This window comes from Thermobacillus xylanilyticus (genome assembly GCF_907165215.1).
Taxonomy (GTDB): Bacteria; Bacillota; Bacilli; order Paenibacillales; family Paenibacillaceae; genus Thermobacillus; species Thermobacillus xylanilyticus.
The window spans coordinates 1-53641 of record NZ_CAJRAY010000018.1; the positions used below are offsets into that span (position 1 = coordinate 1).

Genomic DNA, 53641 nt, shown 5'->3' on the forward strand with positions numbered 1-53641 from the left:
ATGTGCTGGGGATCAAGCTGATGCAGGACACAGGCGGGGACACCTACCAATGGAAGATTACACCCCAAGGCGCCCTCCGCTTTATCGAAAAACATGTGGACCGAAGCCGGTCCGCGGTCGATTTGCGCACCGACACACTGGGACGGACACGCGTTTTTTCTCTGTGGAAAATCGCCATGGACATCGGTTGCGGCATCAATTCCGTACACCGGGGCGTAGGAGCCAAGTACCGGCAAGCTTATTTGAATGAGTATGCCTATCGCTTCAATCAATCCAGCCGGGGACAGAATGCGGAACGGCACCTGCTGCATTTGGCCGCCGCTTCCGGCGCACCGACCCGAAAACAGTTGAGGGCCCGTCCCGTACCCGGCCGCCCGGACTGGGAGACGTACCGGAATACGCGCCGGATGATTGCCGAATTGAAGGCGCTTGCCGCCCGATTGCTGCCGCAGGCATCGGGACAATAATTCCGAAAGGAAGAACAGTCGCGAATTGCGCGCCGGCAACCGTTTGCCGTGCAAATTTTTCACCAGGTGAATAATTTGCCGGATGAAATGTTCGCCTCGGTGAATGGCGGATTGGCTTGTTGAGCGATGCATACGGTATGAGGTTCACTCCAACTTGCTGAGCGACGGGGATATGGACAAAAAGGCCGGAGAACGGCACCATGCCCTGTATGCCCGTATGCCCTTATGCCCTGTATGCCTCAAATGCCCCGGATACCCTCGAATGCCCGCTCGCCCCGTTGCCGGCGCCGATCCGCTCTCGTGGCGTTATCGCGGAGATTCTGAAGCCCAACGCTGCAAGGCGTCTTGCGGAGCCCGGAAGCCGAGACGGTCCATGGCCAGCAGCACCGCACCGAATACCGGTTCGATCTTCGGGATGACGAGTTCGAACGGCGCCCCGGCTCTGTCGCGCAACGTCTCTTCCAACGCGCCCAGCAGATGCGGGCTGCGGCCTTTCTGCAAGACCGAGCCGGTCAGGACGATCGGGATCGGACGGCTTCCGAATGCGGCGAATCCGCCCAATCGGAGGATGACCGACGCGGCGGCCAGACCGAGTTCACGACCGGCGCTGCGGAGCAGGCGGACCGCCAGTTCGTCGCCCGCTTCCCCCGCGCGGTGCAGCACCAGGGTGAGGTCAGACGAGACATGGTAAATGCCGCGGTCCAGCCAGTCGTTGACCAGTTGCTCCATCGTTTCGAACCCGTACCATGCGGGCACGTCTTGCGTGAGCCGGCTTGGAATCTCCCGCAGTTCCCACGAACGGACCGCGGCCCGGAATGTCTCTTCCGCCATATGGGAACCGCCCGCCGCGTCGCCGTACAGATAGCCGAATCCGCCGGTTTGGATCGTCTCGCCGCGCGCGTTTCGTCCGGCGGCGTTCGTGCCGCTGCCGCAGACGAGCACAACGCCGATGCCGTCGGGGCTGCCCGTGCGCAGTCCCGTCATGGTGTCGCACACGACATCCCAGTTCCGGTAGGGCAGCGAGGCGAGCGCCGGGCGCAAGACCGCAAAATCGGCCGGCCGATCCGCTCCGGCCAATCCGTAACAGACTGCCGCAATCTCATCCGGCGCCGCGCCCGCTTCGTGAACCGCTTGTTCGGCCGCGGCGCGGATCTCGGCCAATGCTGCATCGATGCCGCTCGTCTGGTGGTTCCCGCAGCCCGCCTGTCCTTCGCCGCGTATGACTCCGCTATCGTCCGTTACAACGGCGCGCGTTTTAGAACCGCCGCCGTCAACGCCAAGGATCAGGGTCAATGGCTCTTCCTCCTCCACCCAATAAAAGCGCTTGCAATTTTCTGTCCGATTCATTGACTGCTCCTCCTTTCCACTATATCATGACAAGTGACTTTTATGCACGGAGGTGCGGTATGGCGCGAAATCCGCTGAAAATCGCGGTGATCGGCGGCGGTTCATCCTACACGCCGGAACTGGTGGAAGGGGTCATTCAGCGATTTGAAGAGTTGCCCGTTGAAGAACTCGTGTTGGTCGACATTGAAGAAGGACGGCACAAGCTGGAGATTGTCGGCGCGCTTGCCCGACGGATGGTCGAAAAGGCCGGCAAACCGATCCGGGTGAAGCTGACGATGGACCGCAGATCCGCCATCCAGGGCGCGGATTTCGTGCTGACGCAGCTCAGGGTCGGCTTGCTGGACGCCCGCGCGAAGGACGAGGCCATTCCGCTGAAGCACGAATTTATCGGACAGGAGACGACCGGCGCCGGAGGCTTTGCAAAAGCGTTGCGCACGATTCCGGTCATTCTCGACATTTGCCGGGATATTGAGGAACTGGCGCCGGACGCTTTTCTGATCAATTTCACGAATCCCGCCGGCATGGTGACCGAAGCGGCACTCAAATATTCGAATGTCCGCACGATCGGCCTGTGCAATCTTCCGATCGGCACGCGAAAGCAGATCGCCCGCTTGTTCGGGGTCGACGCGGAGGCCGTCGATCTGGAGTGGACCGGCATCAATCATTTGAACTGGGTGACGCGCATTGCCGTCGAGGGGCGCGATGTAACGGATGAGCTGTTGCGGCGGGCGGCGGGATCAGCCGGCCTGACGATGAAGAATATTCCCGACCTCGGCTGGGATGCCGAACTGCTCCGGTCAATCGGCGCGCTGCCCTGCAGTTACCATCGTTATTACTACATGAAAGAAGAGATGCTGAAAAAACAGCTTCAGGAGCTGCAAGAGAGCGGTACGCGCGCGGAGGTCGTGAAGAAAGTCGAAGCCGAATTGTTCGAGCTGTACAAAGATCCTGAACTCGCGGTCAAACCGCCGCAGCTCGAGCAGCGGGGCGGCGCCTATTACTCGGAAGCCGCCGTCAATCTCATCTCGTCGATTCGCAACAACCGGAAAGACATCCAGACCGTCAACGTCCGGAACGGCGGCGCGATCCGCTGCCTGCCGGATGACGCATCGATCGAAGTGAACTGCGTCATCGATGCGGCCGGAGCGCATCCGGTGCCGCCGTCTACGCCCGTCACGCCGCAGATCCGCGGCCTGCTGCAGGTCGTGAAAGCCTACGAAGAATTGACGGTGGAAGCGGCGGTGCACGGCGACAGGGACGCGGCGCTGCAAGCGCTGACGATCCACCCGCTCGTCGGATCGGCGGAAGCGGCGCGGAAGCTGCTCGACGAACTGCTGGAAGCGCATGCGGCCTACCTGCCCCGGTTCCGGGTTCGGGAGGAAGGACGGACATGAGCCGGTCTGTCTTCCATGCCGTCCAACCGGACACAGGCCGGGCAACCCTCGATGCCGGGCGGGCGGATGTGCCGGCGTTTGCGCTGACATTCGACGACGGGCCGGATCTCGTGCCGATCGAACGCTGGCTGAAGGCGCTGGAGGACAAGGGCGCGCGGGGAACGTTCTTTTTCACCGGGGAGTGGCTGGACCGTCATCCCCGCCTCGCACGCCGCATCATCGCCCGAGGACACGAGCTCGCGCATCACAGCTATCATCACCGCCGCATGGGCGAGATCGAAGATCAGGCGCTGTTCCTCGAAGAAATCCGGCTTGCGGAAATCGCATACCAGGAAGCCACGGGGCGTCCGGCCCCGGCGTTTTTCCGTTTTCCCTACCTGCATTATCGCGAGCGCAATCTGCAATGGCTGAGCGGGATCGGCTATGTCGCGGTCGGGGGCTTCGATTCCGGCGATTGGGCGGGCATTGACGCGGAATCCATCGCCGCGAATGTGGCGCCAGCCTTGGAAAGCGGCATTGTCGTCGTCCACCATTGCAACGATATTGCGCGCGGCACGCCGGGCGCATTGCCCGTCATTCTGGATGCCGCAGCCGAGCGGGGGCTTAAGGCCGTTGTCGTATCGGACATGCTGCGGGCGCTCGGCCGGCATCCCGGGTACCGATCATGGCGGCTCAGCATCACCGTTCCGGCGGATGGTCCCGATCTGCCGCCGGAAGATTGGCGGCCGGCGGGGGCGCCGGAGGAAGCGCGGCGGGTCGCCGATGAATCCTACGGCTGGTTCACGGCTGCGGCCGCCAGGGAGGCCTCCGGTTCCCGCGCCGGATGGCGGAAATATTTCGCCGAACCGATCATCGGACCGGACGGAATCGCGGAAGACCGCACGCTGCTGTACGGCCGCTATTTCGCCGACAAGTACTGGGGGTACGTCAGAGCGGCGGTCAAGGACGATGCGCTGCATTTGATCGACTTCGCTTTCCGTGAAGCGCAGGCGGATACCCTGATTTACCTGCTTCGCTGGAGCGCCGAGACCGCCAGGGAGCGCGGCTGCGCACGGATCGAAACGCGGCGCGACATGCGCCGGCTCGAGCGGATGTGCCGCCACCTCGGCTGGCGTACCGAATGGATCCTGGAGACGAGCAATTGAGAAAGCGGCCCTGAACGCCGGGATGACGTTCGGGGCCGCTTGTTTGCTCATCAGGCCTGGCTTGCGCGGATGGCTTGTTCGAGATCGGCGATGATGTCGTCGATATGCTCCGTGCCGACCGACAGCCGGATCATGCCGGGCGTCACGCCGGTGGACAGCAGCTCTTCGCCTTCGAGCTGGCTGTGCGTCGTGCTTGCCGGATGGATAATCAGCGACTTCGAGTCGCCGACATTGGCCAGATGCGAGAACAGCTTGACATTGTCGATTACTTTCCGTCCCGCTTCGACGCCGCCCTTGATGCCGAAGGTCAGGATGGCGCCTTGACCGCCCGGCATATATTTGCGCGCAAGCTGGTAGGACGGATGGCTTTCGAGTCCCGGATAGTTGACCCATTCCACCGCTTCATGCGATTCGAGGAACTTCGCGACAGCCAGCGCGTTCGCGCTGTGGCGCTCCATGCGCAGATGCAGCGTCTCCAGCCCCTGCAGCAGCAGGAACGCGTTGAACGGCGACAGCGAAGCGCCCATGTCGCGGAGCAGCTGGACGCGCGCCTTGATGATGTAGGCGATCGGTCCGACGGCATCCGTGTAGACGACGCCGTGGTAGCTTGGGTCCGGTTCCGTCAGGCCCGGGAACTTGCCGCTCGCCTTCCAGTCGAAGCGGCCGCCGTCGACGATGACGCCGCCGATCGACGTGCCGTGTCCGCCGATGAACTTCGTGGCGGAATGAACGACGATGTCGGCGCCGTGCTCGATCGGACGGCAAAGATACGGGCTCGGCAGCGTGTTGTCCACGATGAGCGGAATGCCGTGCTCATGCGCGATGCGGGCAACCGCTTCGATATCGAGCACGTCGCCGCGCGGATTGCCGATGGTCTCGGCGTAAAGCGCTTTGGTCTTGTCCGTAATGGCGCGCCGGAAGTTTTCCGGATCGTCCGGGTTGACGAATTTCACGGTGATGCCGATCTTCGGCAGCGTGATGGCGAACAGGTTGTACGTGCCGCCATAGAGGCTGGAGGCGGATACAATCTCGTCCCCGGCACCCGCGATATTGAGGATGGCATACGTGATGGCCGCCTGACCGGACGCGGTCGCCAGCGCAGCGGCGCCGCCTTCAAGCGCTGCCACGCGCTTCTCGAACACATCCGTGGTCGGGTTCATGATGCGCGTGTAGATGTTGCCGAATTCCCGAAGCGCGAACAGGTTCGCGGCATGATCGGCGTCCCGGAAACCGTACGATGTCGTCTGGTAGATCGGGACCGCCCGCGAACCGGTCGTCGGATCGATCTCCTGACCGGCATGCACGGCCAACGTCTCAATGCGGGGTTTGCGTTCCTCGGTCATGCTTGAAATCCTCCTTATTCATGCAGGATATGGCAATTCATTGCTTGTCCCGTTGACGGTATCAGCATAAATCCAAAGTATTCCACTCTCTTAATAATGTCAATGGAATTTTTTGTCCCGGATGAGAAGATTCTCATCCCGCCGGCCTTGAAGACATTGGCAAATCTGTGCTGCAAACCGCGCCCCATTTTATTAATGTAGAGATTTGTTGTAAAAATACATAATTTGGAATTTAATCAACTGCAACTGGTATTTTTTTATCGTTTCCCCTCCACTTTTTTTGCGTTAGCATGAATTGCAAAGGAGGAGATGAGCAATAATGAAACGTTTGACCAGTCTTGGCTTATCCCTGACATTGGCGGCAGGAATTTTCGCCGGACAAGCCTCGGCCGCAACGTATGAGACCGAGGTGATCTCGGGAGTCAACCTCAGGTCGGCACCGAATACGAGCGCATCCGTATATCGGCTGCTAAGCAAAGGTGAAGACATCCACGTTATTCAGAAGGTCAACGATTACTGGCTGAAGGTACAGACGAAGGACGGCAAGATCGGCTATATCAGCGCCAGCAGCAAATATACGAATTACATAGCGGGCACAAGCGGCAAAACCGCCACTGCCAAAAGCGGAGTCAATCTCCGGTCAGCACCGAGCACAAGCGGCAGCAAAATCGGATTCATAAGCAAAGGCAACACCGTCACCGTACTCGAACAAGTGAACGCGTACTGGCTGAAGGTCAACTATAATGGAACCATCGGTTACGCATCCGCAAACTATTTCAATTATTCGTCTTCTTCGGGTTCGAATTCCGGCACCGCAAGCAAGTCCGCTTCCGCCATCGTGAATACGGCGAAATCGTATCTCGGCAAATTCACCTATAAATATGGCGCCGAACCCTGGAACACGAATTACAAATATTCGGACTGCTCGGCGTTTGTACAGCTGGTCTACAACCGGCATCACGGCTTCAAGCTGCCGCGGACAAGCAGCGCCCAGTCGAAACAAGGCAAGTTCGTCTCCAAGTCGAATCTTGCGCCCGGCGACCTCGTCTTTTTCGACACGAACGGCGACGGCAAAGTCAATCATGTCGGCATTTATATCGGAGGCGGCAACTTCATCCACAGCTCGCCGGTCAACAAGGTCGGCATTAACACGCTCAATTCCGGCTATTGGAAATCGAAATACAAAACAGCGCGCCGCGTGCTGTAGCTTGCCCCAAGCCCTGTGCGGGTATATCCCGCACAGGGCTTGCGCATAATACGGGAGTCGAGCCTTGGCGCAGCTTGCAAAAAAATCTAACAAGAATCCAACAATTCTGAGATTCGTCATCTGCAAATCATCGGTGCATCACGATATTGTAGAAGTGTAAACGCTTTACGCTCCGGCACTTCCCGGAAGCCACAGGGTTTACACTTCATTCCATTTGAAAGAAAGGGGTTTCGTAAAGATGAAACAGAGACGAGCATGGTCCAAAGGTCTGGCCCTCATGCTGCTTGCTCTGGCCCTCGTCGTAACGGCATGCGGCGGCGGCGGGAAGAAGGGCGAAGGCGGCAGCAACGGGTCAGCCGGCGGCAACAGCGGCGGCGGCGCAAGCGGCGGCAGCACGGAACTGAGCATCATGTGGTGGGGTCCGGACGCGCGCCACGAAGCGACGCTCGCTGCGCTTGACGTTTATACGAAGCAAAATCCGAACGTCACGTTCAAGCCGGAATACATGGCATGGGACGCGTACTGGCAAAAACTGCCGACGCTTGTCGCATCCAAGACCGTAACGGACGTGCTGCAAATGGACGCAGCGTACATTCAGGACTATGCTTCGAAGGGCGTTCTCGCCGACCTGTCCGACATCGATCTGTCGGGTATCGTCGCGGACAACGTCATCGAGAACCTGAAGATCGACGGCAAGCTGTACGGCATTCCGCTCTCCCTGAACGCGCAAGGCTACGCCTACAACAAGACGAAGCTCGAAGAATACGGCATCAAGCTCCCGTGGAAAGACTGGACCTGGGAAGATTACTTCAACTGGGCTCGTGAAGCTCGCGAGAAACTGCCGGAAGGCATCTACCCGATCGGCGACGTCAACACGTGGGACGGCTATCAATACTATCAAACGGCAATGGGCAAAGGCCCGATCATGGAAGACGGCGGCAAGAAGTTCAACCTGGACAAAGAGCTGTTCATTGAATTCTTCACCACGTTTGAAGAATTCCGCAAACAAGGCATCGTGCCCCCGGCGGAAATGTCGGCTTCGTTCCTCGAGAACGACCCGCAGGCCGACCCGATGGCATCCGGCAAAGTAATGACGCGCGGCGCATCGGTCGGTTCGGTCAGCGCGCTGGAAGACCTGCTTCCGGGTCAAGTCGCGGTCGTCAACACCCCGGTAGGCCCCGCGGGCGGCGGCTGGGCGCAATCGACGATCTTCCTGTCCGTTTATGCCAACTCGCCGGATCTGGAAGAAGCGAAGAAGTTCGTGAAATGGTTCATCACGGACGAAGAAGCGGGCAAAACGCTCGGTCTGACGCGCGGCATTCCGATCAACGAGTCGATCTACAAACTGCTCGAACCGGACATGCAGCGCCGCGACATCATCGGCAAGGAACTGTACGACGTATCGGTCGACAAGGCGCTTCCGTTCTACGGTACGGCAGCGGGCTGGACGGAGTGGACGGACTACTTCAAAGCGCAAATCGAAGCCGTCCAATTCGGTCAGCAAACGGTCGAGCAAGCTTACGAAAACATCGCGAAAATGGGCGAAGAGACCGCAGCCAAGGCGGCATCCGCAGGCTGATCTCCTCTCCCGCAGAGGCTTCCCATACGCAAAAAGAACTGCCGGCATCCAGCCGGCAGTTCTTCTATTCTCCGATAAGCCGAAGATGATTTACATTCTGACGATGTGCCCGATGACTTCTTTCGTCTCCGGGTCGAAGAGAACCGTGACAGGTCCGAGCAGCGCGTCCTGATCCGTCTTGTATGTTACGGCGACCAGCTTGCCGCCGTTCGCGCGGATGTCCTCCAGCAGCCGCTCCTTCCCTTCCAGCGGGATGACGGCCGCGTTCGCGGCGTCAATCAGCTCGACCAATGCCTCATCCTTCGCCGTGATCAGGTGCGCTTTGTCCTCATCCGAAAGCTGCTTCCAGGCGAGCTCGCGGTACTCCTGCTCTTCCGCCGGCGCCAACCATTCGCGCTGGTCGTCGACTTCGATGTACTGCGCGTGGCTCTGCGGAGGCAGGCTCTTCATGACGGCCGGGCCGTAATAGGCGCGCACCACCAGCCCCGGCTCAAGCAGCTCCGCATCCGCCGGCTGCTTGTCGGAGCGGACGATCAGCGTCTCAGGACCGGCAAGGAGCACCAGCTTGACTTCGCCGCCTTCCTCGTCGGCAAGCGCGATGCGCCAGCCGTCCTCCGTCTTCTCGACCGAATGGATGACCTGCTTGGCCACCAGATGCTGCTGCATGACCTTGATGGACGCGGCATGCGACTGAGCGGGATAGCTCATCGCCACCATCGGGCCGTATTCCGCTTCGATGGCCATGCCCGGCGCGAGATCTTCCGCGGCGAACGGCTTGCCTTCCGCATCGGTGAGCACCGTCTCCTTGTCCGCGTACAGGATGAGCCAATTGTTCGGACCGATCACATCAATCCGCCACCGGTCGCCGTCCTGCGTCACGCCGTTGATGTAGCCCGTGAACGTCATGTACTGTTCCTCGTCCTCCGCACCCGACAGTTCGATGCGGTTGCCTTTCCAATGGATTTCGTATCCCGTCGCTTCGGCGATGCCGCGGGCGGGGAGATATGCTTTGCCTTCAATGATGACCGGCTTCATTCCGGTTTCGGCGCCGTCGACGGCAACCATGATATCGGGTCTCAGCCACCCGCTGATTTTCTGTCCGATTCCGTCCGCGCCGGCCGAAGCCGCTGCAACGAGCAATCCCGCCGTCGTCATGACGGCCAGCCATTTCCGGGGTTGTCGCATGGTTTTCTCATCGCTCCCTTCCACAAAGTGCTGCAATTGCAATTGCACCTTCACAGACGGAGCATTCCCCGAAAAGGTTACAGCCAGCCCCCGACATTTTTTGTCCGGTCCGGTTCAGCGGCTCTTGATCAGCGCCATCTCCTGCCTGCGCGCGAATTCTTCCGGCGAGACCGCCCCGCCGAACAGCGCCTGAACAAGCGTGTAATGTTCCTCGGCCGCAACCGGTTTCATCTGCACGTCCGCGTACAGCGTCACCTTGTTCGCCGTCCGCAGTTCGTTCAGCAGATCGCTGAACATCCGCGGCAGGTGAATGGAACGCGTGTTCACTTTTGTCGCTGGAATGATGCCCGCCTCCGTCACGGCGCGTTCTCCCCATTTTTTGACGAAATAGGCGACGAACTGCTTGGCCTCTTCCTTCACCTTCGAGTTCTCCGCCACGAACAGGCCGAGACCGGGGCCTCCGATCCAGTTGTTCAACTCCCCCTTGCCGCCTTCGACGAGCGGGAAGGGGAAGAAGCCGATCTTGTCCTTGAACGATTCCGCAACGTTCGGATTCGTCGTGTAATTCGGCACTTCCCATGTGCCGATTGCGAACATGGCCGCCTTTTCCGCCATGAATGCAGCCTTCGCCTCTTCATTGGACATGCCCATGAATCCGTCGTGAAAAGCGTCCAGCTCCACCAGTTCCTGCGTCAGCCGGGCCGCTTCGACAATCCGGGGATCGGTGAACCGGGACATCGCGATCGACTGATCCAGCAGATCCGCTCCGCCGACCCGGTCGACCAGATACATGAACCAGAAGGACAGCGTCCAGGCGTCCTTGCCGCCCAGCGCGATCGGCGTCACGCCGGCCTCGTTCAAGCGCCGGATGACCTCCTTCAGATCGTCGAACGTCTGCGGGGGGACCAGACCGCAGCGCGCGAAAATGTCCTTGTTGTAGAATACCGGCACGATGTTCAGTTCGACCGGCACCGCGTAGGTCATGCCATTCTTCTCGTACGCCTCCGTCGTGCCGGCGACGAACTGTCCGCCCAGCTCATCCTCCAGCAGGTCGTCGAGCGGGGTGAACAGGCCGCCTTCCACGTAGGGATCGAGAAATCCCGCTGCCCAAGTAAATCCGACATCCGGCAGCGCGTTCGATGCGGAGAGCACTTTCAGCCGGTCCTTGTACAGCTCGTTTTCAAGCGCTTCCAGACTGACCGTGACACCCGGATGCTCGTCCATATACTCCTCGATAATGCGTTCGACCAGTTCGTTCTGCAACGATCCGATGTGCGGCCACGGCGACATCAGCCGGATCGTCACGCTCTCGCCCGCGTTCGCCGCGGGTGCTTCGCCGCTGCCGCAGGCCGCAAGCAGCAGCGCGGCGATCAGCATGACCGCTGCCGCCGCCGGGATGCGGATCTTCACGATCTGTCCCCCCTTTCCGATCAGGCGCCTTCAGGACGAATGATTGCGGTAGTCTCCCGGGCTGCTGCCTTCATACTGGCGGAACATCTTCGCGAAATGTTTCGCCGACTGATACCCGACGCGCTCCGCGATCTCCGCGACCGTCAGCTTCGTGCGCAGCAGCATGTCCTTCGCGCGCTGCAGCCGCCTGCGCGTCACGTATTCGCTGAACGTCATGCCCATTTCGTCCTTGAACAATACGCTGAAGTAGCTCGGATTGAGATGGACGCGGGTTGCGGCGTCGCGCATCGTGAACGGCTGATCGAGATTTTCGTCAATGTATTCCAGCGCTTCCCGCACCGAATCGCTGAGCGGTCTGCCGGTATCGCCGGTCTGCAGCAGCTCGCGGTCCACCACCTTCTCCATCCTGCCGATGCGCGCCCGCTCTTCGGCCTGGGCCAGAGCCCGCTCGACAGCCGAGATCAGCTTCTCCCGCCCGATCGGCTTGAGCAGGTAATCGACGACACCGAGCTGAATCGCCCGCTGGGCAAACTCGAATTCCGCGTAGCCCGAGATCAGGATGATCGCCGGCCGCTCCTCTTCCGGCATCGCCTTCAAGGTGTCGGCCAGATGCAGCCCGCTGATCTCCGGCATCTTGATGTCGGTGATCAGGAGCCGCACCCGTTCGCGCTCCAGGATGCCGAGCGCTTCGCGGCCGTCCGCGGCCGCCCGGATCGCATAGCGGCCGCCGTTCCACGCTTCCAGCATCCGGGAGAGCCCGGTGCGCGTGCGAGGCTCATCATCCACGATCAAGATGGTATGCGGGTTCATGTTCTACAACCTCCGTCCGGATCGGTATCGTCAAGGTGACGGTCGTGCCCTCTCCCTCGCGGCTCTCGATGGCAAGCACGCTTATGTTTGCCGTCTCACTGCGTGCATGAAGCCGCAGCCGCTGCTGCACATTGGTGATGCCGTAACCGGATGATTCCATCGCCTTGTCGGCGCCCATGGCGAGCTTGGAGCGGATTTTCCGAAGCTTCTCTTCGTTCATCCCCGCCCCGTCGTCCTCGACGATAACGTGAAAATAGCCGGGTTCCTGCGAGCGCTTCACCGTCACCGAGACGAATCCCGCACCGATCTTGTTCTCGATGCCGTGCTGGATCGCGTTCTCCACGAGCGGCTGAATGATCAGCTTCGGCAGCAGCAGACGGTTGTCGTCCATCTCCGAATCGATGCGCCACGACAGCCGGTCGCCGAACCGCATGCCCATGATGAGCAGATAGCGCCGGATTTGCTCGAGCTCTTCGGCGAGCGTCACCCATTCCTCACGGTTGTGCCCCGTGATGGTGTAGCGGAACAGTTCGGAAAGCGCCACCACGTAATCGGCGAGCTCGTCTTCATTTTTCTCCAGCAGGGACCAGTACAACGCTTCCAGCGTGTTATACAGAAAATGCGGATGAATCTGCGCCTGCAGCGCTTTCAACTCGGCCCGGTTCTGCATGATCTCCTTCTCGTAGACCAGCCGGATCAGTTCCTTCATGTTGCCGACCATCTGGTTGTAGGTGTGGACCAGCTCGCCGATTTCCGCCGTCGAAGAGATGTGTTCGGCCGGTTTCAGTTCGCCGAACCGGACGCTGCGCATCGACTTGATCAGGCGGAGAACCGGCCGCGTGATCGCGGTGGACAGCAGCACCGAGAAAATGATGAACAGGACCGAACCGATGGCCGCGGATACGATGATGGCCGCGCGCAGAATGAATATGCCTTTCGTAATGGCTTCGACGGGCGTCAGAATCAGCAGCGTCCAGCCGGCAATGTCCGAGTGCTGCTTGACGAGCACGTAATGCCGATCGTTGATTTCCACGGTCTTGTCTTCGCTGGCCAGCAGGCTGGCATAATCCGCGCCGGACAACGCGTCGTCCGCGGTCGCCGCGATCAGCTGCCCGTCCCGGTCGAACAGCAGCGAGACGGCGCCGACGCCCATGTCTTCGCCGAGGCTGTCCAGCCGGAACACCTGCCGGTCGATCCGGACAAGCAGATAGCCGGCCGGCGCGAACGAACGCTGGATCAGATGAATCTGCCGGATCGCCAGCACCTCGTCCTCGCCGGCCTGAGACAGGCCGATCCAGTACATGCCGCCCCGTTGCTCGTGGGCCTTCACGATGAACTCGCTCCCGACGACATCGTACAGCTCGTCGCCGCCCAGCGGAAACAGCCGGTCGCCTTGGCTCGTGTAGATTTCCACCGAACGGATGCCGCTCCCGTAGAGCATCACCTGGTCCGCGACCGGCTGCAATCCTTGCCGATCCAGGAAGGTAGGCTTGAAGCCGTCCTCCACTTCCCCCAGCAGGTTCTGGACATAGGTGTTGGTCGCCGCCTGAAGCGACAGGGAGTCGATCTGCTTCATCATCGCCTCCAGCCGGCCGTTGCCCTGCACGGCGGCATGGCGGATCAGCGTCTCCGCGTTCTGCTTGAGCAGGTTCGCAGCGGAATCGAAGATGACGAATCCGACGATGGTCAGGATGACGATCATGATGGACAGAAAACCGGCGAGCATCTGGCCGCGCAGCGTGTGCAGCCTTAGCAGCCGCCCGAGTCCGGCAAGATGCAGCCGGAGCGTCTGCACGGCCCTCGCGAATGGCGTTCGCAAATGGCTCACCGCCTTTCAGCCTTTCATGCCGCATGCATCCGGCATTTGTCAAATCTTGTCTGTTTGCAGTTTAGGAAATGAGACCATTCGACGTCAAGCCGGACAGAACAGTGCCACTTTAGATTTTATCGCAAGTTACCGGATTCAGAAACTCCGGTCAACAAAAAAACAAAAATTCCCGGTGCCGTCATCACGGCTTCCGCCGCCCTCCCGGGAAATGACGACACAGGGAAAACTTCGGTTCTTTCCGCAGCTCTCCGATTCCAATGCCGCGGGCGGATCCGCCGCGCGGAGCCGATCAAGCAATCCCGCTTGTGCCGGCAACCGATTCTCCTCCGTTCCATCCACCGTCCAAACCGGTGAATTCCGGTTCGTCATAAGCGTAATATCGGCCCAGAATCGTCTCGCGTTCATCGAGGAACAGTTCGTCCGCAATCGCCGAGACGATCCGGGGAATGCCGTACTTCATGCCCGACAGCGCGGAAGCGGTGATGCCGTTGCTGATCAGCGCCCCGTAGTTGAAGGCGAAAATGCCGCGCAGCCGCTCCCGGCCCTCCTCGTCGCGGGATTGAAACGAAAACCCCGGCGTCATGTACGGGTGTCCGTCGATGATCGGATCGGCGATCTCCGCCGGCGCCCGATAGACATCCCGCCACCGGAGAATGTGCGGTTCGACCAGCCGGAGCTCCGGCCGAAGCGCCGGATCGCTGACAAGGCCGGTGCAGACGATGAGGTAATCGACGCGGAACCGGCCTTGCGGCGTCATGACGGCGACGCCGCCATCCTCCGGACACACCGCCTCACACGGCGCGCCGAGGTGGAGCCGGAATCCGGCGTAAGCGGCCGCGCGGGCGAACGTGTCGTTCGTCGGCGGCTGATTGTGCCGGAAGAAATGCACCATGACCGCATACTTGTCGGCGTCCCGCAGTGCGGCGTACCGCTCGATCAGGCCGGACCGTTCCATCTGCCGGATCGGATTGATGCGCGGCAGCGTCTTGCGCCGCACGAACACGTGCGCTTCGGCCGCTCCTTCGGCCAGCGCATGCTGCGCGTTGTCAAACGCCGAAGCGCCGCCGCCGAGAATGCCGATCCGCTTGCCGCGCAGCGCCGCGAAATCGATCGGTTCGGACGAATGGGCGTACAGATGCTTCGGCAGCGATTCCGCGATCATCGCCGGCACATGCCACGCGCCGCCGCCCTGAATGCCGGTCGCGAGCACGACCTTGCGCGCCGTCAGCGTCTTCGCCGGCGCGCCCGCTCCCTCGAGATGCAGCCGGTGCAAGCCGCCGCCGAGCGGCTCGATCAGCGTCAGCTTCGTCTCGTTCACGACAGGCAGGTTCAACACGCGGCGGTACCACCGCAGGTAGGCCATCCAATCGCCGCGCGGAATTTTGTCCAGCTTCTCCCAGGCTTCGGAGCCGGCCTGCGCTTCCAGCCAGGCGCGGAACGTCAGCGACGGGATGCCGAGATCGATGGACGTCAGATGTTTCGGCGTACGCAGCGTCACCATGCGGGCGTAAGTCACCCAGGGACCTTCGAAGCCTTCGGGATTTTCATCGATGACCAGAATATTCGTGATGCGCTCCCGCAGCAGGCCGAAGGCGATGCCGAGGCCGCATTGTCCGCCTCCGACGATGACGACGTCGAAGACGCGGTCGCCGCCGTGCTCCCGTGCCGGCACCCAGCCCGGCCCGCCGAAGCCGAGCAGTTCCAGATCCCGCTTCACTTGTTCGGCCAGCGCTTCCAAACTCATGACGACACCGCCCTTTCCCGTAGCCATGCGTGGAACAGGCACATGCTGCCCATGTTCCATCCTAGTCACAACGCAGACGGGGCGGCAATGCCTCGCGAGCGGATTCGATCGTCATGCCAAATGCCGGGCCTCGTTATTGTTCATCGTGCACATTCCCCCTTTTGGTAAGTATGTAACCCGGAGGTTAGTAAGTGAGCCGGTTTTCCGTTCTGGTCATTCGCGCGGAGGATGGTACAATGGAGAAGGAACGGACAATCTCGGAAAGGGAGGTCATGCGGCATGGAAATTCGCAGCATACAAGACACCACGGTGCTGAACAACGGCGTACGGATGCCCTGGCTCGGGCTCGGCGTCTTTCAGGTGGCAGAAGGCGAAGAAGTGAGAAACGCGGTGCGGTGGGCCATTGAGGAAGGGTACCGCTCAATCGACACGGCGGCGGGCTACCGGAACGAGACCGGCGTCGGCCAGGCGATCCGCGAGAGCGGCGTTCCGCGGGAAGAGCTGTTCATCACGACGAAGCTGGCGAACTCGGACCAGGGATACGAGTCGACGCTGCGCGCTTTCGAGGAAAGCCGGCGCAAGCTCGGTGTGGATTACATCGACCTGTATCTGATTCACTGGCCGGGCCGGGACAAGTACAAGGAGACGTGGCGCGCCTTCGAGAAGCTGTATAATGAAGGCTACATCCGCGCGATCGGCGTCAGCAACTTCCAGATCCATCATCTGGAGTCGCTGAAAGAGACAAGCGGCATCATCCCCGCCGTCAACCAGGTGGAGTTCCATCCGCTGCTTACCCAGAAGGAACTGCTCGACTACTGCAAGCGCGAAGGCATCCAGCTCGAGGCGTGGTCGCCGATCATGAAGGGCAACCTCGACCTGCCGGTTCTGCAGGAGCTGGCGGCGAAATACGGCAAGACCCCGGCGCAAATCGTCCTCCGCTGGGATCTCGAGCTCGGCGTCGTCACGATTCCGAAGTCGGTCCGCCGCGAACGGATCGCCGAAAATGCGGACATCTTCGACTTCGAATTGTCCGAAGAAGATATCCGCGCGATCGACGCGCTCAACAAGAACCATCGGTTCGGTCCGCATCCGGACGAATTCCTCTTCTGATTCGGCATGATACGTCAGAAAAAGCCGATGCCGCTTCCCGGCGTCGGCTTTTTTTTTGTTCGTTCCGCGCTCAGTACGCCGCCCACGCGCAGACGAGCACCAGCACCGACCAGGCGATCTCGAGCACCCCGGTCGTCTTGACGGAGGGATGGAGACGCGGCATCACGACGGCGCGGACCAGCAGCACCGCCGCGGCCGGGAGCAGCGCGGGCGGATACAGGAGCGCGACGGCCGCCAGGAACGCCGCGTGATACAGGACCGAGTACCAATAGAACGCCTTGTGGTGCTTCTCGCGGATCATCGTTTTCACATAGAAGATCGTCCCGGTAAAATAGAGCACGCTGAGCGCGAACAGCTCGAACGCCAGCGCGGCGTCCGTCCCGTCCCCGACCCGGAAGGCGGCGAACGTCATCAGGCTGAACAGGATGACGGCAGCCAGATCGTTCAGGAACGCCCGCTCGCGGTTCTGCTTCGCGAAGTACAGGTTGATCAGGATGAACGGCACGGCCAGCGGCAGCAGGAGCAGCAGTTCCGGTTCCAGGACCAGCAGGGCGGCGCCGACGGGCAGCAGCAGCCCGCCGTACAGCTTGAGCGGCCCGAGCCAGGCGGCCTTGCGCTTCGTCCGGATCCACTGAAGCGCGGCGTACGCGAACAGGTACGAGAGCAGCCAGGCGAGGAACAGCAGCGCGTGCTGCCACGCCGGTGCGGAAGCGATGACGCCGAAGAGCAGCGGCAGAATCAGCATCGCCCAGGCGCCGTGCTGTTTCGGTATATAAACATTGCGCATGGGTACACCCGCTTTCTGACGGAACAATCTTGCTTCCAGTATACCCTTGCGGAATTCGAGACATTGTGACACCGGTCACGAAGCCGGGAAACAACAAGCAGGACCAGAAGCTGAAGCCGCCTCTGGTCCTACTCGTTTTTTCGCCCCTGTCTTTCCCGGAACAAATCCAGGATCCGTCTGTAATTTGTCGGTCTGGATACCGTCGCTTCCTTCCCTCGTTCACCGGGCTTGTCCCCCTCGAAATATACCTTGGCGTACTTCTCGTCAATCTCGATCACCTTGTCGATGTTGACCAGATTGCCGCGGTCCGCACGCACGAAAGGCAAATTCAAGGCTTGCAGGACATTCTGGATTTTCTCCAGGCTGTCGAAAGGAAAGTAGTAGACGTCATTCTTCGTATGAATCAGGATGCGGGTCTTGTCGGTGGTGAACTTCAGGATCTCCATGACGTCCAGCTCGACCAGACCGGATTTCCCGTCTTCGTCCCTTGCGACAACCAATTTCACAAGACCACCATCATTACTTGTTCAGAAGTTCGGCAGGGACTTTAGGCTGATTGCCCCAGATCCAGCTTGCCGTGCAAACGACGACAAGGCCTGCGCAGCCGACAACCGTCGCCAGCAAATGAAGGGCTTTTTTCTTCATCCTGTTTCACCGCCTTTCCTTGGTAATCTTATTAGTGATAGCACCTGGATAAACCAGGTGATCGCTAATAGCTGAGATTGGAACAAGAAGTTCGAAGCGACTAGTATTGTAGATCCAATTTTCAGGACAGGGAAATATTTAGACGGAATTCTAGTTTGTTCTTCAATTCTAGATGGCGAAAATATAATAGTCAATACCATATTTACTATATTAAAGGTGTTTATATAAAAATTAGTAAGTTCAATGAACGGCAATAATGCGGCCACTCCGGCCGAAACGACGATGCACACCGCAGCCGACTGGAAGTGATATCCTCCTGAAATGCTTCTCAGCAAACCGAACGCGAACAGCACTTGCATCGTTTCCCGATAGTTGCCGAACAACAGTCCCAGAATTGTCGCGACCAGCAAAGTAAACACAGTGTTTAGAAACAGGTGAAATCCGAATTGAAGCCGTGCTTCCGAATAGGGATGATCCGGCACTTCGCTTTTGAGCCAATGCGCCAGACGAAACGCAAGTCTCTCTACCATTGCGTCCTCTCTCTCCTCAATGCGATATAGATCAAGAACAGCACGATCACGACCGCGATCATTTCGACAAAGTACAGCCTGTTCTTGAGCAGGTGCAGGAACGAGAGCAGAATGAACGTCGCAACTGTTATTACCAAGATCAGCATGTTTTCATGCTTGACTTTAAAGTGTTGCAGAGAAAACGAAAACCCGTAGCCCAGCCGGTACAACAAATAACTTAACAATAAGACGGTGCATGAAGATACAGCCGAAAGAATGTAGTAACCTGTGCCGCCTGCCTGCACTTCGGCGACCGATGCAATGCCCGTGAGCTGCAAACCGTACAGGAACGCAGTCTGGACCAAAATGACCGATGCATACCCCGTTACCGCAACGATGAGCGAACCGATCAGCGAAATCCGCAGCGTATAGAAAATGAATAACGTGAACAACACCAGACCGATCATGGGTGTCCACGAACCCATATCGATCTCATGCCATATGGCATAGTTGAGCAGTGCCATCAGAACGGAGATGGGAACGATCTGCAGATTGTACTTCAGAATATTAAATCGAAACAGCGTGAACGAAACAGCAAAAATCGACCAAGTTTCCAATGTAGAGAACGCGATAAAGAGAATTTCATTCATTTATCCTGTCTCCCGTTCATCGCTTGTAGTTTTTTGCAGGCCGATATGGTCAATCTTGTCGATTATCTAAACTTATTCTTCATCAATTAAAATTTTCCTCTTTTGGGAATGAGAAAAACGAACCCTTTGAAAAAAGGAGTCCGTTTTTGCTTTACTGTCCATATGGTTTTTATTTATCCGGCTTGCAGGTGCCGTCTTCGCAGACTTCGCCGGATGCGTCGGATTCGGTCATGATGAGCGGATGCTCGTCTTGCCAGGCCTGCTGCAGGACGTCGAGAAACACGCTGTCCGGCTGCGCACCCGAAACGCCGTACTTCCGGTTGATAACGAAGAACGGCACGCCCCGCGCGCCGAGACGGCTTGCTTCGATTCCGTCCGCCTCCACTTCGTCGGCGTGAGCGCCGGATTTCAGCATCTCCTCCGCCGCTTTGCGGTCCAATCCGGCCTGCTCCGCGATGTCGGCAAGCGTCCTGTGATCGGCCACGTTGCGGCCGCTGGTGAAGTACGCTTCGAACAGCCGCTCGATCACGTCCTGCTCTTTGCCGTGCCGTCCCGCGAACTTGATCAGCCGGTGCGCATCGAGCGTGTTCGACGGAATGACAACGCCGAAGCGGAAGTCGATCCCGACTTCCCGGCCCTGCTCCGCCACCCGCTGGTTCATCTGGACAGCCTGTTCGCGGCTGATGCCGAACTTGGCGGCCAGCACATCATACAGATCCCGTTCGGGCTCTCTGGCCGCATGCGGATCGAGCTGAAAACTGCGGTACTCCACCGTCACGTCATCCTTGTGTTCGAACCGGCTGAGCCCTTCCTCGAAACGGTGTTTCCCGATGTAGCAGAAAGGACAGGCCACATCCGACCAGATTTCGACTTTCATCGCTCCGCTCCTTTCCCGGGCCGCTCAGGCAAGCGCCCGCTTCACGACCGTTTCAAGCGGCGTCGTCTCCCCGATGAGCCGGGTCAGATCATCCGAGGTTTGCGCGAATTCGCCCTCGTCCAGCTGCGCGTAGAGCGCCGCGAACATGGCCGCGGCAGGTTCGGGCATGCCCCAACCCGCGAGAATCTTCGCGTATTCGGCGGCCGTCGCCGGTTTCAGCACCACCGGCTTGCCGGAGACGTCCGACAGAATCTGCGCCAGCTCTTTCATCGTCCACAGCTTCGGCGCCGTAATTTCGTAGATCCGGTTCTCGTGGCCGTCCGACATCAGTACGGCTGCCGCCGCCTTCGCCATGTCGGCCCGCGATGCCGTGTTCAGGCCGGCCGTCGCGATCGGCGTCACGAGGGCGCCGCTTTCCACGGCCTGGCGGAGCGATTCGTTCACGAACACTTCGGTGTAGAACGTGTTGCGCAGGAACGTGTACGGAATGCCCGACAGGCGGATCATGTTCTCGGTCGTCCGGTGCAGCAGGCTCAGCGCGAGGGGACTCTCCTGGGCCCGGAAAATGCTCGTGTACGCGATATGCGTGATGCCGGACATCTTCGCCGCCCTTGTGACCGTCGCGTGCTGCAGCGCCCGCAGCGTCTCGTCGCTTGCCTCGGAGCTCGAGACGAACAGCAGCTTGCCGCCGCCTTCAAAGGCCTTCAGGAGCGACGCCAGATCGTTGTAGTCGCCGTGCCGGACTTCGACGCCCTTCTCCGCCAGCCATGCCGCCTTCTCCACATTGCGCGCGACCGCTATCAGCCGGTCCGCCGGCACTTTCTCCAGCAGCGTCTCCGCCGCGATCCGGCCCAATTGCCCCGTTACGCCGGTTACGATAATGCGCATCGTTCACTCCGCCTCCTTGTGTACTATGTATTAAGTTCTACTAACTTTATTATAGTGACTTGACATATTGAAATGCAAATGGCCTGCGGCGGGACTGCAGCGTGATGCTTACGTTGCAGCCAACCACAGGCCAGATAAATGTGATGCTGTTGCGTGAAGCGCCGGGCTGTAGCGTGGCATGCACGTTACAGCCGCTCCGGCGAGGTGCCTCGCAGCGCTGTAGCGTGGTATGCACGCTACGGCCGTTCCGGCGAGGCTTCACACGGCGCTGTAGCGTGGCGTGGTATGCACGTTACAGCCGTTCCGGCGAGGTGCCTCGCAGCGCTCTAGCGTGGTATGCACGCTACGGCCGTTCCGGCGAGGCTTCACGCGGCGCTGTAGCGTGGCATGCACGCTACAGCCGCTCCGGCGAGGCTCCGTACCGATTCAGAAACTCAGCGCGATCTCCCGCGCGCGGCGGAGCGCCTCCTCCCGGATGGCCGCCGCCCGTTCGGGAACGGCTCTCATCCCCTCCACATAGAGGCACTCCACGTCGGTGATGCCGACGAACTCCATGATGACCCGCAGATGGCGGTGCCCCATCTCGAGCCGTTCGTCCGGCGAGCCCGGAGACAGGAAGCTGCCGCTCGCCTGGATGTGCAGCGCCTTTCGGCCCGCCAGCAGCCCGACCCGGCCGACGTCCGGGATGTACCGGAACGTCTTGCCCGCGATGACGAAGGCATCGATGTACCGCTTCAATGCCGGCGGGTACGAGTAGTTCCAGATCGGCGTGACGAACACATACTTGTCCGCGGCGGCGAACTGATCCGCCAGTTCGTTGATGCGCGCAATCTTCGACTGTTCCGCCGCGGTCAATTCTCCGAAAGCGATGCCCGAGCCGAGCTTCTCCCAGCCGGCGAAGACGTCGGCGTCGAGCTCCATCGCGTACAGATCGAGCCGGATGATCTCGTCGTTCGGCTTCGCGTCCCGGTACGCCTCAAGGAACGCTTCCCCCGCCGCCATGCTGCAGGAAACGTCGGGACCGAACGGATGAGCCGTAATGTACAGCAAGGTAGCCATATTCCGTCCCCTCACCGCCGTATCGTCAATTGGCGGCAGCGACCTGCCGGGTCGCGACATTGAGCCGGTTGTATAAATTCGCCGTCGCGATGCCGGCGATGAGCGTCGCCAGCGCCTGACCGGCGTAATGGCGCTCGGCCTCCCGGTAAATCTCATCCGGCACCGGGTCCGGCCGGTCGGCGATGCGGGCCATCACCTCGCCGAGCGCGAGGGCCGCCCGCTCCGCTTCGGTGAATCGGGCGGAATCCCGCCAGCCCGCGACGGCCATCACCCGCTCCGGCGTCACGCCCGCCTGCTGCGCGTTGCGCGAGTGCAATTCCACGCAGACGCTGTCGCCGTTGATCTGGCTCACCCGCAGGTAGACAAGGAAAAGCGTCCCCTTCGGGATGCCGGACTGTTCGGCGGAAGCGAACAGCGCGCGGCCGAGCGCCTGCAGCGGATCGGCCAGATCGGGCACGAGCGCCACGGGACTTGCCATGCGAGGTTTGAGCGACATGTTCAATCCACTCCTTGATCTTCCGGAATATGCGGACCCTCATCGAGCCCTGCACGAAGATGACGGAGCGGTCGGGGCGGAATGTGACAAACCGGAGATCTGTCACATTGGCGGGTTCTTTTTCGTCAGTCATAATGGAGGGAGTATCACTTCATGCGGGAAGGAATGTACATGATCGCACAAGAACGGCTTGCGGAACAATTCGAGGCGCACCGTCAGCATCTGCTCCATGCGGCGTATCGCATGCTCGGATCGCTGAGCGAGGCGGAGGATGCGGTGCAGGAAGGGTGGCTCAGGCTCTGCCGCGCGGACACCGAAGCGATCGAAAATCTGGGCGGCTGGCTCACCCGGGTCGTGTCCCGGGTCTGCCTGGATATGCTGCGTTCGCGGAAAAGCCGGCGCGAAGAGCCGCTGGATACGCACCCGGCGGGAACGTATCCCCTGACCGAAGACGGCGGCGGTCCCGATCCCGAGCGGGAGGCGCTGATGGCCGAATCGGTCGGCGTCGCGCTGCTCGTCGTGCTGGATAGGCTCAAGCCCGCGGAGCGCGTCACGTTCGTGCTGCACGATATTTTCGGCATGCCGTTCGCCGAGATCGCGCAGGTCGCAGGCAAGTCGGAAGCCGCCGTCCGGCAGCTCGCCAGCCGGGCCCGCCGCCGGGTGACCGGCACGACTCCGCGGGATTCGGCCGACCTGGCCGGCATGCGCCGGCTCATCGACGCGTTCATCGCCGCGGCGCGCGCAGGCGACTTCGATGCGCTGATCGCCATGCTCGATCCCGACGTCGCGCTGCGCGACGACAGCGGCGGCTCAAGCGCCGCCGGCGGCGCGCGGATCACGCGCGGCGCGGAAGCGCTCGCCCGCCGCGTCTGCGGCCGCGCGCTGGCCGCCCAGACCGCCGTCGTGGACGGCGTCATCGGCGCCGTCGCCGCGCCGCTGGGGCGCCTGGCCTACGCGCTCAAGTTCGACATCCGCGGCGGTAAGATCGCCGCCGTCGAGCGGATCGCGGACCCGGCGCGGCTCGCGGCGCTCGACCTTCACGTGCCGTTCGTCCAGGCGCCATCACGCTACTCCGCGATCTCCCGAAGATAGAAGATCGCGATCTGCGTCCGGTCGCGCAGCCCCAGCTTGCCGAGAATTTCGGTGATGTAATTCTTCACCGTGCCTTCGCTCAAGAAAAGCGCCTGCGCGATCTCGCGGTTCGACAGCCCGTCGGCGATCTTGCGGACGATCCGCTGCTCGGCGTCGGTCAGGCCGAAGTCGGCCAGCCGCTTCCGCCCGGACGGCGCGGCGGCTGCGGCTCCGCCGGCGTGCAGCATGCCGGCCAGCTTCCGCGCGACATCCGGATGCATCAGCGCATGGCCGGCATGCACCGCGCGGATGCCTTCCGCGATTGTGTCCGGCGGGACGTTCTTGAGCAGGTACCCGCCGGCGCCGTATTTGAGCGCCTTCACGATGTATTCGTCATCGTCGAACGTCGTCAGGATGAGCACCTTGACGTCCGGCGCCGCCTCGCGGATGAGGCGCGTTCCCTCCACCCCGTCGCATACCGGCATGCGGACATCCATCAGGACGACGTCGACCTCCCCCGGATGCTCCCGCACGAACCCGACCGCCTCCTGCCCGTCGGCGCAGACGCCCGCCACTTCGATATCCGGCATCGTGCCCAGTATCAGCCGCAGACTCTCCCGAATGAACGGATCGTCATCCGCCACCAGCGTCCGAATCATCTGTGTGTACCTCCGAAGTTTTACGTTCTGATCGCGCCGTGATCCGCTACCGCCGCGGCAAAATCGTGCGCACGGCGAACCGTTCGCCGGCGATCACCTCAAGCCGGCCGCCGGCGAGCCGCGTCCGCTCCTCCATGCCGAGCAGCCCCAGCCCCTTGCGCAGCTCCCCGCCTTCCGGCACGGCGCCGTTGTTGCTGACCGTCATCCGCAGCTCCTCCGGCGCGTATTCGAGCTCGACGGTCACCTCCGTGGCCTCGCCGTGGCGCAGCGCGTTCGTCACCGCCTCCTGCGCGTTGCGGTACAGCACGATCGCGTCGCTCGGATAGAGCGGATAAGACGCGCCGACCGCCCGGAACCGGACGGCGGCGCCGCTCGTTCCGGCCAGCTCCCCGATCAGCGTCTCCAGCGAATATTCGCCGCGGGCCGCTTCCGCCGGCTTCAGCCGCCGGACGGTCGACCGTAGCGCGTCCATCGCGCCCGCGAGCTGATCGCGGACTTCCCTGACCAGGTTCATCGCTTCGCCGCGGCCGCCGTCGATGCGGATCGCCGCTTCGAGCATCATTTTCAGCCGGATGAGGCGGTGGCCCAGTTCATCGTGCAGATCGTGGGCGATGCGGTTCCGCTCTTCGAGCTGCGCGAGCTCCTGCACCTTCGATGCGTAATCCAGCGCCGTGCGGCGGGCTTCCTCCAGCTCGCGATTCCGCGTCTGCAGCTGAATGTACAGCGCCTCGATCTCCCCCCGGTCGACCGCCGTCTTCCGGATATGCATCAGGAGCAGCACAATAGCGGCATAAGTCAGATTGGCCGCCGTAAGCAGCTCGACCGTAAAACGCGTCCAGGCCGCCGCGTTCATCGCGATCCCCGCGAGCGTCGCCCGCTGAAGGAAATCGTCCGAACGTTCCGGCGGGGTGTACAGCGCCGCGGTGACGGCCAGCGGCAGCAGCCCGCCGTATTGCCAGCCATACGCCGCAAGCGCCGCCGTCTCCAGCAGGAACGGCAGCGGAAACGCGCGGAAGCCTTCGCGGTTTTCGAACCGGTCGCGCAGTCTCATCACCAGCAGCAGGACAAGCAGCAGCATGACATACAGCGCCTCGTCCGTCACGCGATCCGACATCAGGATGGAAGCGACGCCCGCAACGACGACCGTCAGATAACGAAGCATGAGATAGGCTGCGTTCAAGGATACCGTACCTTTCCCGTCTCGTTGCTCCCATTATAGCACGAGTCGGCGCGGGTGACGGCGCGCACCATCAAAGGTGACTTTCGTCATCCCCGCTTCATGACTTCATCCACCTGACCGGACGCCTCCGATTGCGCTACGCTGGAGTCAAACAGAACCGCATGCAGGGAGGAAACACGATGAGTCTGGTTCGACTGCGCCAAGTGGTCAAACGATACGGCACGAAGCTGTCGGTCGATCATCTGTCGCTGACGATTGAACGCGGCGAAATCTTCGGACTGCTCGGGCCGAACGGCGCGGGCAAAAGCACGACGATCAAAATGATCTGCGGCCTGCTCCGCAGCGATCAGGGCGAGATCGAGGTCGACGGGGAGTCGGTGCGCCGCCATCCGCTCTCGGTCAAATCCAAGATCGGCATCGTGCCGCAGGAGATCGCACTCTACGAGCATTTGACGGCGGTGGAGCATCTGCGCTTCTTCGGCAGACTGTACGGGCTGCGCGGCAGGCAGCTCCAGGAGCGGATCGACGAAGCGCTCGCCTTCGTCGGTCTGACGGGCCACCGGAACGATCGTCCCGGATCGTTCTCCGGCGGCATGAAGCGCCGGCTCAACATCGCCTGCGCGATCGTCCACCAACCGAAACTGATCATCATGGATGAGCCGACCGTCGGCATCGATCCGCAGTCCCGCAACCACATCCTCGAATCGGTTCGGGAGCTGAACCGGCGCGGCGCCACCATCATTTACACGAGCCACTACATGGAGGAAGTCGAAGCGATCAGCACGCGGGTCGGCATCATCGACCACGGCAGACTGATCGCGCTCGGCACCATCCGGGAGCTGCTGATGCAGGTGGAAGAACAGGAGAAGCTCGTCATCGAGACGGAAGGCCTGACCGATCTGGCGGTCGAGGAGATCAAGCGGCATGCGTCCGTCCAGCGGGTGGAGCGCCGGGACGGCGTGCTGGAAGTCTATCTCCGGCACGCGCAATCGTACCTGCAGGACATGCTGTACATTCTCGCCAAGCATGAGGTGCGCATCGCGTCGCTCCGCAACGAGACGCCGAACCTGGAGACGCTGTTCCTGACGCTCACCGGCCGCAATCTGCGGGACTAGGAGGTACGGACGATGCGAACGATCGGAACGCTCATACACCATGAACTCCGCCGCATGATACGGGCCAAGGAGACGTTCTGGCTGCTCATTTTCATGCCGCTCCTGCTCATCTTCATCCTCGGGAACGCGCTGTCGGGCTTCTTCGATCTGGAAGACCGCGAGGTCGATCCGATCGAAGTCGGTCTGGTCGTGCTGGACGAAGCATCGGACGACATGGCCGGGCTGCTCCGCACGGAGGAGATGGCGAAATGGCTGTCCGTCCGCGGGTTTCCGGACAGGCAGCAGTTGCTGGACGCGCTGGAAGACGGGGAGATCGAATACGGCGTGGCGGTGCCGGAACATTTTGCGGAGAATGCGGCATCGGGCAGCGCGGCGGTCTGGGAACTGTATCCCGGTAAAAATGGAGACCGCAACCTCGTGGCAGAGAGCGTGATCGGGGGGCTGCTCGACCGGATCAACTTCGTCCAATCGGCCGCGGCCGCGCTCGGCAATCCGCAGGCGGCCGAAGCCGCCGCCCGGGGCGCATCCGGCGCGGAAGGCTCTTATGTGAACGTCACGGCGCCGGACATGAGCGGGCGCGACTACTCGGCGCTGGAATATTACGCCGCCCAGATGCTCGTCATGTTCCTGCTGTACTCCGGCATGGCCGCCGGACTGTCCATCGTCGATGAGAAAGAGTCGCGCACGCTGGACCGGATTTATGCCGCGGCCGTGAAGCCGATTCAGGTGCTTGTCGGCAAGATTGCGGGCAACGGGCTCGCCGCGTTCGGCCAGGCGCTGGTCATTATCCTTTTCACCTCGACGGTGTACGGCGTGGACTGGGGAGACCGTTACGCGCATCTGCTCGCGGCCTGCCTGCTCACCGTCATCGGGTCCGTCAGCCTGGCCGTCATCGTCGCCGCCTTCACGAACCGGGCGCGCACCGTTCAGGCGATCTTCATCGCGCTGACGATGGTGATGACGTTCCTGAGCGGCGGCTTCTCGAGCGAAATCGGCGACTTCCTGGAACGGCTGGGCACATTCACGTTCAGTTACTGGGCGTCGCAGAGCTTTATCCATCTCATCCTGAACAGCGCGGATTCCATCGTGCAGGAACGGCTGACCGTGCTCGGCTTGATCGCGGCGGGGCTGTTCCTCATCTCGGCCTTGCTCGGCAGAAAGGCGGTGTCCCATGAATAGCTGGTTCATTGCCGCAAATCTGATCCGCAGAACGATCGGCAATGTGAAAGGATTTCTGCTCTTCATCCTGATGCCGGCCGTGATCGTCTCGACGATGACCGGCCTGGTCTCCTCGTCGGGCGACGGCAAGTCGGCCGTCGGGTATGCCGATCTGGACGGCAGCGAGCTCTCCCGCTATGTGCTCCGGGCGCTGGAGCAGACGGGACGCTACGAGCTCGTCCAGGCGGAGACCGACCGGGAAGCCGCTGACATGGCGGCGGATCGCGACGTCTCGGCGAGCTTCGTGATTCCCGCCGGTTTCGAGGCCGGCTGGCTGGCCGGACAGAAGCCCGAACTGGTGCTGATCCGGCTCGCCGTCGACGAGGCGTCCGTGATGCTGGAGCTGGATCTGGACGGCATCGCCCGCAATGTGGTCGACGCGGCCGCCGCGGCGGAACAAGCGGGAAGCGGAGATGTCCGGCGCGATGCGCTGGCGGTGCTGGACCGGCATCTGCAAGGCCTGGTCGGCAGCGTGAAGATGAGTGAAACGCGCGACAACTCGTGGAACTACCTCGGCATCGGATTTACGCTCATGTTCCTCATGATCCTGATCAATCAGAGCGTCTCCGTCATCGCCGAAGACCGCCGCAACCAGACGATGGCGCGCGTCTATGCGGCGCCGGTGCAGAGCTGGCATATTGCGGTCGGCAATTTCTTCGGCAGCGTGTTCATCGGTACGCTGCAGGTGCTCGGCACCTCCGCCCTGTCGCACCTGGTGTTCGGGTACGACTACGGCGTGCCGGTCTGGATGGAGCTTGTCGTGATGGAATGCTTCATTCTCGCGTCGCTCGGCATCGCCAGCGCGGTCGCCGGATTTATTCGCACGACGAACCAGCTCAACATCATCAACAACCTGATCATGACGCCGACGTGCATGCTCGGCGGCTGCTTCTGGCCAATCGAATTCATGCCGTCGTTCATGCAGAAGCTGGCGAACTTCGTGCCGCAGAAATGGGCGATCGAAGCGATCAACCTGGGCGCCGACGGAGCGGCGCCGGCCGAGCTCGCCCTCCCGCTCGGCATCCTGCTGCTCTTCGCGGCGGTGCTGCTCGGCTTCGGCACGGCGGTGCTGCGTCCGGCGAAGTAGCGAAGCAAGCGCGCACGATGCGCCGCGGACGGGTTATAATGGCGGTGAGCATGATGGGATGTGCAATTTCGCCAGGGGGGACGCGGGTTCATGCGGTACAGCGGGATTCGGGACGGCCTTTTCATCCGGAGGATCAACCGTTTCGTCGCCGAGGTCGACATCGACGGAAGCACGGAGAAGGTGCATGTGAAGAATACCGGCCGGCTGGCGGATTGGCTCGTGTCCGGGCGCCGCGTCGCCCTGGCGGACGCCGGCCGGGACCAGCCCGGCCGCAAGACCCGCTATTCCCTGATCGCCGCGGAGCGGCAGGGCGGCTGGGTGAACATCGACTCGCAGGCGCCGAACGCGGTCATCCACGAGGCGCTTCAGGCCGGACGCATCGTTGAGCTGCCTTCCGTTCGGTCGCTGCGCAGGGAGGCGGCGTTCGGCGGGTCGCGCTTCGATTTTCATTTCGATGACGGCGTTCGCGAAGGATTCATCGAAGTGAAAGGGGTGACGCTGGAGCGCGGCGGCACCGCCCTGTTCCCGGACGCCCCGACGGCGCGCGGCGCCCGGCATCTGGAGGAGCTGGCGAAGGCGGCGGAGAGCGGATATGCCGCCTTCGTCATTTTCCTCGTGCAGATGGAGGGGTGCCTGCGGTTTGCGTCCCATGAAGCGGAGGACCCGCGCTTTGCCGAAGCGTTGAGGCAGGCGGCGCGGGCCGGCGTGCGCATCCTGGCCTATGACTCCGTCGTGTCGGCGGACGAGATCGTCATCGGCGGGCCGCTGCCGGTTACAGGCGTCCTCCCGCCTCCCTGAGTCCGCGGCGGGCCTGCCGCCGGTATTCGCCGGGCGATTTGCCCGTCCATTTCTTGAACGCGTTCTGGAAGGCGCTCGGTTCGGTGTAATGGAGCAGGAACGCGATTTCCCCGATGGAAATGCCGTCCTGTCTCAGCAGGCGGATGGCCGTCTCCTGGCGCAGTTGCGTGACGAGTTCGCTGTAGGTCGCACCTTCCGCCCGCAATTTCAATTGCAGCGTGCGCTCGCTGACGCCGAAATGATCCGCCGCCTGGGAGAGCGTCGGCAGGCCGGTCGGAAGGGAGGCGCGCAGCCACTCCAGCACCCGCCCGGTGAACGCGCCTTCGGCATCGCCCGCTCTGGCCTGCATATCCTCCGCAACCGTCTCGAACATCGCCCGCAGACGCTCGTCCGCATAGAGAATCGGCCAATCCAGCACCTGACGGTCCAGGCGGACGGCATTTTCCCCGGCGCGGAAAAGGGGCATCACGCCGAACGTCTCGAGATACGGCGCGGTGTCCGGCGGAGGTTCGTGCATGAACCGGACCTCCCGGACGGCCGGGCGCCGGCCGCCGAACCGCCGCAACATGGCGAGGACGGAAACGGCCATGTCCTCTGCGCAGTGGCGTACGGCCAAGGCAGGGGCGTCGAAGGTGAAGCGGATGGTCAGCACTTCGCCTTCCGCCTCCCAGGCCAGGCTGAACCCGTCGGACAAGATCGCGTAGTACCGGACATAGGCGTCCAGCGCTTCCCGGATCGTCCCGGCGTGCATCATCACATAGCCGAGCACGCCGAGATCCGCCGGTTCCATGTATTCCTCCATATGAAGGCCGATGTGGTCATCGCCCGTCAGCGCCGCCGCTTCATTCATCAGCCGGGACAATTCGGCCGCGGGAATCCGGGCATCCGCGTCCCGCAGCAGACCGCTGTCGAACGACGCCGCCCGGCAGAACGCTTCGGGATCGAATCCCCTGTCCGCCACATATTTCAGGATCGGAAACACCATCGACACCGCCGTATAGCCGCGCCGCAACCGCCGTCCCCCCTCTTCTTTTGCGCCAATTCACAATTCTGTTGCGCTTCCCATCATCGCGCGTTCATCGGTGACGGGATATGCTTGAAAACAGCAAGTTCCATATAGCATAGCATCAGACGATGCGAACGCCAAGGAGGGCAAGATGGGCAAACGAATCTTGTTGATCGTCGGTCATCCCGATCCGGAGAGCTACTGCGCTGCGCTGGCCGCGCGCTACGCGGCGGGAGCGGAGAGAAGCGGCGCGGATGTCCGCGTGCTGGAACTCGGGAGGCTGGCTTTCGATCCGGTGCTGAAATTCGGTTACCGGCAGCGCATGGAATGGGAAGACGATCTGGCCGGCGCGCAGGAGGCGATCCGCTGGGCCGAGCATCTGGTGTTCGTCTATCCGAATTGGTGGGGCACGATGCCGGCGCTGCTGAAAGGCTTCATCGACCGCGTTTTTCTGCCGGGATTCGCTTTCCGCTACCGGGAGCGCGGCAAACTGTGGGATAAGCTGCTGAAAGGCCGGTCCGCCCGCCTGATCGTGACGATGGACACGCCCCCCCTGATCAACCGGTGGATGTACGGGCACGCCGGCCACAAGGTCATGAAGCGGAACATTCTGCAATTCTGCGGCATCCGCCCCGTCAGGGTCACCGAGATCGGCCCGGTGCGGGGTTCGACGGAGCAGAAGCGCAGCGCCTGGTTGGACAAGGCGGAGCGCCTCGGCGAACGCCAGGCCTAGACGGACGGTTCGTGGGCGGCCTCCGCCTCGGCCTTCGTGCGATGGACCGTGCCGAACCGGTGCTCGGGCGGCGCGTAGATGGTGTACAGCTTCAACGGCCGCGGGCCGATGTTCGTGACGTTGTGCCAGGTGCCGGCCGGAATCATGATGGCGTCGTCCTCGGACACGCGCCTTGTGAAGTTGAGGTTGTCTCTCCGGGGACCCATTTGCACCAGGGCGAATCCTTCCTCAATCCGGATGAACTGGTCGACATTCGGGTGCACCTCGAGGCCGATGTCGCTTCCCGGCTCAATGCTCATCAGGACAACCTGCAGATGCCGTCCCGTCCAGATCGCTCTGCGGAAGTCGGTATTCCATTCGGCGGCCTTTTCAATGTTGATCACATGGGGGTTGCCGCCGTAATCCCGCAGATCGGGGCGCTGCCTGTCTTCCTGCCGGCCACCGCCGGAGCTGCCGGAGCCTCCGCAGAGACACGGACGCTCGTACGCCGGATAGGCCGGGTAGAACCCGCTGTAGGACCATGCATGCGGCCACTGCGCGCCGTAGTAGGGATGATGAGAGTAATAATAGGCCAATTTCGCTCACACACTCCTTTGTTGACAGGGATCGGTGTCGGAATCTGCAAGCATCGTATGCATCTGCCCAGATGGGTGTGAGCGGAAGATGAGATTACCTTGGAAAAGCTCCATCTGGTGCAGAAATGCACCACATTCGCCGAGACCTGCTCCATCGCTCCGCATCTGGTGCAAATATGCACCAGATTGGGGATCCAAATTGCCGGCAATGCCTCACCTGGTGCAGAAATGCACCACATATGCCGAGACCTGCTCCATCGCCCCGGATCTGGTGCAAATGTGCACCAGGTCGGGCCAGCTTGCCGCCGATTATGCCGGTACGCGCCGCCAGCCGCTCATGCCGTTAACCCTCCACCGCGCTCCCGGCCGCGCTCTGCGCCGCCGGTGCGGTGAACCGCATCCGCGACGCGACCAGCGCACACACGATGAGCAGCGCCCCCGCAAGGCCGTACGCGGCGAACAGCGTCGCCTGCTTCACGAGCAGTCCGGAGCAGCCGGTGCCGATGAGCACGCCGGCCATCATGAGCGGCAGCATGATGCCGTTCGTCCGCCCGATGTAGGCCTCCTCGACTTCCTTGATCATCAACGCGCTGAGCACGACCTGGAAGAACGTCATCGTCACGCCGGTCAGCAGCCTGACGCTTCCCGTCAGCACCGGCCACAGCGACAGCACTTCGACGAAGGTGCCGATGCCGAAAATGACGAGCGTCCATGGCACGATCCGGCTTCTGTGCCGGTCGATCCAGCCGGAGAGCCCCGCCGCCAATCCGCCGCCGATCAGCAGCCCCGCACCCTCGAGCATAGCGAACCATTGCACCGCTTCCTTCTGCAGCCCGAGCCGCTCCATGATGACGAACACATCAAGCGGCGCGACGATGCCGGAGGAGATGCCGACAAGCAGGAACATGGCGGCCGCCAGTTTCAGCGTATGGTGCCCGGTTACGTAGCGGAAACCATCCCTGACGTCCTTGAGCGGCGACGTTTTCGGCCCGCCGTCCTGCACGCGCGGCGTGGAAGGCAGCAGAAGCTGTACGGCCGACGCCGCCGCGAACACGAAGGCGAGCGCCGCAAGCGACCAGTCGATGCCGAGGCGCGTATAGACCAGGGTGCCGACCATCGGCCCGATGATCATGAACAATGCCGACATGCTCTGGGTGAAGCCGATCGCCGCTTCGACATGCTGCTCCGGCACATGCCGCTTGAACAGCACCGCCGAGGAAGGCTGCGAGAACTGGCTGACGACGGCGGACACGACCGTGGCCGCGAACGCGGCCTGCCACCACCCGGCCGCCACCATACCCAGGATGGCCAGGACGGATACGGCGCTCAGCGCGTCGCCGATGACGACGGTCCGCTTCGGATTCCACCGGTCCGCGAACGTGCCGCCGATCAGCGAGAAGACGAAGATCGGCAAATATTCGAACGTGGTCAGCAGCGCGACGGCCGCCGGATTGTTGTTCGTCTGCTCCATGATGTAGAACAGCAGCGCCATGTTCCGGATCCAGATGCCGGCCTGCTGCAGCAGATCGGCGCCGGCCACGACAAGAAACACGCGGTTGCGGAACAAATGTGCCATGCGGCATTCTCCTTTTGTCCAAGAATATAATCCGACCGGTCAGTTTAATTAAAGGCATAAAGGCGGACCAACGCGCTGCGGGCAGGCAGCCGCCGGCCGGCGGCCGCGCGTCGACACCTGCCGGTGCCGGCGTGCCGGCGCCGGCGACAGCCGCGAGCCGGAACCCGCCGCCCTACTTCGCGCTGATCCCGCGGATGAACAGCTCCGCCGCTTTCCGATAGATCGCCCGCGCCCGTTCGCGGGGCACCTTCTCGTAGTAGGTCATGCCGAGCCCGCCCATCGTGCTGGCGAAAATATACGTCAGCTCCGCCGGATCGTCCCGCTTGAACTCGCCCGAAGCGATGCCCTCCTCGATGATCGACTGGATGACGGGATATTGCATCTGCACGAGCTCGATCATTTTCTCGAACGTGCCGGTATCGACGCCCTGGCTGGTGAGGAACTCGTCCACGACTTTCAGGAACGGGTCGTCGAAATCTTCCAGCCAATAGTCGGCGAGGGCGTACAGCTTCTCGACCGGCGTCATGCCCGGCTTCACGATTTTCTGCCAGCCTTCGATCCACTCGATCGTCTTCTGCTCGAAAATCTCCATGAGCAGCTGATGCTTGCTCTTGAAGTGGTAGTAGATGCTGCCCTTGCTTACGTTCGCGTGCTTGCGGATGTCTTCCATCGATGCCGCGTTGTACCCTTTGCGGATGAACAGATCCCTGGCGCCTTTCAGGATCTGCTGCCGCGTGCGCTCGGTTTCTTCGGCGGTTTTCCTGGCCACTTTTTTGTCCGCTCCTTAATAATCTGACCGTTCGGTTTAATTAATGTATACAACAGACCGGCCGTCCGGCGCAAGGGGCCAAAGCGGCAGATCCCGGGAATTCCTCCGCTCTGCGCGGCATGGCGCCGAGAAATCAGCTCCGAGCCTTCAGCCCGAGCTCAGCATGCACCCCGGTCACCCCGTTACGGCATCCCGGCCCTTGAGCCCGCGGACGGACCAGGCGGCGAAGAGCAGCCCGTACCCCGCATTCACCGTCCAGAACAGCGCCTCCCGCAGCGGATCAAGCGCATCCCGGCTCAGCACGTGCATGCCGATCGTCAGCAGCGAGTACGGAAAATAAAACCCCCATTTCGCCACATACAGCCCCAAACCGATGAGCACCGCCGCCAGACTGAAACCGACGGGCACCGCGAAACTGCGGATCCGGAGCGACAAGCCGAGCTGCAAGGCGCTGATGGACAGGCAGGCGTACCATCCGCGCAACGCCCATCCGATCGTCTCCGCCGGGAACGGCCCGGGCAGCGCAAGCAGCAGGCCCGCGATCCCGTACAGTCCCATGAACAGCGCCTGGACAAACAGGATCAGCAGCGAGGCGACGATCCATTTCGCCATGAAGACGGCGGCGACCGGCACCGGAGCGGTCAGGACCAGGTTCCAGTTGCGGTTCAGATGCTCCAGCCGGCACACCCAAGCGCTCACGATGGCGACGAGGACGGGCAAAAAAAAATACGCCGTAGAACAGGCTGACCTGCGTCCACAGGCTGTACCAGCCGTTCGTCAACACTCCCCGGTTGAGCGCGTAGTTCGCGCATCCGATCAGCAAACTGATGACCGGCAGCACCGCAAGGACAATGCCGATCCGGGAATGCCGCAGTTTGAGCCATTCGGCCGACAAACTCTGTCTCATCGCACCCACTCCTCAAATTTCTTTCCGGGCAACATGCAGGTTGCCGAAGATGAAGAACAGGAGGGCTGTCCCCAGCGCCGCCATCGCGATTCCGCTGTTCCAGGGCTGTGCCGCGAACGTGCCCGCGGATTCGGCATACCGGTACGTCACCGGGGCGAGGTCCAGATAATAGGACCAGATCAGCCACCGCCGGACGCCCGCCGGAAACAGCGGCGCGGTGAGCCCGATGAAGCCGCCGAGCATTCCCAGGCACAGTGCGGACGCCTGGTTCTTGGCGGCCATGGCGATCCATTGCTGGATGGCCGCCGCGGCGAGCGTCGCCAGCATCGTCCCGCCGATGAACCGGAGCAGCCATGCAGCGGGCAGCCCGCCCGAAAACCCCTGCGCCAGACCGTAGACCGCCATCACCGCCGCCTGCACCGCAATGGCGAGCAGCAGCAGACTGCCTGCGCACCCAAATTTCGCCGCATACAGGCGGCTGCGGCCCACATTGAGCGCGGCGAGCAGCTTCCACGTGGAGCCTTTGTGCTCCATGTCGCACATCCGGGAGATGACGATGGCGGTGATGAGCGGCATGAACAGCCCGTTCAGGGAAGCGGTCATGAACAGGATCGACGCCCACACGGCCTGATCCGGATTGCGGGAGACGGACAGGCTGTTGGACATGCACGCCCACAGCATTTCCGCCGCGAGCAGGAGCAGGATCATGGGAACGATTTTCTTGCGGCGAATTTTGTAATATTCGAGCTTGAGCACCCGCATCACAGGCTCCGCTCCCTTCCGGTCAGCTCCAGGAAAATATCCTCCAGACTGCGCCTGCGCTCCTCGATCCGGGTGACCGGAATGTCCCGGGCCACCAGCAGCCGGTTGATCTCCGCCACTTCCCGGTCCGCGAGGGGACCGAACACGAGCCGGCCGCCGCTCAGGGCCGGGCGATACCCGTGGACGGCAAGCAGCCGTTCCGCCGCGGCATTGTCCCCGGTATTGATCCGGATTTCGCCCCGGCTTCGGGCGCGCAGGCTGTCCAGACTGCCCTGGAACACCATCCGGCCTTCGTTGATGATGCCGACCGAAGTCGCAATCTGCTCGATTTCCGCAAGCAGGTGGCTGGACAGCAGCACCGTCATGCCGTAACGCCCGGGGAGCGTCTTGATCAGTTCCCGGATTTCCTCCATCCCCGCAGGGTCCAGGCCGTTCGTCGGCTCGTCGAGGATGAGCAGCCGGGGGAAAGCGAGCAGCGCCATGGCGATGCCCAGCCGCTGCTTCATGCCGAGCGAATAGGCTTCCGCTTTCTTGTCCCGGTGTTTCTCCAGCCGGACGATCCGCAGCGCTTCCTCCACATTGCGGTCCGGCAGGCCCCGCAGCCGCTGCACGACTCTGAGGTTCTCCAGACCCGTCAGATGGCCGTAGTACGAAGGCGATTCGATGAGCGAGCCCGTCTGCCGCAGAATCGCGGAACGTTTTTCGCCCAGGCTTTCCCCGAAGATCCGGATGGCCCCCGCGGACGGCTTCACCAATCCGAGCAGCATTTTCAGGGTCGTCGTCTTCCCGGCGCCGTTCGGCCCGAGAAAGCCGTAAATTTCCCCTTCGCGCACCTCCAGATCGAGCTCGTGGACGCGGTTCTTCTTCGTCAGTTTGCGGGTTTGAATGACAGCAACACGCATGCGCGATCCTCCGTTCCGTTTTCGATGTTCCGGCTTCTGCCGCCACTGTATCAGGTCCGCCTTACGTTCTTCTGAACCCAACCTTACGGCAGCCTTAAATGATCCGGCGCGCGCCTCGCTCCGCCCGCGCTTCATGTATAATCTCTGGTAGAACCGACAACGGGTGACGCAGATGGACAACGTGAAGGACCGAAAAATTCTCATCGTCGACGACGAACCGGAGATCCGCGCGATGGTCGAGCGGTTTCTGCGCAGGGAAGGGTTCTATCGCATCCACACCGCCGGAGACTGCGCCTCGGCGCTGTCGTTGTGCCGGTCGGTACGGCCGGACATGGCGATTCTGGATGTCATGCTGCCCGACGGGGACGTTTTTTCCCTCCTGTCCGCGATCCGGCAGTTCTCGGACATGCCCGTACTGCTTCTGACCGCGCGGGGGGAAGACGAGGATCGGCTGCTGGGACTCGGACTGGGGGCGGACGACTATATGGTGAAGCCTTTTCTGCCTCGGGAGCTGGTGCTGCGGCTGACGGCGATTTTGAAACGGGTCTATTCTTCTCCGGCGGAGAAGCGGCTGGCTGCGTTTCGGCTCGGGGATGTGCTGGTCGATCTGGACAGCGCCGTCGTGCGCGGACCGCGGGGAGAGCAAGCCCTTACCGCCAAGGAGCATGCCCTTCTGGCGAAGCTGCATCAGGAGCGGAACCGGATCGTCACCAGCGATGCGCTGTGCCAGGCCGTCTGGGGCGATGACAGTTACGGCTATAAGAATACCCTCATGGTCCATATCCGGCGAATCCGCGAGAAAATCGAGCCCGATCCTTCGAACCCCGTTCATCTGCTTACGGTGCGGGGACTCGGCTACAAACTGCTGGTGAAGGAGACGGGCTGACGTGGACGGCATGATTCGCATACTACGCCGCTATGTCGCCGGGGCCATCCTGCTCTCCGTCCTGCTGCTCCTCTTCAACTTCATCCTGCTCGGCACGCTGGTGTTCAAGGAATTTCGCCGGCAACCATCGCCGGAGGGCGTGGTCAGGGAAGTGGCGGAGCGCTTGACGCGCGAAGGCGGCCGTTATGCGCTTGGAGATGAAGCCGCCCGGCTGCTTCGGCGTCATCGGGCCTGGGCGATGCTGCTCGGCGAGGACGGCGGCGTGAAGTGGGGAGAGCGGCTGCCCGACGATGTGCCGAGAACCTATCGTTTGACCGACGTGGCCAAGTTTTCGCGCTATTATTTGGCGGAATATCCGGTCTATATTTGGGAGCATGCGGACGGACTGGTGGTCGTGGGCTTCCCGAAGAACAGCTACGGGAAGTATCAGTTCAATTGGGATGCCGACTGGGTGCGCTCGGTGCCGTGGCGGCTGCTGGCGCTGCTCTTGCTCAACGCGGCGGTGGCGCTGCTGCTCTCCGTCCTCATGGGGCTGCGTCTGGTGCGGAGCATCCGCCCGCTCGTCACGGGCGTCCACAAGCTGGCCCGGGAGGAGCCGGTCCGCCTGGACACGCGCGGCCTGCTCGGGGATGTGGCCGGCAGCATCAATACGGCGTCGGCGATCCTGCAGGAGAAAAACGCTGCTTTGAAGGCGCGGGACGAGGCGCGCTCGAACTGGATCGCCGGCATCTCCCACGACATCCGCACGCCGCTCTCGATGATTCTCGGCTACGCCAGCGAACTGGAGGAAAGCCCGGAACTTCCGGAGGAGCAGCGGCGGCAGGCCGGCATCATCCGGCGACAGGGCGAGAAGCTGCGCTCCCTCGTCCGCGACCTGAACCTGGTCTCGATGCTGGAGTACGACATGCAGCCGCTCCATCTGGAGCGCGTCAGGCTGCCCTCGCTCGCGCGGCAGGCGGCGGCGGACATGCTGAACGGCGGCCTGGACGAGCGGTACGCGATCGAACTCCGGCTGGCCGACGAAGAGGCGCTGATAAACGGAGACAAGAAGCTGCTGCTCCGGGCGATCGGCAATCTGCTGCAGAACAGCGTCAATCACAACCCGGAAGGCTGCCGCATCGCCATCGAGACGTACCTGTCCGAGGACCGCACCCGCTGCTGCCTCGCGGTCCGGGATGACGGGCGCGGCGTCCCGCGGGAGCAGCTCGCGGAATTGACGGAGCTGCCTTACGCGTCCAAGCGGAAGAAGCCTCCCCGGAACGGGCACGGCCTGGGACTGCCGATGGTCGCCCGAATCGCGAAGGCTCACCACGGCCGTCTCCTGCTCGACAGCCCGGATGGGGGTGGCTTGACCGCGGCGATGGAATTTCCCGCGGAGGGGGCGTGAGGCCGGATGCGGCCGTCAGGGCGCCACGCCGATCCGGCCCCCGCTCGGCGCCAATAACGGCACGGCGTGCCGTTAATCGGCCTGCGCCTGCCGTGCGCACAGGCAATAACGGCAAAATCTGCCGTTATTGGACGCAGTCAGGCCGATCCGGCGCCCGTTCGGCGCCAATAACGGCACGGCGTGCCGTTATTCGCCCTGCGCCGCCCGCACGCACGGGCATTAACGGCAAATTATGCCGTTAATTGCCCGCATCCTTGCCTTCGGCAAGTCAACCGCCCGCTTCCGCTTCCCCGTTGATCGCCGACACCGCGATGGCTTCGATCCGGATTTCCCCGCCGGACAGGTGACGCAGCTCGATCGTCCGCGTCTCGCCCGGGAACAGATCGAAGAAATTGTCCGAGCAGACGACCTCCTCCTGCGGCATGTCGAGCATGACGAAGCGCGCGAACCGATCGGCCGTCACCGTGATCGTCCGCCGTTCGGCGGACCGCTCGACAGACAGGCGCGCCGGCGGCAAGCGGAGATCCTTGAAATCCCGCAAGTAATGCACATTGTCCGGGAACAGGCCCCCGCGCGACCTGAGCCGGACGGCGACCGCGTCGGGCGCGGCGCCGCCGAGCAATGCTTCCTCGGCATACTCCGCAATCTTCCGGGCTTCATTGGGCCCGGCGGCAACATGAACAACCTCCGTCCGCAACGTTCGGCCTTCAAACGCAACGACTTCCAGCACCAGCTCGTCTTCCACCGCCTCAAGCCGGTCGTTGATCAGCCAGACGGCCAGCGGCTTGCCGGGATCGTGATCGATCGATGCCGCGACCGGCGCAAAAAATTTCCGCGCATAGTAATAGGACGCTTTCGGCAGCAGGCCGTAATCGATCAGCGACCAGCTCGTTCCCGGCCAGCAGTCGTTCAGCTGCCAGATGAGCGCGCCGCTGGTGAACGGTTTCCGGCGACGGTAATGCTCGATGCCGTATTTCAGCCCTTCCGCCTGCGTCAGCATCGAGAAGCGGATATACTGGTCCAGATTCCGGGGGACGCCGGTGAACCCTTTCATCAGCAGCATGCCTTTTTCGTGGAAAATGTCTTTGTTGCGGTACGCCATCTCCTCGCTCTGCCAGTAAAACTCGCCTTCCGGAATGTACCGTTCGAGCGTATGCCGGTTGGACGAAGCGTGCATGCCGAATTCGTTGGAGAAGCGGGTGCGGTCCTTTTTGTAATTTTTGAACGACACGCCTTCCACCGAAATGTCCTGCAGCACGGGCTCCCCGAACTTGCGCGGCTCCACGTTGCCGTGCCAGACCTGCCAATTGTGGCGGTTGCCGACATCCTCCGCGTTATGGTCGCTGCCGCCGTAAGGGGTGCTCGGCCGGTAGATCCGCGCGGGGTCCAGCTCATGCAGCAGTTCCGGAATAAGCTCGTGCCAGATTTTCCGTCCGTACATCGGCGTCGTGATGCGGCCCGCCGTCTTCTCCCGCTCGTAGAGCCAGTCGATTTCATTGTTGCCGCACCAGAGGGCGAGGCAGGTGTATTTCCGGAGCCTGCGGATCGCCTTGACGGCCTCGTCGCGCACGTTCGCCATGAAGCTGCGGTTGTAGTCCGGGTACAGCGCGTTCGCGAACATGAAATCCTGCCAGACGAGGAGGCCCAGCCGGTCGCATTCGCGGTAGAAGATATCCTTCTCGTAAATGCCGCCGGCCCAGACGCGCAGCATGTTCATCCCCGCGTCCCGCGCGAGTTCGAGAAGCTTCACATACCGGCCGTCCTCCGCCGCGCCGATGAAGCTGTGCACGGGAATCCAGTTGGCCCCCTTGGCGAAAAGGCGGACACCGTTCAGGCGGAAACAGAACAGGTTCTCCCCGCTTTCATGCCGCTCCTCCAGCACGATCTCCCGGATGCCGAAATCGTGTTCCGCCCGGTCGAGAACCCGGCCTTCGGCGTCTTTCAGCGCAACCGCCAGCCGGTACAGGTACGGTTCGCCCAGATCGTGCGTCCACCACAGCTTCGGCCGGTCCACCTCGAAGACGACCCTTGCCTTCTGCTCCGGCAGATGGGCGCTGGAGAGCGAACGCCCATCCGCCGTGAGGACGGCGCATCCGCTGACGGACCGTCCGTCCCCCGTCAGGCTGATCTCCAAGGTCAGCGGTTCTTCGACGCCCGGCCGGCGCGCGATCTCCGCGTCCACTTCCACGACAGCTTTCCCATCCCGTACGGCGGCCGTGCGGGGAAAAACGGAGGAAATGCGCGCCTTCCTCCATTTCCGCAGATGAACGTCCTTCCAGATGCCGACCGTCGCCAGGCGCGGCCCCCAGTCCCAGCCGAAGTTCATCGCGGCCTTCCGCACCCAGATCCGGTCTTTCTCGAATCCGCACCAATAGTTTTTCTCCTTGTCCCTGACCGGAAGATGCACCGGGTCGAACCGGACCGCCAGGACGTTGTCCCCTTCTCGCAGCAGTCCGGTGACGTCGAACGCGTGCTCCACCAGCATATTTTCCGTGCGGCCGAGCTCCAGACCGTTCAGGTAAACGGTCGCAAACGTATCGAGCCCTTCGAACAGCAGCTCGACCGCCTCGTCATCCTCCGGCTCCCCGTCCCAGGCGAATCGGGTCCGGTACCACCATTCCTTGTCCTCCACCCAGCGGCATTTCATGTCGTTGTGCCCGACGAACGGATCGTCGATCACTTTCTTTCGGACCAGGGTGGAGTGCACGTCTCCCGGAACCTTCGCGTCGAGCCAGAAATAATCGGCAAAATCGGGCGAGGCGATTTCCAGAGGCGCCCGGGTTCCCGGTTCAAACCACTGCAGCTTCCAATTGCCCGCCAGTTTCATTCCCAATCCCTCCGCGTTCCTCCGTTTGACGACTCGCATTCACACGCCGCCGGCATACCGCCGCAGCACCCGGTCGACGGCGGCCCCGTACGCTTCGCCGAACAGGATCAGGTGCACCAGCAGATGGTACAGTTGATAGATCGGTTTGCGCTCCTCGTATTCGCGGGCGACGGGGTACGCTTCCCGGTAGGCGGCGTAGAATCGGGGCGGGAACCCCCCGAACAGCTCCGAGAACGCCAGGTCGCACTCCCGGTCGCCGTAATAGACCGCCGGATCGATCAGCCAGGGGCGTCCGTCCGCGCCGGCCAGCCAGTTGCCGCTCCACAGATCGCCGTGCAGCAGCGACGGGGCGGGCCGGGCCGGCAGCCACCGGTCCAGACGGTCCATCAGCTTGTGCAGCCCGTCCCGCCTGCCGGTCGGCAGCAGTCCGCGCGCTTCCGCCAGCTTCGCCAAGGGCAGCAGGCGCGAGTCACGGTAGAAGGCCGGCCAGGAGTCGGCCGGCGTGTTCACCTGCGGCAGCAGCCCGATGTAATTGTCCGTGCGCAGCCCGTACCGCCCGTCCGGGCTCGTCGTGCGGTGCTGCGCGGCGAGGCCGGTCCCGAGCGCTTCGATCGTCTCCGGGCGGGCCGGACCGGTCTCGATCCATTCCAGCACGAGCATGCCGCCCGCTTGTCCGGGGATCTCCCCGGCATAGAGCGGCTCCGGAACGGCGAGCGCCCCGGCCTGCCCGAGCAGCCTGAGCCCTTCCGCTTCCCGCTGAAACAAGCGCGCCGGCATGTCCCGGCGCACCTTCACGAAGAGCCGCCGCCGCTCCGTGTCGATGCGGTAAGACTCCCCGATATCGCCGCCCCTCGCCTCCCGGACGGACACGATCCGCTCGTCCGCCATTCCGGGAACGGCCCGGGCGACGGCTGCCTGGAGTTCGTCATCATTCATCCGCGCATCCCTCCTGTCGCGCCTCTTCACGCCGTGCGGACGATGTCTGCGGCGTCTCGATGGCGTGGTGAAACGCAATGCACGCTTCGCCGGTTTCGGCATTGTACGCCCTGGCCGCCCCGCCCATCTTCGCCGCAAGCTGCCGCACGATGTAGAGCCCCAGCCCGGCATGGCCGCCTTTGCTGCCGCGGGCTTCCGCGCCGCGATAGAACCTGCGGAACAGGTTCTCCAGATCTTTCTTGCTGAACGGCGGCCCCGTATTGCAGATTTCATACTCGGCCCGGTCGGGGCGGACACGGACGGCGATCCGGATCCGGCCGCCCGGAGGCGTATGCTCCAGACTGTTCGTAATCACATTGTCCAGTATCCGCTCCGCCATTTCCGCATCGAACCGGACCGGCGTATCGGCATCGCCGCGGATGTCCGCCTCGATGCGGATCCGGCGCTGCCGCGCCTCCAATTCATAGTGAGACAGCTTCTGCCTCAGGAACGGGCCGATCCGGACCTCGACCGGCCGGACTTGCAGGCCGGGGCCTTCCAGTTCGGCGATGTACAGCATCCGCCGGACGAGGGCGGAGCATTTCTCCGCATTCTCCCGGATAATGTCCAGGTATCGGGCCTGTTTCGCCGTGCGCGCCGCTTCGGGATCGTCCAGCAGCGCTTCCGCATAACCGAGAATGAGCGACAGCGGCGTCTTCAGATCATGGGCCAGCGCCTCGGTCATGCTGCGCCGCTCTTCCTCCATTCGCCACTGGGCGGACAGGGAGCGCTTCAGTTCGTCCTTCATCTCGGAGAACGCGGCGCTCAGCCGCCCGAGCTCATTGTCGGCGCGGTAATCGAGCTCGAAGTCGAGATTCTTGTTCTTGATCTGATGGGCAGCCGCCATCAGCATCTGCAGCGGCTTGTTCACGCGGGCGGCAAAACGTTTCGTGAAGAACAGAATCGCCAGCACGAAATAGATGAACGGCGTCGCGATCATGACGATAAGCAGCGCCGCGATCCAGTAGCGCCCGCTGTCGCTTGCCGGCGACACCTTCAGCTCATAGGCAAGCAGCACGGCGCCGGACAGCCCGTCCTGACCGCTCACGACGGGCACGGCCCGGACGAATCTGCCCCTGGCCGGGAAGGTCGTGTTGAGCCGGCGGATCAAGTCTTCCGGCTGCGCGACGTAGGCCGCATCGCTCGAACCGTACACCCGGTTCCCGGCCGCGTCGAACACCTGATAGTCCATGCCGTCCCGCGGAATGACCCGCTCCAGCCGTTCCCGGGCGGCCGGATCGATCAGCGCCCCGCCCTGCTCCCGGATGTACGCTTCAATGCCCGGTATTTGAGCCTCATAATAATTTGCGGGGTTAATCTTTTTGTACAGCAAATAACTGAACAGCCAGATCCCCGCCGCATACGTCACGATCGTCGCCAGCAGGCTGGAGACGACGATCAGCACGATGGTCAGCCGGATTTGCGATTTGAGCGGTTTGTCCTTCACGAGCGCGCGCTCCTTCAGCAGGCATTCAACGTTTGTTCCACTTGTAGCCGATCCCCCACACCGTGGCGATGTACTCCGTATCCGGGTCGACGGCTGCGAGCTTGGCGCGGATTTTTTTTACATGTTCGACGACGGTGGACGAATCGCCTTCCGCATCGAAGCCCCACACTTTCTCGTAAATTTGCTCGCGGGAGAACACCTGCCCGCTGTGCGTGGCGAGCAGTTCAACCAGGTCGTATTCCCGCCGGGTCAGCGGGACGGGCTTGCCGCCGATCGAGAGGGTCCGCTCTTTCAGATCCAGCCCCAGATCGCCGAAGTACAGCTTCGACCGCTTCCGCTCGGCGTTCAGATACTGGGCCCGCCGCTCCCGGCGCAGATTGGCTTCGATGCGCGCCATCAGTTCACGCAGGCCGAACGGCTTCAGTACGTAATCGTCGCCGCCGAGGTTGAATGCGGTGATCCGGTCCATCTCCGACTGCTTGGCGCTCAGGAAAATGATCGGGCACATCACCTCGTCCCGGATCGCCCGGCACACCTCGTAACCGTTCAGATTCGGCATCATGATGTCGAGAATGATCAGATCCGGCTGCTTCCGGGCCTGCCGCACCCCTGCCTCGCCGTCGCTCGCGGTGAGCACCGTGTGCCCCCGCGCCTCCAGCTCCTCCCGCAGCAGGGAGACCAGGTCTTCTTCATCGTCGATGATCAAAATGCAGGCCATCCCCTCACCCCTCAACATCGAAAAAGCTTGCGTCCGTCCCCATCATCAGTCTTCGCCGCGCCGCCCTTCCCATCGGCCGAACCACGCTGCGCCGCCCATCGCAAGTACGGCGAAGAGCAGCAGGGCCGGCAGCAGTCCGCGGGTCAACGCATCCGGCTCCGCCGGGAACTGCGCCAATCTGACCGGCCATGCCCACGGCACAAGCGGCCAGATCCGATCCCCGACGCCGGTTGCGCCGACGATCGCCGCCGTCAGCAGCCCGGCTCCTCCGATGCCGACGCTCGCGCCCCATCCGAGGGCGAGGCCGAGCCACTGGTGCAGCGCGATCTGCGGCAGCGCGCCGGCGAAGGCAAGCAGCACGCCGCCATGGAACAGCCCGGCATCCGCCGCGGCAAGCCCGGGGATCAACCGCATGCCGAGCAGCAGCATCGTCGCCGCGCACAGCAGGCCGCCCGCGTTGATGAGCACAAGCAGCAGCAATCTGGCGGCATAGACGACCGGTCTGGATGCGGTGGAACCGAGCAGTGCGCTGTAATGCCCCGCATGTTCCTCCTGCAGGCTGAGCAGTCCGGCCAGCGCTCCGATGGCCAGCGGGAACAGCACGGTCCAAACTTCGAGGAAAACGCCGGGCATCCGCTGCGCCGCGTTGACCGGCAATTGCGACATATACCAGAGGAAGAGCAGCGCGTACGCCGCGGGAGCGGCCATGACGGCCCAGCGGAGCGGCGTCCGCCTCGTCTTCATCCAATCCGCCCGCATCAGGCGCAGCATCGTCACGGCCGGCATGCTTCGATACGGTTTCCTTCGGCGCAGTTCCGGCATGGTCACCGCACCTCTCGGCCCGCGAACCAGCCGGCGGTCAGCGCGGAAGATACGATGAGAAACAGCAGCGATGCCGCGATGCCGAGCGGGATGGTAGAAGGCTCAAGCATCGGATCGCCCGGCTGAAGCGGCACGCCGTTCGGATGCACGCCGATGAGCGGCGCCATGAGCCGGGTCGGCCAGCTCCACGGCACGGCGATCCAGTACGGCTTGGCCGCCGCAAGCACGCCGGCCGGCATCGCCGCGATGCCGAGCGCAAGGCCCCCGAAGGCGCCGAAACGGGCCGCCGCAAACAGATGGATCGGAATAAGGCTGAGCGAGACCAGCCAGATCAGCAGACTGGCCGCCGCGATCTTCAGCAGCGGAACGCTTCCGCCTGCCGTCAGGAGACCGGCCGCTGCGGCCGCGATGATCAGCACGACGGACGACAGCAACTGATAATAGCCTAGCACAACAATTTTGCTCAGCCAAAGCTTCCCGGGATTGATCGGGTTGGCGCGGAGGCTGCGGTAGTTCCCCGCTTTCTTCTCCCGGTTTTCCGCAAGCACGCAGAGCAGCGAAACCCCGATCGGGACGAACAGCACCGGCCACCAGTTGAAGATCATGGCGAGCAGCGCGCGCCAGGGCAGCATGGTCTGATCCGGCAGGTAGAAGCGGATGACGGCGCCGTACAGCGCGAAGAAGAGCGGTGCGGCCAGCGCAAGTTTCTTGGCGAAGCTGCGCTTGTATTTCAGCCGTTCGGCGGCAATCAGGTTCTTCATCTTGCGCCCGCCCTCCTGTCGGAGGCGCGGACGACTTCCATGAACAGCGCCTCCAGATCGGCGTTTTTGTCCAACGGTCCCTGATAGCGCAGTTTCCCGCCGCTGATGATGCCGATGTCGTCGACGATCTGCTCGACTTCGTTCAGCGCATGGCTCGACAGCAGCACGGTGATGCCCTGCGCGGGGAACGAACGGATCAGTTCGCGAAGCTCCTGGATGCCGAGCGGGTCGAGGCCGTTCGTCGGCTCGTCGAGAATGAGCAGCCGGGGCCGCTTCAGCAGCGCGATCGCGATGCCGAGCCGCTGTTTCATGCCGAGCGAGAAATGCGCGGCGCGCTTCTTGCCGGTGTCCGTCAGATCCACCGTCTCCAGCACTTCATCAATGCGGCGCTCCGGCAAACCCAGCATCATCGTGTGGACGTTCAAATTCTCCCGCGCGGTCAGGTTGCCGTACAGCGCGGGCGATTCGATCAGCGCCCCGATCTGTTCGAGGCTGCTTCGGCTCCACGGCTTGCCGTCGAACCACATGGCCCCGCCGGTCGGGCGCAGCAGCCCGGCGATCATTTTGAGCAGCGTCGTCTTGCCGGCGCCGTTCGGCCCCAGCAGGCCGTACACGGTGCCTTCGCGGACGGCGAGCGATACTTCGTCGACGGCCGCCGCATGTTTGAACCGCTTGCTGATGCGGTCGGTTCGCAGGATGCACGTTTCGTTCATGCGCATCATCCCTCGTTTCATCGATGTTCCGTGCCATGAACGAAGCGTATCAGGGAAAAATAAAGAAACGCTAAAGTGTGCGGAAAATTGTGCGGATGCGGATCGGCGTGCAACGGGAAAAAGGGCGCGGAAGCGCGGGAACGAAAGTCGGCGGGACGACGGCGCCGACTTGGAGCGGGGACCGCGTTCCGCTACCGCCCCGCCCGCGCAGGGCAACTCAACACCGCAGCCAGACGCTCATCTCGCCGGGCTCCCGGTTCCCCCACAAGTAGTACGGGATCGCCTTAAGCCGCTTCGGCCGCGACGCGTTCCGGAGCGGCCGGTACGGCGCATCCTCCGGCCAGTCCATATCGGCCGGCACCTCGCCGCTCCCCTCGACGACGACGCAGCCGCCCAGCAGATCCGGCACGAACGCAGCGCTCAGCGCGGGATCGTCCGCCAGCGACAGCGCGGCGAGCGGCGCGCCGTTGTCCGCCTCCTCGACGCAATACACGAGCGGGCCGCGCTGGATCGCCGCCTTGCCGGCGTTCGCGCGAATCTCCGGACGCGCGCCGATCAACACCGTCTCCATCGGCAGCAGCCATTCCACACGATCGCCGTCCGACCATTCCCTCTCCACGACCGCATAGCCATTTTCCACGCGGTACGGGCAGGCTGCTCCGTTCACCGCAAGCCGCGGCTCAGCCGTCTGGAACCAGTTCGGCACGCGCAGCGCCAGCGCGAACCGCGCTCCGCCCGCTTCCCCGGGAACGGACAATTCGAACTTCACCGTGCCGTCCCACGGCAGCCCCGAGCGCTGGCGCAGCGTCACGGCACGTCCCGCCATTTCAAACCCGGCTTCGCTGCCGATGTACAGGTGAACGTACACCTTGCCGGCCGCCTCGTCGATATCGTAAATGTAATCGTCCAGCGAGCAGAGCAGCCGCGCCACGTTCGGCGGACAGCACGAGCAGCCGAACCATTTCTGGCGCACCGGCTTCACGTGGCGGCGGTCCGGATTCCGCATGCTCGCCTCCGGCCACACCTCCAGCGGATTGACGTAGAAGAAATGCTTCCCGTCCCGGGCCATGCTGCCGAGCACGTTGTTGTACAGCGCCCGTTCCATCACATCGGCGTACTCGCTCCGCGCTTCCAGCCGGAGCATCCGCCGCGCCCAGAAGATTATGCCGATCGAAGCGCACGTCTCCGCATATGCGAGATCGTTCGGCAGGTCGTAGTCGAACGTGAACGCCTCGCCGAGATGCGTCGACCCGATGCCGCCCGTGATATACATCTGCTTCTTCGTCGTGTTGAACCAGAGCCGTTCGCACGCTTCGCGCAGCCGAACGTCGCCGGTCAGCCGGGCCAGATCCGCCATCGCGCTGTACAGGTAAACGGCGCGGACCGCGTGGCCGACGGCCGCCGTCTGCTCGCGCACGGGCAGATGGGCCTGATACACCTCCAGATCCGGCATCCCGGGGTTCCAGATCGGCGTGCGGCCTCGTTTCCATTCCGCGATAAAATAATTCGGCTGTTTCCCGCGCTCATCGACGAAAAACTTGCTCAGTTTCAGATACCGCTCCTCGCCCGTTGCCCCGTACAGCTTCACGAGCGCCAGCTCGATCTCGGGATGCCCGCAGTACGCCCGAAGCTGCCCTTCGCCGGGCCCGAACGTGCGGTCGATCAGATCGGCGAACCGGCAAGCGATGTCGAGTAGCCTCCGCTTGCCCGTCGTCTCGAAATAGGCGACCGCGGCCTCGAACAGATGCCCCGCGCAGTACAGCTCGTGCGCTTCATACAGGTTCGTCCAACGCTTGTCCGGTTCACGAATCGTGAAATACGTGTTCAAATACCCGTCTGCCTGCTGGGCTTTCCCGATCAGCCCGATCACATCGTCCGCGATGCGCTCCAGCTCGGGATCGGGCTTGAGGCGCAGCGCGTACGCCGCCGCCTCCAGCCATTTGTAGAGATCGCTGTCCTGAAAAACAAACCCGCCGAACTCGCCTTCCTCCAGCCCGGCCGCGATGCGGAAATTGCGGATCGCATGGCTCGGCTCCGCTCCTTCGATCCGGTCGTTCAGCGCTTCCCACTGATAGGGAATGACCGTGCCCGTCACCAGCTCCTGATAAGCGCTCCAGAAGTCGTCGCGAATCCGAATGGCTGCTCTGCTCATACCGGCTCACCTCGGGGATGATAAACTTTGACTCTTCACGACCACGAGTATATGCGGTATTGTCAAGAAGGAACAGCATAAGAACGCGCTTATTCTTATAAAAAATGAGACTGAATCCGGAGAGATCCATGAGCGAGACAACCGTCATCGAACTTGCGACTCCGCCGCTGCCTTATTATTGGGAGTCCGGCTGCGCGGTGTACCAGGCCGGAGACCGGCATCCGAACCGCGCCGATTTCGGGCTGTTCGATCTGCTCGTCGTCGCATCCGGCACGCTGCACATCGGGGAGAACGGGCGGGAATGGAGCCTGAGCGAAGGGGATACGCTGCTGCTGCTGCCGAAGGGAGCGCACTATGCGGTAAGGCCGTGCGAGGAGGAGACGATGTTCTATTGGCTGCATTTCGAACATGCGGACTGGCGTGAAGTTCCCGCGCTGCCCGAAGCGGAAGCGCCCGCTCCTTCGTCGCCCTTCGACCGGCCGAAGACGATCCGGCTGCCGAAGCATGCGCCGCTGTCCGATCCGCGGCTCGCGTTCGACAAGATCCGGCGGCTGCTGGCGCTGCCGATCGGAGAAAGCTTCTGGGAGAAGCAGCAGCTCCTGTTCCAGCTGCTCGCCCTGCTCGAACGGGAACAGGCCGGGTCCGCCGAGACACCGGCCGCGCGGGTCGCCGAGCGCGCCGCATTCTGCCTGCAGCAGCGCTACAGGGAAGCGATCACGAACGAGACGCTCGGCGAATGGCTGCACTATCACCCCAGCTACATCGTCCGCTGCATGAAAAAAGTCTACGGCGTCTCGCCCGCCCGCTACCTGCAGCAATATCGCATCGAACAGGCCAAACGGCTGCTCATCTCGACCGCATGGCCGGTCGAACGAATCGCGGACGAGGTCGGTTTCCGCCATGCCCCGTACTTCTCGGCCTGCTTCAAGCGCGGTACGGGCATGACCCCGCAGGAGTACCGGAGAAGCGCGCATAGACGCGGCGCGCTGCGGAAATAAGCTTGTCCGGCGGCAGCCGGCTGACCGCTCATAATGCGGCAGCCGCTTCGCGGAGCAGCCGTGCCAGCAGCCCGGCATCGACCGGCTGCCCTTCCCTGATTTTCATCATTCTCCGTTCCGGCGTGAATACTCTTCCTCCATTTATTTGTCCCGCGTATCAGCACCCGCGCCGAGCATCCGCAGAATGTACACCATGCTCAGCGGAATGACGGACATGTTCTTCAGGAAGAACAGCGCGGCGGTGTACACCTGATCGTAGTCGTACTCCTCCATGCCGAGCAGCACCATGTATCCCTTCATGAAGGCCGGATTCAGCAGCCATTCGAGCGTGGTGTTCATGAGCACGTACAACCCGATGATGAAAACCGCGATCTGGGCGAGGAACGTCACGGGCCAGTTCCGCTCCAGTTCGATCTTCAGGCTGCGCTGCCATCGCTGCCACAGCGCGGAATCGAACACGTCCCGAAATCCGGAGCGGTGCATGAGCGCGAGGATGAGCAGAAAAAGCACCACCCGGGTCGATTCGACGGCGATTTCCATCCACAGCGGCGTATTCAGGTCGTTCCACATCTGGATGAAGCGGAACGTCGACGGGATCAGCGAGAGCAGCACGAGGCTGAGATGCCGGTAGAAAAATCCGATGCTCCAGACAAACAAACGGACTCCGTCAGATACGGCATTACGGATTGTCCTGTCCATGAGTCAACTCCCGGGCGGAAAGTATTTCTGGCACCCAAGATAACGTCAAGCGAGCCTGGTGTATTGTAAGAATCGGAACAGCACTTCCCCGCGCATCCGAACACTGTTCAATCCATGGAACACGTGCTATATTTCGTCATAAGCAGAATGTCCTGGAACGAATGGAGGCGAGATCCGGTGAGCAGGCTGACCGTCAGACGTTTGACGCCGCGGATGGAATTGCGGAAATGCGTGAAAGACATCTGGGTGTTCGAAAGCGCCGGAGGCCTGTCCGAGGAGGAGCTGCAGGTCGTGGTTCCCAACGGCTCCGCCAAGCTGATGCTGTATTACAAGGGAGATTTCACGGGGCTGGTGTGTCAGCGCGCATACAAGCTTCCGGAACACAAGCTGTTCATCCTGGGGGTGTCCGACTGCGCCGCGGTTGCCGAGTTCGACCGGGACAAGCCGTTCGGCTGCATCTGCTTCGAGCTTCATCCCGCCGGCGCCTACAGGCTTCTCGCCGTTTCGCATCATGAGCTGCGCAACAACCTCGTGCCGTTCGAGGAGATCGACGGCGGACCGGTCTACCGCATGTTCGAAGAGCGGATTTGCCTGGCGTCCGATCCGGCGCAGAAAGCGCTGCTGCTTCAGGATTACCTGATGAGGCTGCTCGCCCTGACGGAGTCGGACGCGAAGTTCGAATACAGCATCCATGCCATCCGGAACTCGCGCGGTCTCCTGCCGATCGCGGATCTGTCGCAGGATCTGGGGGTAAGCGACCGGTGGCTGCGCGCGAAATACGCCGAGCGGCTCGGCATCAGCCCGAAAACGTTCGCTTCCATCGTTCGTTTCCAGCATTGCTTCCAGGCCTTGATGCGCGACAAGCGCGGCTTCATGGAGAACCGGCAGTTCCAGGATTATTACTACGATCAGGCGCATTTCATCAAGGAATTCAAGCGCTTCATCGGCCACTCGCCGGCCAGGTATTCCTCGCTGCAGAACGAGGTGGGCGAGATTATTTATACGGACAATCCGTGACTCCCTCGGCCAAGACGCGTTCATTCAATACGGCGAAGAGCTGGCCGCCTCGAGATGAAGAAAAGCAACGTCTACAACATCCTCTCCCGCGCCCGTTCGAAAATGAAGGCGACGGAGTGGTATTCGGACTTGGAACGAACTTCACGATCCGTTCGGCGGCCTGCCGTTCATCGCGATGGATCCGGGCGCCGATCTGCTGTTTGACGACGGCCGGCTCAGCGGTTCGACGGCGGTTGTCGATCCGGACAGCGGCTCCGCCGTCCACGCAAAGCCGCTCGCCGTTCTGGAAGCGCCGGACCTTTCAGCCATACACACGTACCTGCGCGGCAAGAACGTCCCGGTTTCCGGGATTGCGGACAATTGGGGCAGCCGGTATTTCACCTTCGTCGATCCCGACGGCAACGGCGTCATCGTGCGGGAAGCCGCGGGCTGAACCGCTTTTTCTCATCTGTTTTTAATGTGCGCGGCGTACAATGGGGGCAGCCATTCCTGTGAAAAAGGAGGGTTGCCCCCATGCGCGTTTTGGCCGTGGAAGACGACCGCCGTCTGCTGGCGACGATCGTGAACATTTTGCGGGAGGAAGGCTATGAGGCCGACGGGGCGGAGACGGGCGACGACGGATTGTATCTGGCGCAGCAAGGCATCTACGATCTGCTGGTCGTGGACATCATGCTGCCCGGCATGAGCGGGCTCGACATCGTCCGAACGCTGCGCGCGGAAGGCGCCGCCACTCCCCTGCTGCTGCTTACGGCCAAAGACAGCGTCGAGGATCTGGTCCGGGGCCTCGACACGGGCGCGGACGACTACCTGACGAAGCCGTTTGAGATCCGCGAATTCGCGGCGCGGGTGCGCGCGCTGCTGCGCCGCCACGGAGCGGCCGAACCGAACGGGGATGTGCGCTACAACCGTCTGACCCTGAACACGAAGAAACGGGAAGCCGCCGTCGACGGCGAGCCGCTCGAACTGACGCACAAGGAATTCGAGCTGCTGCTTTTTCTGCTGCGGAACCGGGAGCAAATTTTGACGCGGGACCAGCTGTTCTCGCGGGTGTGGGGGCTCGATACGGAGATCGGCTGCAACGTCGTCGATGTGTACATCTACTATCTGCGCAGGAAGCTGAAGCCGCACGGTTACGACCACGTCATTCAGACGGTTCGGAACGTCGGCTACATGCTGAAGGAGAGCAGGCCATGTTCGCCAAAACCCGGGCCCGGCTGACGCTGCTCAATGCGGCCGTGTTCCTTGTCGTGCTGGCGGTGATCGGGACGGTCGTCTATGCGCTGCTGCGCGCGCAAATTTATGACCGGCTTGATGCCGGGCTCATGGCCGCGGCGCAGCGGTTCGCCCCGGCGGATGAGCCGAGCCGCCGCTACGAGCAGCAGCTGGGCGCGCCGGCGGGGG

At 62.4% G+C, this 53641-nt stretch carries 50 protein-coding genes and 3 pseudogenes; 19 read left to right on the forward strand and 34 right to left on the reverse strand.

Features of this window, described 5'->3' with window-relative positions; genetic code table 11:
• Positions 1-467, forward strand: a pseudogene (locus tag KJQ12_RS03315) (transposase); the annotation flags it as partial.
• A 306-nt stretch (positions 468-773) separates the two neighbouring features.
• Here the strand turns inward: KJQ12_RS03315 and KJQ12_RS03320 are convergent.
• The gene (locus KJQ12_RS03320; protein ID WP_015253475.1) at positions 774-1814 is read right to left on the reverse strand and encodes an N-acetylglucosamine kinase; all 1041 of its coding nucleotides are present in this window, start codon (positions 1812-1814) and stop codon (positions 774-776) included.
• 59 nt (positions 1815-1873) lie between these two features.
• On the opposite strand from KJQ12_RS03320, the gene KJQ12_RS03325 reads away from it, so the two are divergent.
• Complete coding sequence (locus tag KJQ12_RS03325) at positions 1874-3208, forward strand: 6-phospho-beta-glucosidase (RefSeq protein WP_213483475.1); 1335 nt, start codon at positions 1874-1876, stop codon at positions 3206-3208.
• On the forward strand, positions 3205-4353 hold the full coding sequence (locus KJQ12_RS03330) for a polysaccharide deacetylase family protein (RefSeq protein ID WP_213483476.1): 1149 nt from the start codon (positions 3205-3207) through the stop codon (positions 4351-4353). Before KJQ12_RS03325 ends, KJQ12_RS03330 begins: the two co-directional genes overlap by 4 nt.
• Before the next feature lie 50 nt (positions 4354-4403).
• Here the strand turns inward: KJQ12_RS03330 and KJQ12_RS03335 are convergent, their stop codons facing one another.
• Complete coding sequence (locus tag KJQ12_RS03335) at positions 4404-5696, reverse strand: homocysteine synthase (protein WP_015253472.1); 1293 nt, start codon at positions 5694-5696, stop codon at positions 4404-4406.
• A gap of 319 nt (positions 5697-6015) precedes the next feature.
• Here KJQ12_RS03335 and KJQ12_RS03340 point away from each other — a divergent pair, with 319 nt between their 5' ends.
• On the forward strand, positions 6016-6903 hold the full coding sequence (locus KJQ12_RS03340) for a C40 family peptidase (RefSeq protein ID WP_213483477.1): 888 nt from the start codon (positions 6016-6018) through the stop codon (positions 6901-6903).
• Positions 6904-7141: 238 nt separating this feature from the next.
• Positions 7142-8482: an ABC transporter substrate-binding protein gene (locus KJQ12_RS03345; RefSeq protein ID WP_213483478.1), complete on the forward strand. Its 1341-nt coding sequence runs from the start codon at positions 7142-7144 to the stop codon at positions 8480-8482.
• A 90-nt stretch (positions 8483-8572) separates the two neighbouring features.
• Here KJQ12_RS03345 and KJQ12_RS03350 read toward each other — a convergent pair whose 3' ends face one another.
• The 5 genes from KJQ12_RS03350 to KJQ12_RS03370 all read right to left on the reverse strand — a co-directional run bounded on the left by KJQ12_RS03350 (position 8573) and on the right by KJQ12_RS03370 (position 15459).
• A complete protein-coding gene (locus KJQ12_RS03350) occupies positions 8573-9667 on the reverse strand; it encodes a stalk domain-containing protein (protein WP_213483479.1) in 1095 nt (364 codons plus the stop codon).
• A gap of 114 nt (positions 9668-9781) precedes the next feature.
• Positions 9782-11077, reverse strand: coding sequence for an extracellular solute-binding protein (locus KJQ12_RS03355; protein ID WP_213483480.1), 1296 nt, complete (start codon positions 11075-11077; stop codon positions 9782-9784).
• A gap of 30 nt (positions 11078-11107) precedes the next feature.
• On the reverse strand, positions 11108-11887 hold the full coding sequence (locus tag KJQ12_RS03360; RefSeq protein ID WP_213483481.1) for a response regulator transcription factor: 780 nt from the start codon (positions 11885-11887) through the stop codon (positions 11108-11110).
• Entirely contained in the window at positions 11856-13706 is a 1851-nt protein-coding gene (locus KJQ12_RS03365) for a cache domain-containing sensor histidine kinase (RefSeq protein ID WP_213483482.1), read from the reverse strand. Before KJQ12_RS03365 ends, KJQ12_RS03360 begins: the two co-directional genes overlap by 32 nt.
• Before the next feature lie 298 nt (positions 13707-14004).
• On the reverse strand, positions 14005-15459 hold the full coding sequence (locus KJQ12_RS03370) for an FAD/NAD(P)-binding protein (RefSeq protein ID WP_213483483.1): 1455 nt from the start codon (positions 15457-15459) through the stop codon (positions 14005-14007).
• A 279-nt stretch (positions 15460-15738) separates the two neighbouring features.
• Between KJQ12_RS03370 and KJQ12_RS03375 the strand changes: the two genes are divergently transcribed.
• The gene (locus tag KJQ12_RS03375; RefSeq protein WP_213483484.1) at positions 15739-16569 is read left to right on the forward strand and encodes an aldo/keto reductase; all 831 of its coding nucleotides are present in this window, start codon (positions 15739-15741) and stop codon (positions 16567-16569) included.
• A 70-nt stretch (positions 16570-16639) separates the two neighbouring features.
• Here the strand turns inward: KJQ12_RS03375 and KJQ12_RS03380 are convergent, their stop codons facing one another.
• The 9 genes from KJQ12_RS03380 to KJQ12_RS03420 form a co-directional block, all read right to left on the reverse strand.
• Positions 16640-17356 (reverse strand): YwiC-like family protein, encoded by a 717-nt coding sequence (locus KJQ12_RS03380; RefSeq protein ID WP_213483485.1) that lies wholly within the window; start codon positions 17354-17356, stop codon positions 16640-16642.
• 128 nt (positions 17357-17484) lie between these two features.
• On the reverse strand, positions 17485-17862 hold the full coding sequence (locus KJQ12_RS03385) for a LytTR family transcriptional regulator DNA-binding domain-containing protein (protein WP_213483486.1): 378 nt from the start codon (positions 17860-17862) through the stop codon (positions 17485-17487).
• A gap of 13 nt (positions 17863-17875) precedes the next feature.
• Complete coding sequence (locus KJQ12_RS03390; protein WP_015253460.1) at positions 17876-18001, reverse strand: cyclic lactone autoinducer peptide; 126 nt, start codon at positions 17999-18001, stop codon at positions 17876-17878.
• Positions 17998-18531, reverse strand: coding sequence for an accessory gene regulator ArgB-like protein (locus tag KJQ12_RS03395; RefSeq protein WP_213483487.1), 534 nt, complete (start codon positions 18529-18531; stop codon positions 17998-18000). The genes KJQ12_RS03390 and KJQ12_RS03395 overlap by 4 nt, the downstream gene beginning before the upstream one ends.
• Positions 18525-19160, reverse strand: coding sequence for a hypothetical protein (locus tag KJQ12_RS03400; protein ID WP_015253458.1), 636 nt, complete (start codon positions 19158-19160; stop codon positions 18525-18527). The genes KJQ12_RS03395 and KJQ12_RS03400 overlap by 7 nt, the downstream gene beginning before the upstream one ends.
• Before the next feature lie 169 nt (positions 19161-19329).
• Positions 19330-20037, reverse strand: a complete 708-nt coding sequence (locus tag KJQ12_RS03405; RefSeq protein ID WP_213483488.1) for a DsbA family oxidoreductase — start codon at positions 20035-20037, stop codon at positions 19330-19332.
• 24 nt (positions 20038-20061) lie between these two features.
• Positions 20062-20925, reverse strand: coding sequence for an NmrA family NAD(P)-binding protein (locus tag KJQ12_RS03410; RefSeq protein WP_213483489.1), 864 nt, complete (start codon positions 20923-20925; stop codon positions 20062-20064).
• 426 nt (positions 20926-21351) lie between these two features.
• Positions 21352-21984: an NAD(P)H-dependent oxidoreductase gene (locus KJQ12_RS03415; protein WP_213483490.1), complete on the reverse strand. Its 633-nt coding sequence runs from the start codon at positions 21982-21984 to the stop codon at positions 21352-21354.
• Positions 21985-22009: 25 nt separating this feature from the next.
• Complete coding sequence (locus KJQ12_RS03420; protein ID WP_213483491.1) at positions 22010-22480, reverse strand: carboxymuconolactone decarboxylase family protein; 471 nt, start codon at positions 22478-22480, stop codon at positions 22010-22012.
• A gap of 171 nt (positions 22481-22651) precedes the next feature.
• On the opposite strand from KJQ12_RS03420, the gene KJQ12_RS03425 reads away from it, so the two are divergent.
• Positions 22652-23572, forward strand: coding sequence for a sigma-70 family RNA polymerase sigma factor (locus KJQ12_RS03425; RefSeq protein WP_213483598.1), 921 nt, complete (start codon positions 22652-22654; stop codon positions 23570-23572).
• Here the strand turns inward: KJQ12_RS03425 and KJQ12_RS03430 are convergent.
• The gene (locus tag KJQ12_RS03430; protein ID WP_213483492.1) at positions 23548-24210 is read right to left on the reverse strand and encodes a response regulator transcription factor; all 663 of its coding nucleotides are present in this window, start codon (positions 24208-24210) and stop codon (positions 23548-23550) included. The two genes, KJQ12_RS03425 and KJQ12_RS03430, sit on opposite strands and share 25 nt — an antisense overlap.
• 46 nt (positions 24211-24256) lie before the next feature.
• On the reverse strand, positions 24257-25390 hold the full coding sequence (locus tag KJQ12_RS03435) for a sensor histidine kinase (RefSeq protein WP_213483493.1): 1134 nt from the start codon (positions 25388-25390) through the stop codon (positions 24257-24259).
• A gap of 179 nt (positions 25391-25569) precedes the next feature.
• On the opposite strand from KJQ12_RS03435, the gene KJQ12_RS03440 reads away from it, so the two are divergent.
• The 4 genes from KJQ12_RS03440 to sfsA all read left to right on the forward strand — a co-directional run bounded on the left by KJQ12_RS03440 (position 25570) and on the right by sfsA (position 29608).
• A complete protein-coding gene (locus tag KJQ12_RS03440; RefSeq protein ID WP_213483494.1) occupies positions 25570-26505 on the forward strand; it encodes an ABC transporter ATP-binding protein in 936 nt (311 codons plus the stop codon).
• A 12-nt stretch (positions 26506-26517) separates the two neighbouring features.
• Positions 26518-27684: an ABC transporter permease gene (locus KJQ12_RS03445; protein ID WP_213483495.1), complete on the forward strand. Its 1167-nt coding sequence runs from the start codon at positions 26518-26520 to the stop codon at positions 27682-27684.
• Positions 27677-28810, forward strand: a complete 1134-nt coding sequence (locus KJQ12_RS03450) for an ABC transporter permease (protein ID WP_213483496.1) — start codon at positions 27677-27679, stop codon at positions 28808-28810. The genes KJQ12_RS03445 and KJQ12_RS03450 overlap by 8 nt, the downstream gene beginning before the upstream one ends.
• A gap of 90 nt (positions 28811-28900) precedes the next feature.
• Positions 28901-29608 (forward strand): DNA/RNA nuclease SfsA, encoded by a 708-nt coding sequence (gene sfsA / locus KJQ12_RS03455; RefSeq protein WP_213483497.1) that lies wholly within the window; start codon positions 28901-28903, stop codon positions 29606-29608.
• On the opposite strand, the gene KJQ12_RS03460 is transcribed toward sfsA, so the two are convergent.
• Positions 29583-30620, reverse strand: coding sequence for an AraC family transcriptional regulator (locus tag KJQ12_RS03460; protein ID WP_244860394.1), 1038 nt, complete (start codon positions 30618-30620; stop codon positions 29583-29585). The two genes, sfsA and KJQ12_RS03460, sit on opposite strands and share 26 nt — an antisense overlap.
• Before the next feature lie 145 nt (positions 30621-30765).
• Here KJQ12_RS03460 and KJQ12_RS03465 point away from each other — a divergent pair, with 145 nt between their 5' ends.
• Positions 30766-31347: an NAD(P)H-dependent oxidoreductase gene (locus KJQ12_RS03465; protein ID WP_213483498.1), complete on the forward strand. Its 582-nt coding sequence runs from the start codon at positions 30766-30768 to the stop codon at positions 31345-31347.
• On the opposite strand, the gene KJQ12_RS03470 is transcribed toward KJQ12_RS03465, so the two are convergent.
• From KJQ12_RS03470 to KJQ12_RS03495, 6 genes and pseudogenes are all read right to left on the reverse strand, one after another.
• Positions 31344-31922 carry a cupin domain-containing protein gene (locus KJQ12_RS03470; protein WP_213483499.1) on the reverse strand — a complete coding sequence of 193 codons (579 nt, stop codon included), beginning with the start codon at positions 31920-31922 and terminating at the stop codon, positions 31344-31346. The two genes, KJQ12_RS03465 and KJQ12_RS03470, sit on opposite strands and share 4 nt — an antisense overlap.
• 343 nt (positions 31923-32265) lie before the next feature.
• The gene (locus KJQ12_RS03475; protein WP_213483500.1) at positions 32266-33498 is read right to left on the reverse strand and encodes an MFS transporter; all 1233 of its coding nucleotides are present in this window, start codon (positions 33496-33498) and stop codon (positions 32266-32268) included.
• Positions 33499-33670: 172 nt separating this feature from the next.
• Positions 33671-34267: a TetR/AcrR family transcriptional regulator gene (locus KJQ12_RS03480; protein WP_213483501.1), complete on the reverse strand. Its 597-nt coding sequence runs from the start codon at positions 34265-34267 to the stop codon at positions 33671-33673.
• Positions 34268-34441: 174 nt separating this feature from the next.
• Positions 34442-35174 (reverse strand): annotated as a pseudogene (locus KJQ12_RS03485) (ABC transporter permease).
• A gap of 12 nt (positions 35175-35186) precedes the next feature.
• Positions 35187-35939, reverse strand: a complete 753-nt coding sequence (locus tag KJQ12_RS03490) for an ABC transporter permease (RefSeq protein WP_213483502.1) — start codon at positions 35937-35939, stop codon at positions 35187-35189.
• The gene (locus tag KJQ12_RS03495) at positions 35936-36838 is read right to left on the reverse strand and encodes an ABC transporter ATP-binding protein (protein WP_213483503.1); all 903 of its coding nucleotides are present in this window, start codon (positions 36836-36838) and stop codon (positions 35936-35938) included. Before KJQ12_RS03495 ends, KJQ12_RS03490 begins: the two co-directional genes overlap by 4 nt.
• A 172-nt stretch (positions 36839-37010) precedes the next feature.
• On the opposite strand from KJQ12_RS03495, the gene KJQ12_RS03500 reads away from it, so the two are divergent.
• Entirely contained in the window at positions 37011-37724 is a 714-nt protein-coding gene (locus tag KJQ12_RS03500) for a response regulator transcription factor (RefSeq protein ID WP_213483504.1), read from the forward strand.
• Between the two features lies 1 nt (position 37725).
• Positions 37726-39111, forward strand: a complete 1386-nt coding sequence (locus tag KJQ12_RS03505) for a sensor histidine kinase (protein ID WP_213483505.1) — start codon at positions 37726-37728, stop codon at positions 39109-39111.
• Positions 39112-39379: 268 nt separating this feature from the next.
• On the opposite strand, the gene KJQ12_RS03510 is transcribed toward KJQ12_RS03505, so the two are convergent.
• From KJQ12_RS03510 to KJQ12_RS03545, 8 genes are all read right to left on the reverse strand, one after another.
• Positions 39380-41938 (reverse strand): beta-mannosidase, encoded by a 2559-nt coding sequence (locus KJQ12_RS03510; protein ID WP_213483506.1) that lies wholly within the window; start codon positions 41936-41938, stop codon positions 39380-39382.
• Between the two features lie 39 nt (positions 41939-41977).
• Positions 41978-42874 carry a fructosamine kinase family protein gene (locus KJQ12_RS03515; RefSeq protein ID WP_213483507.1) on the reverse strand — a complete coding sequence of 299 codons (897 nt, stop codon included), beginning with the start codon at positions 42872-42874 and terminating at the stop codon, positions 41978-41980.
• Positions 42867-44360 (reverse strand): sensor histidine kinase, encoded by a 1494-nt coding sequence (locus KJQ12_RS03520; protein ID WP_213483508.1) that lies wholly within the window; start codon positions 44358-44360, stop codon positions 42867-42869. Before KJQ12_RS03520 ends, KJQ12_RS03515 begins: the two co-directional genes overlap by 8 nt.
• A gap of 25 nt (positions 44361-44385) precedes the next feature.
• Entirely contained in the window at positions 44386-45078 is a 693-nt protein-coding gene (locus KJQ12_RS03525; RefSeq protein WP_213483509.1) for a response regulator transcription factor, read from the reverse strand.
• 45 nt (positions 45079-45123) lie between these two features.
• Positions 45124-45900 (reverse strand): lantibiotic immunity ABC transporter MutG family permease subunit, encoded by a 777-nt coding sequence (locus KJQ12_RS03530; RefSeq protein ID WP_213483510.1) that lies wholly within the window; start codon positions 45898-45900, stop codon positions 45124-45126.
• Positions 45901-45902: 2 nt separating this feature from the next.
• Complete coding sequence (locus KJQ12_RS03535; protein WP_213483511.1) at positions 45903-46661, reverse strand: lantibiotic immunity ABC transporter MutE/EpiE family permease subunit; 759 nt, start codon at positions 46659-46661, stop codon at positions 45903-45905.
• Positions 46658-47374 (reverse strand): lantibiotic protection ABC transporter ATP-binding protein, encoded by a 717-nt coding sequence (locus KJQ12_RS03540; protein WP_213483512.1) that lies wholly within the window; start codon positions 47372-47374, stop codon positions 46658-46660. The genes KJQ12_RS03535 and KJQ12_RS03540 overlap by 4 nt, the downstream gene beginning before the upstream one ends.
• 217 nt (positions 47375-47591) lie before the next feature.
• Positions 47592-49526: a glycoside hydrolase family 127 protein gene (locus KJQ12_RS03545; protein WP_213483513.1), complete on the reverse strand. Its 1935-nt coding sequence runs from the start codon at positions 49524-49526 to the stop codon at positions 47592-47594.
• A gap of 128 nt (positions 49527-49654) precedes the next feature.
• Here KJQ12_RS03545 and KJQ12_RS03550 point away from each other — a divergent pair, with 128 nt between their 5' ends.
• Positions 49655-50524, forward strand: a complete 870-nt coding sequence (locus KJQ12_RS03550; protein WP_213483514.1) for a helix-turn-helix transcriptional regulator — start codon at positions 49655-49657, stop codon at positions 50522-50524.
• A 141-nt stretch (positions 50525-50665) separates the two neighbouring features.
• On the opposite strand, the gene KJQ12_RS03555 is transcribed toward KJQ12_RS03550, so the two are convergent.
• The gene (locus KJQ12_RS03555) at positions 50666-51223 is read right to left on the reverse strand and encodes a hypothetical protein (protein ID WP_213483515.1); all 558 of its coding nucleotides are present in this window, start codon (positions 51221-51223) and stop codon (positions 50666-50668) included.
• Between the two features lie 177 nt (positions 51224-51400).
• On the opposite strand from KJQ12_RS03555, the gene KJQ12_RS03560 reads away from it, so the two are divergent.
• The 4 genes and pseudogenes from KJQ12_RS03560 to KJQ12_RS03575 all read left to right on the forward strand — a co-directional run.
• A complete protein-coding gene (locus KJQ12_RS03560) occupies positions 51401-52240 on the forward strand; it encodes a helix-turn-helix domain-containing protein (protein WP_213483516.1) in 840 nt (279 codons plus the stop codon).
• A gap of 175 nt (positions 52241-52415) precedes the next feature.
• Positions 52416-52673: a VOC family protein gene (locus KJQ12_RS03565; protein ID WP_213483517.1), complete on the forward strand. Its 258-nt coding sequence runs from the start codon at positions 52416-52418 to the stop codon at positions 52671-52673.
• Between the two features lie 80 nt (positions 52674-52753).
• Complete coding sequence (locus KJQ12_RS03570; RefSeq protein WP_213483518.1) at positions 52754-53458, forward strand: response regulator transcription factor; 705 nt, start codon at positions 52754-52756, stop codon at positions 53456-53458.
• Positions 53431-53641 (forward strand): annotated as a pseudogene (locus KJQ12_RS03575) (hypothetical protein); the annotation flags it as partial. The gene KJQ12_RS03570 and the pseudogene KJQ12_RS03575, both read left to right, overlap by 28 nt.

Coding starts and splice junctions, on each gene's coding strand:
- KJQ12_RS03570 (WP_213483518.1), top strand. CDS start 52,754: ATGCGCGTTTTGGCCGTGGAAGACGACCGCCGTCTGCTGGCGACGATC.
- KJQ12_RS03555 (WP_213483515.1), bottom strand. CDS start 51,223: ATGGACAGGACAATCCGTAATGCCGTATCTGACGGAGTCCGTTTGTTT.
- KJQ12_RS03410 (WP_213483489.1), bottom strand. CDS start 20,925: ATGCGCATTATCGTAACCGGCGTAACGGGGCAATTGGGCCGGATCGCG.
- KJQ12_RS03325 (WP_213483475.1), top strand. CDS start 1,874: ATGGCGCGAAATCCGCTGAAAATCGCGGTGATCGGCGGCGGTTCATCC.
- KJQ12_RS03400 (WP_015253458.1), bottom strand. CDS start 19,160: ATGAATGAAATTCTCTTTATCGCGTTCTCTACATTGGAAACTTGGTCG.
- KJQ12_RS03475 (WP_213483500.1), bottom strand. CDS start 33,498: ATGGCACATTTGTTCCGCAACCGCGTGTTTCTTGTCGTGGCCGGCGCC.
- KJQ12_RS03340 (WP_213483477.1), top strand. CDS start 6,016: ATGAAACGTTTGACCAGTCTTGGCTTATCCCTGACATTGGCGGCAGGA.
- KJQ12_RS03375 (WP_213483484.1), top strand. CDS start 15,739: ATGGAAATTCGCAGCATACAAGACACCACGGTGCTGAACAACGGCGTA.
- KJQ12_RS03380 (WP_213483485.1), bottom strand. CDS start 17,356: ATGCGCAATGTTTATATACCGAAACAGCACGGCGCCTGGGCGATGCTG.
- KJQ12_RS03395 (WP_213483487.1), bottom strand. CDS start 18,531: ATGGTAGAGAGACTTGCGTTTCGTCTGGCGCATTGGCTCAAAAGCGAA.
- KJQ12_RS03345 (WP_213483478.1), top strand. CDS start 7,142: ATGAAACAGAGACGAGCATGGTCCAAAGGTCTGGCCCTCATGCTGCTT.
- KJQ12_RS03495 (WP_213483503.1), bottom strand. CDS start 36,838: ATGCGTGTTGCTGTCATTCAAACCCGCAAACTGACGAAGAAGAACCGC.
- KJQ12_RS03415 (WP_213483490.1), bottom strand. CDS start 21,984: ATGGCTACCTTGCTGTACATTACGGCTCATCCGTTCGGTCCCGACGTT.
- KJQ12_RS03465 (WP_213483498.1), top strand. CDS start 30,766: ATGGGCAAACGAATCTTGTTGATCGTCGGTCATCCCGATCCGGAGAGC.
- sfsA (WP_213483497.1), top strand. CDS start 28,901: ATGCGGTACAGCGGGATTCGGGACGGCCTTTTCATCCGGAGGATCAAC.
- KJQ12_RS03550 (WP_213483514.1), top strand. CDS start 49,655: ATGAGCGAGACAACCGTCATCGAACTTGCGACTCCGCCGCTGCCTTAT.
- KJQ12_RS03450 (WP_213483496.1), top strand. CDS start 27,677: ATGAATAGCTGGTTCATTGCCGCAAATCTGATCCGCAGAACGATCGGC.
- KJQ12_RS03545 (WP_213483513.1), bottom strand. CDS start 49,526: ATGAGCAGAGCAGCCATTCGGATTCGCGACGACTTCTGGAGCGCTTAT.
- KJQ12_RS03430 (WP_213483492.1), bottom strand. CDS start 24,210: ATGATTCGGACGCTGGTGGCGGATGACGATCCGTTCATTCGGGAGAGT.
- KJQ12_RS03405 (WP_213483488.1), bottom strand. CDS start 20,037: ATGAAAGTCGAAATCTGGTCGGATGTGGCCTGTCCTTTCTGCTACATC.
- KJQ12_RS03440 (WP_213483494.1), top strand. CDS start 25,570: ATGAGTCTGGTTCGACTGCGCCAAGTGGTCAAACGATACGGCACGAAG.
- KJQ12_RS03320 (WP_015253475.1), bottom strand. CDS start 1,814: ATGAATCGGACAGAAAATTGCAAGCGCTTTTATTGGGTGGAGGAGGAA.
- KJQ12_RS03535 (WP_213483511.1), bottom strand. CDS start 46,661: ATGAAGAACCTGATTGCCGCCGAACGGCTGAAATACAAGCGCAGCTTC.
- KJQ12_RS03445 (WP_213483495.1), top strand. CDS start 26,518: ATGCGAACGATCGGAACGCTCATACACCATGAACTCCGCCGCATGATA.
- KJQ12_RS03370 (WP_213483483.1), bottom strand. CDS start 15,459: ATGAGTTTGGAAGCGCTGGCCGAACAAGTGAAGCGGGATCTGGAACTG.
- KJQ12_RS03350 (WP_213483479.1), bottom strand. CDS start 9,667: ATGCGACAACCCCGGAAATGGCTGGCCGTCATGACGACGGCGGGATTG.
- KJQ12_RS03510 (WP_213483506.1), bottom strand. CDS start 41,938: ATGAAACTGGCGGGCAATTGGAAGCTGCAGTGGTTTGAACCGGGAACC.
- KJQ12_RS03390 (WP_015253460.1), bottom strand. CDS start 18,001: ATGAAGAAAAAAGCCCTTCATTTGCTGGCGACGGTTGTCGGCTGCGCA.
- KJQ12_RS03360 (WP_213483481.1), bottom strand. CDS start 11,887: ATGAACCCGCATACCATCTTGATCGTGGATGATGAGCCTCGCACGCGC.
- KJQ12_RS03540 (WP_213483512.1), bottom strand. CDS start 47,374: ATGAACGAAACGTGCATCCTGCGAACCGACCGCATCAGCAAGCGGTTC.
- KJQ12_RS03565 (WP_213483517.1), top strand. CDS start 52,416: ATGGATCCGGGCGCCGATCTGCTGTTTGACGACGGCCGGCTCAGCGGT.
- KJQ12_RS03500 (WP_213483504.1), top strand. CDS start 37,011: ATGGACAACGTGAAGGACCGAAAAATTCTCATCGTCGACGACGAACCG.
- KJQ12_RS03335 (WP_015253472.1), bottom strand. CDS start 5,696: ATGACCGAGGAACGCAAACCCCGCATTGAGACGTTGGCCGTGCATGCC.
- KJQ12_RS03525 (WP_213483509.1), bottom strand. CDS start 45,078: ATGGCCTGCATTTTGATCATCGACGATGAAGAAGACCTGGTCTCCCTG.
- KJQ12_RS03530 (WP_213483510.1), bottom strand. CDS start 45,900: ATGCCGGAACTGCGCCGAAGGAAACCGTATCGAAGCATGCCGGCCGTG.
- KJQ12_RS03515 (WP_213483507.1), bottom strand. CDS start 42,874: ATGAATGATGACGAACTCCAGGCAGCCGTCGCCCGGGCCGTTCCCGGA.
- KJQ12_RS03425 (WP_213483598.1), top strand. CDS start 22,652: ATGATCGCACAAGAACGGCTTGCGGAACAATTCGAGGCGCACCGTCAG.
- KJQ12_RS03420 (WP_213483491.1), bottom strand. CDS start 22,480: ATGTCGCTCAAACCTCGCATGGCAAGTCCCGTGGCGCTCGTGCCCGAT.
- KJQ12_RS03330 (WP_213483476.1), top strand. CDS start 3,205: ATGAGCCGGTCTGTCTTCCATGCCGTCCAACCGGACACAGGCCGGGCA.